Annotated in this window: 47 protein-coding genes (2 of these 47 cut by a window edge); 19 read left to right on the top strand and 28 right to left on the bottom strand. The window is 56.2% G+C overall.

Annotation, left to right across the window (positions count from 1 at the left end):
* A protein-coding gene (locus tag OSH04_RS05075) for a 2Fe-2S iron-sulfur cluster-binding protein (RefSeq protein ID WP_115633994.1) crosses the window boundary here: on the bottom strand, positions 1-110 show its beginning. It extends 943 nt beyond the left edge of the window; only the first 110 of its 1,053 coding nucleotides appear in the window; the start codon lies at positions 108-110; its stop codon lies off the left edge, out of view.
* On the bottom strand, positions 107-1,060 hold the full coding sequence (locus OSH04_RS05070) for an AurF N-oxygenase family protein (RefSeq protein WP_035272004.1): 954 nt from the start codon (positions 1,058-1,060) through the stop codon (positions 107-109). The genes OSH04_RS05075 and OSH04_RS05070 overlap by 4 nt, the downstream gene beginning before the upstream one ends.
* Positions 1,061-1,726: 666 nt before the next feature.
* Here OSH04_RS05070 and OSH04_RS05065 point away from each other — a divergent pair.
* Positions 1,727-3,022 (top strand): serine hydroxymethyltransferase, encoded by a 1,296-nt coding sequence (locus OSH04_RS05065; protein ID WP_052159405.1) that lies wholly within the window; start codon positions 1,727-1,729, stop codon positions 3,020-3,022.
* A gap of 11 nt (positions 3,023-3,033) precedes the next feature.
* Here the strand turns inward: OSH04_RS05065 and pdxR are convergent, their stop codons facing one another.
* Positions 3,034-4,539, bottom strand: a complete 1,506-nt coding sequence (pdxR, locus tag OSH04_RS05060; RefSeq protein WP_021446938.1) for a MocR-like pyridoxine biosynthesis transcription factor PdxR — start codon at positions 4,537-4,539, stop codon at positions 3,034-3,036.
* Between the two features lie 126 nt (positions 4,540-4,665).
* Here pdxR and serC point away from each other — a divergent pair, with 126 nt between their 5' ends.
* The 3 genes from serC to OSH04_RS05045 all read left to right on the top strand — a co-directional run bounded on the left by serC (position 4,666) and on the right by OSH04_RS05045 (position 7,949).
* Entirely contained in the window at positions 4,666-5,748 is a 1,083-nt protein-coding gene (gene serC, locus OSH04_RS05055) for a 3-phosphoserine/phosphohydroxythreonine transaminase (protein ID WP_035272007.1), read from the top strand.
* Between the two features lie 73 nt (positions 5,749-5,821).
* On the top strand, positions 5,822-7,111 hold the full coding sequence (glyA, locus tag OSH04_RS05050) for a serine hydroxymethyltransferase (protein ID WP_060186346.1): 1,290 nt from the start codon (positions 5,822-5,824) through the stop codon (positions 7,109-7,111).
* A 52-nt stretch (positions 7,112-7,163) separates the two neighbouring features.
* Positions 7,164-7,949: a DUF6216 family protein gene (locus OSH04_RS05045; RefSeq protein WP_266108041.1), complete on the top strand. Its 786-nt coding sequence runs from the start codon at positions 7,164-7,166 to the stop codon at positions 7,947-7,949.
* A 28-nt stretch (positions 7,950-7,977) separates the two neighbouring features.
* On the opposite strand, the gene queC is transcribed toward OSH04_RS05045, so the two are convergent.
* The 3 genes from queC to OSH04_RS05030 form a co-directional block, all read right to left on the bottom strand.
* Positions 7,978-8,691: a 7-cyano-7-deazaguanine synthase QueC gene (gene queC / locus OSH04_RS05040; RefSeq protein ID WP_137431191.1), complete on the bottom strand. Its 714-nt coding sequence runs from the start codon at positions 8,689-8,691 to the stop codon at positions 7,978-7,980.
* Positions 8,688-9,362 carry a 7-cyano-7-deazaguanine/7-aminomethyl-7-deazaguanine transporter gene (locus tag OSH04_RS05035; protein WP_022983354.1) on the bottom strand — a complete coding sequence of 225 codons (675 nt, stop codon included), beginning with the start codon at positions 9,360-9,362 and terminating at the stop codon, positions 8,688-8,690. Before OSH04_RS05035 ends, queC begins: the two co-directional genes overlap by 4 nt.
* A gap of 250 nt (positions 9,363-9,612) precedes the next feature.
* Positions 9,613-10,278, bottom strand: coding sequence for a TetR/AcrR family transcriptional regulator (locus tag OSH04_RS05030; protein ID WP_035272014.1), 666 nt, complete (start codon positions 10,276-10,278; stop codon positions 9,613-9,615).
* A 465-nt stretch (positions 10,279-10,743) separates the two neighbouring features.
* On the opposite strand from OSH04_RS05030, the gene OSH04_RS05025 reads away from it, so the two are divergent.
* From OSH04_RS05025 to OSH04_RS04975, 11 genes are all read left to right on the top strand, one after another.
* Positions 10,744-12,498, top strand: coding sequence for a PHA/PHB synthase family protein (locus OSH04_RS05025; protein WP_266108040.1), 1,755 nt, complete (start codon positions 10,744-10,746; stop codon positions 12,496-12,498).
* A gap of 136 nt (positions 12,499-12,634) precedes the next feature.
* Positions 12,635-14,140: an efflux transporter outer membrane subunit gene (locus OSH04_RS05020; RefSeq protein WP_137431189.1), complete on the top strand. Its 1,506-nt coding sequence runs from the start codon at positions 12,635-12,637 to the stop codon at positions 14,138-14,140.
* Positions 14,137-15,216: an HlyD family secretion protein gene (locus tag OSH04_RS05015; protein WP_009459316.1), complete on the top strand. Its 1,080-nt coding sequence runs from the start codon at positions 14,137-14,139 to the stop codon at positions 15,214-15,216. Before OSH04_RS05020 ends, OSH04_RS05015 begins: the two co-directional genes overlap by 4 nt.
* Positions 15,217-15,219: 3 nt before the next feature.
* Positions 15,220-17,958, top strand: coding sequence for a ribosome-associated ATPase/putative transporter RbbA (gene rbbA / locus OSH04_RS05010; RefSeq protein WP_035272018.1), 2,739 nt, complete (start codon positions 15,220-15,222; stop codon positions 17,956-17,958).
* 1 nt (position 17,959) lies between these two features.
* Positions 17,960-19,084, top strand: coding sequence for an ABC transporter permease (locus OSH04_RS05005; protein ID WP_021446932.1), 1,125 nt, complete (start codon positions 17,960-17,962; stop codon positions 19,082-19,084).
* A 54-nt stretch (positions 19,085-19,138) separates the two neighbouring features.
* Positions 19,139-19,579, top strand: coding sequence for a phasin family protein (locus tag OSH04_RS05000; protein WP_230940634.1), 441 nt, complete (start codon positions 19,139-19,141; stop codon positions 19,577-19,579).
* A 5-nt stretch (positions 19,580-19,584) separates the two neighbouring features.
* Positions 19,585-20,331, top strand: a complete 747-nt coding sequence (phbB, locus tag OSH04_RS04995; RefSeq protein ID WP_026484632.1) for an acetoacetyl-CoA reductase — start codon at positions 19,585-19,587, stop codon at positions 20,329-20,331.
* 70 nt (positions 20,332-20,401) lie between these two features.
* Positions 20,402-21,586 carry an acetyl-CoA C-acetyltransferase gene (locus OSH04_RS04990; RefSeq protein WP_088450668.1) on the top strand — a complete coding sequence of 395 codons (1,185 nt, stop codon included), beginning with the start codon at positions 20,402-20,404 and terminating at the stop codon, positions 21,584-21,586.
* Positions 21,587-21,611: 25 nt separating this feature from the next.
* Complete coding sequence (locus OSH04_RS04985; protein ID WP_407066150.1) at positions 21,612-24,200, top strand: DUF3141 domain-containing protein; 2,589 nt, start codon at positions 21,612-21,614, stop codon at positions 24,198-24,200.
* A gap of 37 nt (positions 24,201-24,237) precedes the next feature.
* Positions 24,238-24,990 (top strand): SDR family NAD(P)-dependent oxidoreductase, encoded by a 753-nt coding sequence (locus OSH04_RS04980; protein WP_060186352.1) that lies wholly within the window; start codon positions 24,238-24,240, stop codon positions 24,988-24,990.
* A 109-nt stretch (positions 24,991-25,099) separates the two neighbouring features.
* A complete protein-coding gene (locus tag OSH04_RS04975; protein WP_021446930.1) occupies positions 25,100-25,852 on the top strand; it encodes an SDR family NAD(P)-dependent oxidoreductase in 753 nt (250 codons plus the stop codon).
* A gap of 183 nt (positions 25,853-26,035) precedes the next feature.
* On the opposite strand, the gene OSH04_RS04970 is transcribed toward OSH04_RS04975, so the two are convergent.
* The 3 genes from OSH04_RS04970 to OSH04_RS04960 all read right to left on the bottom strand — a co-directional run bounded on the left by OSH04_RS04970 (position 26,036) and on the right by OSH04_RS04960 (position 29,178).
* A complete protein-coding gene (locus tag OSH04_RS04970) occupies positions 26,036-27,295 on the bottom strand; it encodes an FKBP-type peptidyl-prolyl cis-trans isomerase N-terminal domain-containing protein (RefSeq protein ID WP_266108039.1) in 1,260 nt (419 codons plus the stop codon).
* A complete protein-coding gene (locus OSH04_RS04965) occupies positions 27,292-27,654 on the bottom strand; it encodes a hypothetical protein (RefSeq protein WP_052159406.1) in 363 nt (120 codons plus the stop codon). Before OSH04_RS04965 ends, OSH04_RS04970 begins: the two co-directional genes overlap by 4 nt.
* A gap of 327 nt (positions 27,655-27,981) precedes the next feature.
* Positions 27,982-29,178, bottom strand: coding sequence for an MFS transporter (locus tag OSH04_RS04960; RefSeq protein WP_266108038.1), 1,197 nt, complete (start codon positions 29,176-29,178; stop codon positions 27,982-27,984).
* 219 nt (positions 29,179-29,397) lie between these two features.
* Here OSH04_RS04960 and OSH04_RS04955 point away from each other — a divergent pair, with 219 nt between their 5' ends.
* A complete protein-coding gene (locus OSH04_RS04955) occupies positions 29,398-30,744 on the top strand; it encodes an aminotransferase-like domain-containing protein (RefSeq protein WP_266108037.1) in 1,347 nt (448 codons plus the stop codon).
* A gap of 372 nt (positions 30,745-31,116) precedes the next feature.
* Here OSH04_RS04955 and OSH04_RS04950 read toward each other — a convergent pair whose 3' ends face one another.
* Entirely contained in the window at positions 31,117-32,529 is a 1,413-nt protein-coding gene (locus OSH04_RS04950) for an amidase (RefSeq protein WP_266108036.1), read from the bottom strand.
* Entirely contained in the window at positions 32,522-32,704 is a 183-nt protein-coding gene (locus OSH04_RS04945; RefSeq protein WP_003803240.1) for a hypothetical protein, read from the bottom strand. Before OSH04_RS04945 ends, OSH04_RS04950 begins: the two co-directional genes overlap by 8 nt.
* 402 nt (positions 32,705-33,106) lie before the next feature.
* Here OSH04_RS04945 and OSH04_RS04940 point away from each other — a divergent pair, with 402 nt between their 5' ends.
* Positions 33,107-34,225: a fimbrial protein gene (locus OSH04_RS04940; RefSeq protein WP_080748061.1), complete on the top strand. Its 1,119-nt coding sequence runs from the start codon at positions 33,107-33,109 to the stop codon at positions 34,223-34,225.
* Between the two features lie 160 nt (positions 34,226-34,385).
* Entirely contained in the window at positions 34,386-35,384 is a 999-nt protein-coding gene (locus OSH04_RS04935; protein ID WP_080748062.1) for an EAL domain-containing protein, read from the top strand.
* A 32-nt stretch (positions 35,385-35,416) separates the two neighbouring features.
* Here OSH04_RS04935 and OSH04_RS04930 read toward each other — a convergent pair whose 3' ends face one another.
* From OSH04_RS04930 to OSH04_RS04905, 6 genes are all read right to left on the bottom strand, one after another.
* Positions 35,417-36,076, bottom strand: coding sequence for a response regulator (locus OSH04_RS04930; RefSeq protein ID WP_035272032.1), 660 nt, complete (start codon positions 36,074-36,076; stop codon positions 35,417-35,419).
* Positions 36,077-36,098: 22 nt separating this feature from the next.
* Positions 36,099-39,242, bottom strand: coding sequence for a hybrid sensor histidine kinase/response regulator (locus tag OSH04_RS04925; protein ID WP_266108035.1), 3,144 nt, complete (start codon positions 39,240-39,242; stop codon positions 36,099-36,101).
* A 96-nt stretch (positions 39,243-39,338) separates the two neighbouring features.
* Complete coding sequence (locus OSH04_RS04920; protein ID WP_266108034.1) at positions 39,339-42,101, bottom strand: ATP-binding protein; 2,763 nt, start codon at positions 42,099-42,101, stop codon at positions 39,339-39,341.
* A gap of 26 nt (positions 42,102-42,127) precedes the next feature.
* Entirely contained in the window at positions 42,128-44,803 is a 2,676-nt protein-coding gene (locus tag OSH04_RS04915; protein WP_266108033.1) for a fimbria/pilus outer membrane usher protein, read from the bottom strand.
* 129 nt (positions 44,804-44,932) lie between these two features.
* On the bottom strand, positions 44,933-45,688 hold the full coding sequence (locus OSH04_RS04910; protein WP_083053191.1) for a fimbrial biogenesis chaperone: 756 nt from the start codon (positions 45,686-45,688) through the stop codon (positions 44,933-44,935).
* A gap of 67 nt (positions 45,689-45,755) precedes the next feature.
* Positions 45,756-46,319: a fimbrial protein gene (locus tag OSH04_RS04905; RefSeq protein WP_009459276.1), complete on the bottom strand. Its 564-nt coding sequence runs from the start codon at positions 46,317-46,319 to the stop codon at positions 45,756-45,758.
* Between the two features lie 367 nt (positions 46,320-46,686).
* Between OSH04_RS04905 and OSH04_RS04900 the strand changes: the two genes are divergently transcribed.
* Positions 46,687-47,859 (top strand): fimbrial protein, encoded by a 1,173-nt coding sequence (locus OSH04_RS04900; RefSeq protein WP_266108032.1) that lies wholly within the window; start codon positions 46,687-46,689, stop codon positions 47,857-47,859.
* Positions 47,860-47,901: 42 nt separating this feature from the next.
* Here the strand turns inward: OSH04_RS04900 and OSH04_RS04895 are convergent, their stop codons facing one another.
* The 11 genes from OSH04_RS04895 to hcaF all read right to left on the bottom strand — a co-directional run.
* Positions 47,902-48,522, bottom strand: a complete 621-nt coding sequence (locus OSH04_RS04895; protein WP_238441753.1) for a hypothetical protein — start codon at positions 48,520-48,522, stop codon at positions 47,902-47,904.
* 362 nt (positions 48,523-48,884) lie between these two features.
* Positions 48,885-50,129, bottom strand: a complete 1,245-nt coding sequence (gene mhpT, locus OSH04_RS04890) for a 3-(3-hydroxy-phenyl)propionate transporter MhpT (RefSeq protein WP_266108031.1) — start codon at positions 50,127-50,129, stop codon at positions 48,885-48,887.
* Positions 50,130-50,271: 142 nt separating this feature from the next.
* Positions 50,272-51,306, bottom strand: a complete 1,035-nt coding sequence (gene dmpG, locus OSH04_RS04885) for a 4-hydroxy-2-oxovalerate aldolase (protein WP_115634055.1) — start codon at positions 51,304-51,306, stop codon at positions 50,272-50,274.
* A gap of 17 nt (positions 51,307-51,323) precedes the next feature.
* Positions 51,324-52,268 carry an acetaldehyde dehydrogenase (acetylating) gene (locus tag OSH04_RS04880; RefSeq protein WP_203145562.1) on the bottom strand — a complete coding sequence of 315 codons (945 nt, stop codon included), beginning with the start codon at positions 52,266-52,268 and terminating at the stop codon, positions 51,324-51,326.
* 25 nt (positions 52,269-52,293) lie between these two features.
* Complete coding sequence (gene mhpD, locus OSH04_RS04875; protein WP_266108030.1) at positions 52,294-53,091, bottom strand: 2-keto-4-pentenoate hydratase; 798 nt, start codon at positions 53,089-53,091, stop codon at positions 52,294-52,296.
* A gap of 1 nt (position 53,092) precedes the next feature.
* The gene (locus OSH04_RS04870) at positions 53,093-53,947 is read right to left on the bottom strand and encodes an alpha/beta fold hydrolase (protein ID WP_088450650.1); all 855 of its coding nucleotides are present in this window, start codon (positions 53,945-53,947) and stop codon (positions 53,093-53,095) included.
* Between the two features lie 32 nt (positions 53,948-53,979).
* On the bottom strand, positions 53,980-54,927 hold the full coding sequence (locus OSH04_RS04865) for a 3-carboxyethylcatechol 2,3-dioxygenase (RefSeq protein WP_266108029.1): 948 nt from the start codon (positions 54,925-54,927) through the stop codon (positions 53,980-53,982).
* A 14-nt stretch (positions 54,928-54,941) separates the two neighbouring features.
* Entirely contained in the window at positions 54,942-56,228 is a 1,287-nt protein-coding gene (hcaD, locus tag OSH04_RS04860; protein ID WP_266108028.1) for a 3-phenylpropionate/cinnamic acid dioxygenase ferredoxin--NAD(+) reductase subunit, read from the bottom strand.
* Positions 56,228-57,043, bottom strand: coding sequence for a 3-phenylpropionate-dihydrodiol/cinnamic acid-dihydrodiol dehydrogenase (gene hcaB, locus OSH04_RS04855; RefSeq protein WP_060186371.1), 816 nt, complete (start codon positions 57,041-57,043; stop codon positions 56,228-56,230). Before hcaB ends, hcaD begins: the two co-directional genes overlap by 1 nt.
* Entirely contained in the window at positions 57,040-57,360 is a 321-nt protein-coding gene (gene hcaC / locus OSH04_RS04850; protein WP_060186504.1) for a 3-phenylpropionate/cinnamic acid dioxygenase ferredoxin subunit, read from the bottom strand. Before hcaC ends, hcaB begins: the two co-directional genes overlap by 4 nt.
* A gap of 28 nt (positions 57,361-57,388) precedes the next feature.
* Positions 57,389-57,671: the 3' portion of a 3-phenylpropionate/cinnamic acid dioxygenase subunit beta gene (gene hcaF, locus OSH04_RS04845; protein WP_009459254.1), read on the bottom strand. Its footprint extends 266 nt past the window's final position; the window shows 283 of its 549 coding nt (coding positions 267-549); its start codon lies off the right edge, out of view — the gene reads right to left on this strand; the stop codon is at positions 57,389-57,391.

Genomic DNA, 57,671 nt, shown 5'->3' with positions numbered 1-57,671 from the left:
AAGGCTTGCAGAAAATCAAAATGGCCGCCCTGCACCCGCAAGGTAAACACTTTGACGTTTCCGGCCTCGGGGCGAACGGTCTCGCAGCGCGCCTGAATCATGGCTGTCATTGCAGCGCCTCCTGTTGTTCGGCCTCGGCAGGAGCCTTGCCGGACTTGCTGTTCAGGCCAATGCGCTCGATCAGGCTTTCTACCGAGCCGGTGTACACGCCAATTTCGTTGGAGTCGCCGGTGTCGTGCAAGATGTCGCGGGCATTGGGGAAATTCACCATGGAGAAGACTTTTTCCCAGGCGCCCATTTCATTGTTGGCGAACATTTCTACGGTGCGCAAAATAACGGCGCGCATATGCTCGCGCTCTTTCTGGCTCAGTCCGTGAATGATGTCCGACGCCACAAAGCTGAACACGCTGGAGTGGCTCCACTCGTCCATGGCATGGGTGCGGGTAACTTCATGACACACGGTCTGGATGCTCTTGTCCTCGGCCATGGTCTTCAGGTAGTCAGTAATCAGGGTCTCGGATGCGCAGGCAATGGCAAAGCGGGTCAGACGACGCTCGGATTCGGAACCGCATTGGCTCAGGATGTCATTGCGCCACTGCACCAGGTTGAAATTGGTGAAATCCAGGGGCGTCAGACCACGCATGGAGTAGATGTAGTTGCAGGCCATGATGGACATGCGAGTGTGCAGGGCCTCGTCCAGCAAGGCCTGGGACATCACGTCTTGCAGCAGATTGCGGTTGGCGCTTGGGGGCGGGGTCTTGATGATGTCTTCGCAAGAAGGCGTGACCACGTTGCACTCAACGTAAATGGTCTTCAGGTTGTAAATGCCCCAGGCATAGGACAAGCACTGCGATTTCAATTCTTCAGGAGCTTCCAGCCAGGCCTGATGCTCGCGAAAAGGCAGCAGGCATTCGCTGAAATCGGCCTTGTTGGGATCGAAAGCCAGATTGTTGTAGTCAGGCAGTTCCTGATTCACGGCAGCCCGGTTTTTCCAAAGTACCGACAGTTTTTGCAGCATATTACGTACGGCGTCATCAGTTTCGTAGCTTTTGATTGTCATTTCAAACTTCCTTGCTGTTGATTGCGATCTGTTCGAAATGAACAGGTCGTTTCTTTATTCCACCTATCTTTATTTCCAAATGGAAAATCGCAGGCTTAAAAGGATTTGCCGATTCTTATGGACAAGGTCCAAAAAAATCCCGTTGCCGGGTTTCTTGAACCGTGGGGATCAGCGTGGTTGAACTGCCGTTAAAGCAATGGCGTTTCCTGTAGTCGTGGGAAAACTGGGGATGTTTTTTATCGTGCACAGATTGAGAAAGGTGATAATCTGCTTGAGCGTTTAGAAGTATGGGTGTTGAGTATTCGTTGGCTGCATTCTAATGATCCTATGACAATAAATGACAGACCATTTCAAGATCATTTGACAGACCACTTAATAATAAAAATTTGAATCTTGTTTTAATTCTTGACTAGGGTAATCGGGATTGGCGTTCTCTCTGTGTTTCAGAGGATTTTGAATTCTTTATGCTTTGAATGTTTATTCAAATAACAATAATTAAAAGTGGTCTGGTGAATTAATTTTTAATGGACTGTTTTATAGGTCGATAAACAGAATAGGATGTTTATCTTTCGCCCTTGGAGTCCGTGCGTCCAGGGCAGCACTTTTGCCTGGTATCGGGCAATGAGCCACGACCCTATCGTGGCTAATCTCTAAACAGGAACTCCCATGAAGAGTCTTGCCGGTGGCGACACCCCCCACCAGCCTCTGGCGGGTTCGCAATTTCTACAGCAAAGTGATCGCAATCTTTGGGACATCATCGAAGCCGAACGGCGTCGCCAACAACACACCATTGAGCTGATCGCTTCCGAGAATTACCTGAGCCGCTCCGTTTTGGACGTGCAGGGCTCCTTGCTCAGCAACAAGCAGGCGCAAGGCTATCCTGGGCAACGGATTTACGGCGGGTGCGAACAAGCCGATCAAACCGAAGAGCTGGCTATCGAGCGGGCCAAGTCGGTTTTTGGGGCCTCTTACGCCAATGTGCAGGCGCACTCGGGCAGCCAGGCCAATCTGGCGGTGTATCTGGCCTTGCTCTCACCGGGCGACACGATTCTGGCGCTGGATCAAAGTGCGGGCGGGCACCTTAGCCACGGTTCGCATTTCAATGTGTCCGGACGCTGGTTTCAGACTTGCTCGTATGGAGTGGATCGTCAAACGCAGTGGGTCGATATGGACGAGGTTCGTGCCCTGGCCCACAAGGAACGGCCACGGTTGATCATTGCCGGAGGTTCGTCCTATTCACGTACGCCAAATTTTGCCGAGTTCAGAAATATCGCCAATGAAATCAACGCTTATTTAATGGTGGATTTGGCCCACGGCGCGGGGCTGGTGGCGGCCGGTCTGATGGAATCACCTGTCAAACATGCCCATGTCACGACCTTTTCCACACATGGCACCTTACGCGGACCGCGGGGTGGGATTATCTTGAGCAATGAGCCCAAGCTGGCCGAGCGCTTAAGTCAGGCCGTATATCCAGGGCTGCAAGGCGGACCTTTGCTGAACATTCTGGCCGCCAAGGCGGTGGCTTTGGGTGAAGCGATGAGCCCATCCTATAAAGCCTATGCCCAGTCCGTCATCATCAATGCGCGCAGCTTGTGTCGCCGCTTGTCCGAAGGTGGGCTGACGGTGGTGTCAGGGGGAACAGACTGTCATTTTGGTGTGGTGGATTTGCGCCCTTGGGGGCTGTCCGGGCCTTTGGTGGAGCAGGTTCTGGCTCAGCTGGGCATTAGCTTGAGTAAACACCGTGTGCCGTATGAGCAAGCCTCTGGCGCCTACTCGGGGGTACGGGTCGGCAGTGCCGCCTGTACGACTCGCGGTTTGGGCGAAGATGATTTCAAGGAAATTGGCGACATGATTCTGGCCTTGCTGGGCGGGGTGCGCAGTGGTTCGCGCAATCCCCGCACCGAGAATGCCATTTTGGAAGGGGTCGCAGACCTGAACCGGCGATATCCCTTGATGTACTGATTTTTCCCGGCTCAGCCTTTGCCCTGACGCAGAGCGTTGGCCAGACGCAACATGGCGGACTCGATCTCGTAGGCGGTCAGGGAGGCATAGCCCAGCAGCCAGCCCTGTTGTTTTTCTTCACCAATGTACAGACGGCTCAAACCCGGCAGTTGAACGCCAGCACTCAAGGCGCGGCGCAGCGTGTGTTCTTCTGACCAGCCCGGCTCCAGAAAGCAGGGAATCTGCAAACCGCCTTCAGGTCGGGCCGCACGAACGATTCCTTGCAAGTGCTGCTCGATGGCTTCCAGCATGATCTCCCGCCGCCCGGCATACAGCTTGCGCATAGCGCGAATATGCGAGTTGTAATGTCCGTCTTCCATAAAACGCGCCAGCGTCAGCTGCAGGATTTGCGGTGTGTGACCATCCATGATGCTGCGTGCCTGGGTGAAGGGTTTGACCAGCTCGGGTGGCAGGGCCATATAGCCCATGCGCAGGCCTGGATACAGGGTTTTGCTGAAAGTGCCCAAGTAAATTGTGCGTTGGTATTTATCCAGCCCCTGCACACACGCCGTGGGTAAGCCGTCGTAATGAAATTCGCTGTCGTAGTCGTCTTCCATAATCCAGCGGCCATTTTCAGCCGCCCAGTGTATGAGCTCCAGACGACGTTCCAGGGACATGGTGGCCCCGGTGGGGTACTGGTGCGAGGGCGTCACGTAAATGCAGTTCGCGCCGCTGCGATCTTCATTCAGCAGATCGGTGCGCAAGCCTTGCTCGTCCACGCCAATTGGTACGACACGGGCTTCGGCTGCTTCAAAGGCTTTGCGGGCGCCGAAGTAGCCAGGATTTTCAACCAGAATAGGTTTGCCAGCATCGACCAGTAGTTGCGCGCACAGAAACAAGGCCTGGCGCGTGCTGCTCAGAATCAAAATCTGATCAGCGGAGACCTTCGCACCACGCTCCAGATTCAGGTACACGGCAATCGCTTTACGCAGGGACTCGGTGCCTTGCGGATCGCCATGCAGCAGGATGTTGGCTCGATAGTCTTTCATGGCCTGACGCTGCAGGCGTTCCCACACATCGGTGGGGAAGTTGCGGGTTTCCGGCAGGCCAGTGGCAAAGGCCTTGATGGTCTGTTGATCGGCAATGCCGCCACTTTCAAACACGGCGCGACCCCGACGGCTTAAGCCCGTACCGGGTTCCATTACGCTGCGTTTCAGATCCTGGGCTTTGATGCGGCGATAGGCACTGCCGCGCAGCTCCGTGCCGACCGACTCGGAAACATAGCTGCCCGAGCCCTCGCGCCGCACGATAAAGCCGTCTCGATGCAGTTGAACATAGGCGTTTTCAACCGTATCGCGGGCCATGCCCAAGGATTTGGCCAGGGAGCGTGTGGCAGGCAGCTTGACCCCCGGACCCAGGGCGCCATCCAGAATCAATGCCCGCAAGGCACGCTGAATGCGCTGGTGAAGATCCAGGGATTGAAGTTCGTCATCGTTAAGACGCATCTTCAAGGTGTCCAGTTCAAACGAACGCGTCATGCGGTCTGCTCCAGAGAATATTAATGGTCTGACTAGTCAGACCATTGTGCTCGTAGACTTGATTGTCATTGCCGAAATAGGGGGGGCCTGTTCCGGCGTTCAGGTTTGTACAGGATCTCAGCAAGTATGTCCCGACCCTTTAATTTCAGCGCAGGGCCCAGCGCCTTGCCAATGGATGTTCTATTGCAAATACGTGATGAGCTGCTTGATTTTGCGGGCACAGGGGTGTCCGTGATGGAAATCAGCCATCGTTCCCAGCCTTTCATGGATTTTGCCCATCGTACCGACGCCGCTGTGCGTCGTGTTCTGGCCGTGCCAACGGACTATCACGTCTTGCTCCTGCAAGGAGGGTCGTACCTGCAGTTTTCTCAAATACCGATGAACTTGCTTCATCAAGCAAACACAGCGGACTATATACATACGGGTTTATGGTCGGAACAGGCGGCTAATGCCGCCAAGCAATATGGGAATGTCGAAATCGTAGCCAGTTCTTATGAAACTGGATTTGATCGTATTCCCGAGATTAATGAATCTAATATTAATCGGGATGCAGCGTACTTGCATTACACAGAGAACGAAACTGCACAGGGCTTGCAATTTTCAAAACCACCTGTTTCACCTATTCCCTTGGTGTGTGATGCTTGCTCCAGCTTGATGTCAAAACCGATTGATGTCTCGGCTCACGATTTGATTTATGCCTCGGCCCAGAAAAATATGGGAATTGCCGGTGTTACGCTGGTATTACTTAATCCCGCTATTTTAGACAGGCCTTTGGCAAATACGCCACAAGCTTTGGATTTTTCCATTCAAGCAAAAAAGAAATCGCTATTAAATACACCGTCAACCTTTTCCTGGTATGTGCTGGGTTTGATGCTGGAATGGATAGAGCGTGTTGGTGGAATAGAAGTATTGCACAAAATAAATAAGAAAAAATCGCAGCTGCTCTATGAGCTTATTGATAGCAGTGATGGTTTCTATATCAACAATGTTTTGCCTGACTATCGATCCATCAATAATGTCCCATTTCATATTGCTGAAACTGATTTAGATATTTTATTTGTTGAAGAAGCGCAAAAGAATGGTTTTCACGGCTTGAAGGGCCATCAATCAACGGGGGGCTTGCGCGCCAGCATCTACAACGCCGTCACCTTGGATGCGGTACAGGCGCTGGGAGAGTTCATGCGCGAGTTCAAGCGCACGCACGGTTAGGGCGTGCGCCTGCTTTGCAAGGCGGCCAAGTAAGTAGCCGCGACGAGGGTAGAAATTTTTTTAAGGAAAAGCGATGTACGACAACACACTCAGCCTGGCTGAATTCGACAAGGAATTGGCTCAGGCCATTCAGGGCGAAGAAAGCCGTCAGGAAGATCACGTGGAACTGATTGCCTCGGAAAACTACGCCAGCCCTTTGGTGATGCAGGTTCAGAACTCCGTGTTTACTAACAAATACGCCGAGGGTTACCCGGACAAGCGTTACTACGCCGGTTGCGAATTTGTAGATGTAGCCGAACGTCTGGCTATCGAGCGTCTGAAAGCGGTGTTCGATTGTGATTACGCCAACGTACAGCCTCATGCTGGAGCGCAGGCTAATACTGCTGTGTTCCTGGCTTTGCTCAAACCGGGCGATACGGTGATGGGGATGAACCTGGCTCAGGGTGGTCACCTGACCCACGGTAACCCCATCAATATTTCCGGGCGTCTTTACAACATTGTTCCTTACGGCGTTGATACCCAAACCGGGCTGATCGATTACGACGAAATGGAGCGCATTGCTATCGAGACCAAGCCCAAAATGCTGATTGGTGGTTTCTCCGCCTATTCGCGTGTGAAGGATTGGGCGCGTATGCGCCAGATTGCTGACAAGGTCGGTGCCTGGTTCTGGGTGGATATGGCCCACGTAGCTGGTCTGGTGGCGGCGGGTGAGTACCCCAGCCCCTTGCCACACGCCCATGTGGTCACCAGCACAACGCACAAAACTCTGCGCGGTCCACGTGGTGGCGTGATTATGGCTAAAGGGCAAAGCGAAGATTTCTACAAACGCCTGAATTCTGCTGTATTCCCAGGCGTGCAAGGCGGCCCCTTGATGCACTTGATTGCGGCCAAAGCCATTGCTTTCAAAGAGGCTCTGCAGCCGGAATTCCGTACCTATCAGCAAAACGTGGTGCGTAATGCCCGCGCCATGGCGGCGGTACTGATGCAGCGTGGTCACGACATCGTGTCAGGCGGGACAGATAACCACATGATGCTGATCAACTTGTCGACCAAGCCCTACACCGGGCAAGAGGCCAGTGATGCCTTGGCAGATGCCTATATCACCGTGAACAAGAATTCGGTGCCCAATGATCCCCGTTCGCCCATGGTGACCTCGGGTATTCGTATCGGAACGCCGGCTGTAACGACACGTGGCTTTACGGTGGAGGACTGCGAGCAGCTGGCGCATTACTTGTGTGATGTGCTTGATGCTTATGAGGCTGGCACTTTAGATAAGGTCAAGCACGAGATCCGCGAAAAAATTGTGAGTCTGTGCCGAAGCTATCCGGTGTATCAGGTGCAGACGGAGCCAGCGCAGCTTTGATTTGATAAATTTTTTATAGGAGCCCAGCCACTTTGGTGGTTGGGTTTTTTTTATGATTGAAATCGCTGTGGACTTGAGTGGTCGTATCTTGGTTGGTTTTTACTTCACGGTGGCTTTTTTAGGATATTTGATTTTTAAGTTAAAAGGTGCCCATTTCGTTCTTATGGATTATTTATGGTCATTTTTTAATAAAGAAAATTATTATCATGATTTTTTGGAAAAGGAACGTAGAGACAATTTGGATGTAGAACGGTTTAAGTTGATGTTTGGCGTGAAAGGTGTGCAGTCTATTGATTCGGTACAAAGGGCTGTGCGGTGGTCCAAGCGCTTGTCTGTCTCTTTACGAGAATTAGGTAAAGCTGGCAAGTGGGTAGATTGGGATAAGCAAGAGGTCACGGAGCCGACGAAGTGCTATGGGGGAGGTGTTTTTGGAGCCGCTTTATTAGTGCTTATGCTGCTCATTATGTCAGTTGGCTTTTCATTAAGCTCCAGGGTTCTGGTGCAATTTAAAGAAAGTAAAGTCTGGGCATGGCAAGGTGAAGATTACTTCAGTGCATTTCCGCTAACAAATGAGCAGGATTGGGTTCTTCGGAAAAAAGATTGCTTTGGTGGTTTTAAAAGGGCGGATTTACCGTTGAGTCCGGATGAAATTGATTATATGTGTATGAATATGGGTAGTGAGAGTTATTTGAAGAGTTTTCGCTCAGGGATGGCTGCTCAGAAATATTTTGGAGTTTTTTCTTTTTTTGTTTTTCTTTATTTTTTAATTGTTTTTAAAATTGAACTTTCATCTTTTTCAACCGCTTCTCGAGTACACAAGTTGGTCAATAAGCCGTAGTTGGTTTCTGGGGTAGGGAATTGGGGGCTTAGCCCCACAGCTTCCAATCTCCATACCCCTTCGCCCGCAGCTCACAAGCCGGGCATTGCCCGCAGCCATATCCCCAGTCATGCAGGGTTTCCCGCTCGTTCTGGTAGCAGGTATGGCTGTCTTCCTGAATTAGCTTCACTAAAGCATCCGAGCCCAACTGGTGGGCCAGCTCCCAGGTATCTGCTTTATCCAGCCACATCAGTGGTGTTTCCACGGTCAGTGGGCGCTCGATCCCCAGGCTTAATGCCACCTGCAGTGCTTTCAGCGTGTTGTCGCGGCAGTCCGGGTAGCCCGAGTAATCAGTTTCGGACATACCGCCAACCAGCGTATCCAGTCCCCGACGGTAGGCCAGGGCGCCAGCCAGGGTAAAGAACAGCAGGTTTCGACCCGGCACAAAGGTATTGGGCAGACCATCTTCCTGCATGGCGATAGTCATGGATTCAGTCATGGCGCTGCCGCCTATCTGAGCCAGGACGCTGGCATCGAGCACATGGTCTTGCCCCAGGCGCTCTGCCCAGTGCGGGAACTGCTGGTAAAGCTTGTCTCTTAGTGTTTGTCGACACTGCAATTCCGCATGGTTGCGTTGGCCGTAGTCAAAGCCCACGGTTTCTACAAAGGCAAAGCGGTCCAAAGCCCAGGCCAGACAGGTGGCTGAATCCTGTCCGCCCGAAAAGAGAACCAGTGCCCGGCGGCGGGGAGTGTGCGGCTTCATGCTTTGACCTGTGCGGTGCTCAGGGCGCGGCGCTTCATGGTGCTGATCAGGGAATTGAGCAGTACGCCATACATGGGTACAAACAGCAGCAGGCTGACGCCCAGTTTGATGACGTAATCGACGACGGCGATCTCGCCCCAGTGTTCGGCCATGAAGGGATTGCTGCTGTGCCAGAAAGCGATGCCGAAAAAGGCCAAGGTATCCAGTGCCTGCCCAAAGATCGAGGCGGCCGCTGGAGCAAGCCACCATTGTTTGTAGTCGCGACGGATGCGATCAAAGACCTGTACATCCAGCAGTTGCCCTAATACATAAGCGGCAAAGCTGGCCAAGGCAATACGGAACACAAAGCTGTTGAATTCGCCCAGTGCTTGCAAGCCGTTGAACTGGCCTTCATTAAAAAGCACCGAGACCACATAAGAGGCGATCAGGGCTGGAAACATCGCGCGGGTAATCACGCGGCGCGCTTCGGACTTGCCCATCAAGCGGACGGTCAGGTCGGTAGCCAGAAAAACAAAGGGAAAGCTGAAGGCTCCCCAGGTGCTATGAAAGCCGAATAGTTCAATAGGAAGTTGAACCAGATAATTGCTGGCAATCACAATAAAAATGTGAAAGGCAATCAGAAGTCGCACGTAGAACGACAGCCGTGAAGACGGCACGGTAGGCAGAGTCATGTCTGGACCTTTTTGGTGGATGGGGTGAGGGAACCCATTGGAAATGGACTGCAACCGACTATTGTACGGTCAGTTGCGGTTCGATGGAATGGTTGTTGCCCGCAAGTGTAGCGTGTGCATCAGACGCGCTTATACGTCTGCCTTGATGAGGCTTATGGCACAAAAAAGGGGTAGGGGGCTTGCAGAGGCTCAAACAAGCCCGCTTGCCAAAGCAAACGAACTTGTTTGGCTCGTTCTTGATGAGCAGCCCTTAGGCCGATGCAGGTTGCAGGCACTCTATCAGCAAGCGCTTGTGCAACTGGTGTACTTCTTCAAAGGGCACGGGCGAGTTTTGTGGTCCCAGAACCAGCAAAACCATCAGCCACATCAGGGAGGGAGAGGCGGCCAGGATGTAGTCGGAGGAACTGACGTCGGGGCGGATGAGACCTCGCTGGATGCCCAGTTCAAAAAACGCCTGATTGGCGGTGTAGTTCTGGCTCAGGAGCTGTTTGCCCCAGTAATGGGCCAGATCCGGCACGCGGCCACTTTCTGTCATCAAAAGCCTGAACATGGCTTGCACGTCCGGGTTGGACAGGCGTTCATACAACTGGTGCAGGTACTCATCCACGATACAGGACAGGGTGTCTGCCTCGGAGGTATCGGATAACTCAAAGGTATTGCCATCAGGCGGCAGCAGAGTGCTGTGGAGCATGTCCTCGAACACTTCATCTTTGCTGCTGTAGTGCGCGTAGATGCCGGACTTGGATATCCCGGCGCGCGCGGCGATGCGCTCCAGCGAAGTACCCAGAAATCCCCGATGAGAAAACTCTTCAAAAGCGGCTTTCAGGATTTCGCGTTTGCGCTCAGCTGACGGTAAGTAACGTCGCTTGTTTGTGCTTTCGTTTTTAGGAGGTTTATTTTGGTGCGTGTCTGTCATGTCATCCTGTGGGGATGGGCAAGATATGGGGCTTGCAGTATATCAGGCCACTTGTCCCAGGCCGATGGCAAGCCAGCCTGGCTGCGGCTTGAGGGCTTGACGAGGGGCTGTGCTTGTTTTGTCACATTGCTGTGGAAATAATAGTTGTGCCATGAGTCTGGGTTACCGCTTGTTTCACTGGATTGCATCGCCTTTGTTTTTTTTAAAAGCCTGAGTTTTTTAGTGAGGCTTTATTTGTTTTTTCACTTGTTTTTATTTCCCTATTCCATAACAGGCACGGTATAACAACAAATGTGGCTGAGGCTGGTCGTTTTTTATCTGCCATGAACTTGATCTAACGCAAAGGTTTTTTATGGCTCTTTATTAAAAGGCCTGCATACAAAAAGTTTAGATGTAAACTGGTGTATTATTAAAAAGACTAAGCAGTCGTATCTGCTTTTTGTATGTACTTTTTGCGGAGTGGCAATGGTTAGCAGGCAGTCCCTTGATCAGACTGAGCAGTTAGACGCATCCGCACGAGCCGCCTGGGCTCGTATCTGGAGTTCCATCTCCCCCGAATCGCAGTTTCTTGCCTGGATGGACTGGATACGTCATCTGGCCCTTAGCCCTGGCAAACAAGAACAGTTGCGGCAGTTGGCGCAAAGCCAATGGGAACAGCTATTTCGTGAATGGAGCGAGGAGCTGGCCGCATCGGCCCAGTCGTCTTTGCAAACCTCAGAGCAAGCTGCAGCGCCTGCCTATACCGACCGCCGCTTTTCGGACCCCGCCTGGGATCGTTGGCCTTTTAATTTGCTGCGACAAACCTATCAGGCGCAGCAGCAGTGGTGGCAAAGTGCCACGGAAGGCGTAGCCGGTGTGGAGCCTCATCATCAAAAACTGATTGCCTTTGGTGCAGAGCAATGGTTGAACATGCTCAGCCCCAGCAACTTTGCCTGGACCAACCCCTTGGTGTGGGATAAAACCCTTGCAGAACAGGGGGATAACTTCAGCCGTGGCCTGGAGAACTGGCAGCAGGATATGCAGGCCCAGTTCGCGGGTGAACCGCCCGTAGGCACCGAAGATTTTGTGGTCGGCAAGGATGTGGCGGCCACGCCGGGCAAGGTGGTACTACGTAACGAGCTGGTGGAACTGATCCAGTACACGCCTTCTACCAAGCAGGTCCATCCAGAGCCTGTGCTGATCGTTCCGGCCTGGATCATGAAGTACTACATCCTGGATCTGTCCGAACAAAATTCCCTGATCAAATACCTGGTGGATCAAGGCCACACGGTGTTTTGCCTGTCCTGGAAAAACCCGCTTGCCGAAGATCATGCCTTCGGGATGGACGACTACATTCGCCTGGGCTGGAAGGCCAGCCTGGATGCTGTCAACGCCATTGTTCCCGGCCAGAAAATCCACGCCACCGGCTATTGCCTGGGCGGCACCTTGCTGGCGATTGCCGCGGCTGCCATGGCACGCGATGGAGACGACAGGCTTGCGTCCCTGACGTTCTTTGCGGCCCAAACCGACTTTTCCGAGCCGGGCGATTTGTCCCTGTTCATTGACGAAAGTCAGGTCAGCCTGCTGGAAGCTCAGATGGCCGACGAGGGCTATTTGCGCGCCAATCAGATGGAAGCCGCTTTTCAAATGCTGCGCTCCGCTGATTTATTGTGGGCGCCCATGGTTAATAAATATTTATTGGGGGAACGCCGCCCCTTGAACGATTTAATGGCCTGGAATGCAGACGCCACGCGTATGCCCGCGACCATGCATTCGCAATATTTGCGCCGCATGTATTTGAATAATGATTTAAGTCAAAACCGTTATCCGGTTGAAGGCCGTATCGTTTCTCTGGCGCAAGTTAATTTGCCTATTTTTTGTGTCGGTACTGTTTCCGATCACGTTGCCCCCTGGCGCTCTGTTTACAAGTTGCATTATCTGGTGCCTGCCGAAATCACCTTTGTCTTGACCACAGGTGGGCATAACGCCGGGATTGTCAGCGAACCGGGCCATCCGCGTCGCAAATATCAGATTCAGACCCGCGCAGCAGGCACTGCGCCTGTTCTGGTGGACGACTGGCAGGCAAAAGCCGCCTCGCATCAGGGCTCCTGGTGGCCCGCCTGGACGGAATGGCTCAAGGCGCGCTCGGGAGCGGAGGTGAAACCACCGCAAATGGGTGCCGCCAAACAGGGCTACGCTCCAATCGGCCCGGCTCCCGGTCAATACGTATTAGTGAAGTAAGCAGTCAGTTCATACAAGCTCGCTAAATGGTGAGCTTGTCGCTCTGTTTGATGTCGGCGATAGGTGCAAAGCCCATCGCTGACGTGCTGTTTTGCCTTGACGGCAGTTCCCTTTTTCTCATTAGGCATTTTTTCCAATGGCCCCACAGACCTACGATTTGAGTCTCAAGCACCGAAGCGCTGCGCGTCGCCCTCATTTCGCGCTGGCTGCCTTGCTGGTCACCCTGGCGGGTTGTGCCTCGATGGCACCCGATTACGATCAGCCCGCTTCCCCCGTTCCACAGGCTTACTCGGACCTGTCCGCAGGCCCGGCCAATGCGGTGCGAGCGCGTGATCTGGGTTGGCGCGAATACTTTAAAGACCCGGTTCTGAGCAAGCTCATTGAGACTGCGCTGGAAAATAACCGCGATATGCGCGTGGCTGTTTTACGGGTGGACGAAGCCCGTGCCATGCTGAATTTGCAGCGCAGCGAACGCTTTCCTGAATTTACCGTAGGGGGGCAAGCTGCTCGCTCGCGTGTGCCTGGGGACATGAACCCCAGCGGCCAGGCGGTGACAGGTGGTGATTACCGCGCCCAGGTCGGTTTGACCAGTTGGGAGCTGGATTTATGGGGCCGCGTACGTAGCCTGGAAGATGCTGCCTTGCAAGGCTGGCTGGCTACCGAGGCAGGCCGACAAGCCGTGCATGTCGCTTTGGTCTCGCAAGTGGCCAATAACTATATTGTGGTGCGCGAGCTGGACGAACGCGTGCAGATCGCCCGCAAAAGTGTAGAGACTCGTCAGGAGTCTTACCGCATTTTCTCCCGTCGTTATGAAGTTGGCGCAACGTCCAAATTGGATGTGACGCAGGTGCAAACCTTGCTGACGCAGGCTCAGTCCATGCTGGCCCAGCTGGAACAGCAACGTGCGGTGCAACTACATGCCTTGCAACAGCTTCTGGGGGCCGATCCGGGCGTGTCTCCAACCGGTGCGCCTTTGAATGAAAACATCATGTTGGCCGAGCTGTCCCCCGGTTTGCCTTCGGACCTGATGGTCTGGCGTCCCGACATTATTGCGGCTGAACACAAGTTGCGTGCCGCCAATGCCAATATTGGGGCTGCCCGTGCCGCTTTCTTCCCCCGTATTGCCTTGACTGGCAATTTCGGCACCGCCAGCGCCGAGCTGGATGGTTTGTTTGATTCCGGCAGCAAGGCCTGGATGTTTGCTCCGACCATCTCCCTGCCCATCTTTGATGGTGGCCGCCGCAGCGCCAATCTGGACGCCTCCTATGTGCGTCGCGACATGCGCATTGCGGAATACGAGAAAGCTATTCAAACCGCCTTTCGTGAAGTGTCGGACGCCTTGTCGACACGCCACTGGTTAAGCCAGCAGTTGGAAGTTCAGCTGGTCGCCCGCAGCGCCCAGACCGAGCGCGCCCGTCTGGCGCAGATGCGTTACGACAACGGTTCGGCTGCCTATCTGGAAGTGCTGGATGCGCAGCGTGACTTGCTGGATGTGGAGCAGCAAGTGGTGCAAACGCGCCGCGCGCTCCTGGCCAGCCAGATTGCCATGTATAGCGCCTTGGGCGGTGGGCTGGACCCCTCCGAGCCCCTGACCAACACCCATAACTCCTCTAATTCGGATCCATCCTCGAGCCAGCTATGAGCAAACAATCCTCTTTGAAAAAAAACCTTGTTCCTGTCCTAATCGTTGCCGGTGTTCTGGGCCTGGGGTGGTGGGCATGGCAGAAAATGTCCAATACCGGCCCTGGCGCTGGCTTTGTCAGTGGTAATGGCCGTATCGAGGCGACCGAGATTGATATCTCCACCAAGTTTGCCGGACGTATCCAAAGCATCGCCGCCCACGAGGGCGATTTCGTCAAAGAAGGTGAAGTGCTGGCCATCATGCAGCAAGACAGTCTGGAAGCGGCCCGCGATGAAGCTGTGGCTGGTTTGCGTCAGGCTGAAAACAATGTGGCGGCCTCTCAGGCCCAAGTGGCCTTGCGTGAAAGCGATGCCATCGCTGCTAAAGCCTTGATTGGTCAACGTGAGTCGGAACTGGACGCAGCCCAACGTCGTCTGGCGCGTTCCACCACCTTGTCCAAAGAAGGTGCCGCTTCGGCGCAGGAACTGGATGATGACCGTGCCCGCGTGCGTGGTGCTCAGGCTGCGGTAGCTGCTACCAAGGCCCAGGCCAATGCCGCAGAAGCGGCCATTAATGCTGCCAAAGCTCAGCTGATCGGTGCCCAATCTGCCGTGGAGGCCGCCAAGGCTGCTGTGGCCCGTATCGAAGCTGACTTGCGCGACAGTGAGCTGGTCAGCCCCCGCGATGGTCGCGTGCAGTTTCGTGTCGCCCAGCCCGGTGAAGTACTGGGTGCGGGTGGCCGTGTGCTGAACGTGCTGGACCTGTCCGATGTGTACATGACTTTCTTCCTGCCCAGCGAAGTGGCCGGCAAGGTGGCGTTGGGTACCGAGGTGCGTCTGGTGCTGGATGCCATTCCGGACATCCCGGTTCCAGCCACCGTGTCCTTCGTGGCCAGCTCTGCCCAGTTCACTCCCAAGAGTGTGGAAACGGCCTCGGAGCGCCAAAAACTGATGTTCCGCGTCAAGGCCCAGATTGCCCCCGAGCTGTTGAAAAAGCACCTGGAGCAAGTCAAGACCGGCTTGCCCGGTGTGGCCTGGGTAAAGCTGGACCCCAATGCCAGCTGGCCTGAGTCGCTGACTTCCACCTTGACGGAGTAAACCATGCCCAAGCAGCAAGCGGCGGCGGTTGCTCGCGTTGTTGAACTTAGCCAGCGTTATGGCGACACGCTCGCACTGGATCGTTTAAGCCTGGATGTGCCTGCCGCTTGCATGGTCGGACTGATTGGTCCTGACGGCGTGGGCAAGTCCAGCTTGCTGTCCTTGCTGGCGGGCGCCCGTGTGATTCAGGAAGGCCGTATTGAAGTGCTGGGTGGCGATATGGCGGAAAAAAGCCATCGCGACCAGATTTGCCCGCGCATTGCCTACATGCCTCAAGGCTTGGGCAAGAACCTGTATCCCACCTTGTCGGTGGAAGAAAACCTGCAGTTTTTTGGTCGATTGTTCGGGCACGATGCTGCCGAGCGCCGTCGCCGAATTGATGATTTGACGCGCAGCACGGGCCTGCATCCTTTTCTGACACGGCCAGCAGGCAAGCTTTCGGGCGGTATGAAGCAAAAGTTGGGTCTGTGCTGCGCATTGATTCACGATCCGGACTTTCTGCTGCTGGACGAGCCTACCACCGGCGTGGACCCCTTGGCCCGCAAGCAGTTCTGGGATCTGATCGAGCGTATTCGCATCGAACGTCCCAGCATGAGCGTGATTGTCGCCACCGCTTATATGGACGAGGCCCAGCGCTTTGATTGGCTGGTCGCCATGGACGACGGCCAGATTCTGGCAACAGGTTCGCCCAAAGAACTGCTGGAGCGCACGGAAAGCAAGAGTCTGGAGCAGGCCTTTATTCGCCTCTTGCCCGAGGACAAGCGTCAAGGCCACAAGGCTGTAGAAATCCCGCCATTGGATGTGGATGCGGACGATATTGCCATTGAAGCCGAAGGGCTGACGATTCGCTTTGGCGACTTTACCGCCGTTGATAATGTGTCCTTCCGGATACGTCGTGGCGAAATTTTTGGCTTTCTGGGCTCGAACGGCTGCGGTAAATCCACCACCATGAAGATGCTGACGGGGCTGTTGCCTGCCTCCGAAGGTCAGGCCTGGTTGTTTGGCCACGAGGTCGATCCCAAAGACATCGATACCCGCCGTCGTGTGGGCTATATGTCACAGGCTTTTTCCCTGTACAGCGAGCTGACGGTCCGGCAAAACCTGGTGCTGCACGCCCAGTTGTTCCATGTTCCCGAGGACGAGGTGGAAGGCCGTGTGGCGGAAATGGTGGAGCGTTTTGAGCTGGGCCAGATTCTGGACCGTTTGCCCGATGCCATTCCTTTGGGGATGCGCCAGCGCCTGTCCTTGGCGGTGGCCATGGTGCATAAGCCAGAGCTGCTGATCCTGGACGAACCCACTTCCGGTGTGGACCCAGTGGCTCGCGACAATTTCTGGCGCTTGCTGATTGAGTTGTCCCGCCGCGACAAGGTCACGATTTTTATCTCCACCCACTTCATGAACGAGGCCGAGCGTTGCGACCGCATGTCCATGATGCATGCCGGTAAAGTGCTCGATAGCGATACGCCTGCGAACCTGGTGAAAAAGCGCGGCGCCGCTGATCTGGAAGAAGCCTTTATCGGTTACTTGCTGGAAGCCAGTGGCCCCGAGCCTGAAGTGGAACCGGCGACAGAACAAGCGGTGGTGGCAAACGAAGCTCATAGCGAAAAGCGCGAACGCTTCAGCTTGCAGCGTTTGCTGAGCTACACCTGGCGCGAAGCGCTGGAGCTGCGTCGAGATCCGGTGCGAGCCACTTTGGCCTTGGCCGGTTCCCTGATTTTGCTGTTTGTGATGGGGTTCGGGATCACCCTGGACGTAGAGGATTTGCGCTACGCCGTGCTGGACCGCGACCAGACCAGTATCAGCCAGAACTACGCTTTGAATCTGTCCGGCTCGCGCTATTTTCTGGAGCAGGCCCCCTTAACGGATTACCAGGATCTGGACGACAGAATGCGGCGCGGCAAGATTGCGCTGGCGATTGAAATTCCGCCCGGTTTTGGACGTGATGTGCTGCGCGGCAGCAAGCCGGAAATCGCCGCCTGGGTGGACGGTTCCATGCCTACCCGTGCCGAAACCATTCAAGGCTACGTGAAGGCCATGCATCAGCAATGGCTGATTACTCAAGCCAAGGAGCGTCTGGGGGCAGGGGCTTTGGTCGTACCCGCCAGTATTCAGGACCGTTACCGCTACAACCCGGACGTCAAGAGCTTGCCGGCCATGGTGCCTGCCGTGATTCCGGTGCTGCTGCTGATGTTGCCTGCGATGTTGACGGCATTGTCCGTGGTGCGTGAAAAGGAACTGGGTTCCATCATCAACCTGTACGTTACGCCGGTCACCCGAGTGGAGTTTTTGCTGGGCAAGCAGATTCCCTATATCGGCCTGGCGATGATCAACTTTCTGTGCATGTGCCTCTTGGCCATCACGGTGTTCGATGTACCCATCAAGGGCAGCTTCCTGACCTTGAGCGTGGCCACCTTGATGTTTTGCGTGATTTCTACCGGCATGGGGCTGGTGGCTTCCACCGTGACGAAAAGTCAGATCGCGGCCATGTTCTTTGCCATGATCGGCACCATGCTGCCCGCCACGCAATTGTCCGGTTTGCTGAACCCGGTGTCCTCCATGGAAGGGATCAGCCGTTGGGCGGGCGAGATTTATCCGGCTACGCATATGTTCAACATCAGTCGCGGGGTATTTAACAAAGCGCTGACGTTCTCGGATCTGCACGGGGCCTTGTTTGCCTTGTTGCTGGCCATTCCGGTGGTGTTGGGTGCGGCGGTCATGCTGCTGAAAAAGCAGGAGAAGTGAGATGAGAAAACTCAAGAATGTACTGTTGCTGGGCCGCAAGGAACTGTGGAGTCTGGCGCGTGACCCCATGATGCTGCTGCTCATTGTGTACGTGTTTTCGGTCTCGATTTACACCTCCGCGACCGCGCAGCCCGAAACCTTGAACAATGCGCCTATCGCGATTGTGGACCAGGACCAGAGCCCCTTGTCAGCGCGCATTACTTCGGCTTTTTATCCGCCTGAATTCATCCACCCGCACATGATCGAGTATGGGGAAATGGACTCGGGCATGGATACGGGGCAGTTCACCTTTGTGCTGAACATTCCACCGAACTTTCAGCGCGATGTGCTGGCCGGACGCAGCCCCGAAGTGCAGTTGAATATTGATGCCACTCGCATGAGTCAGGCCTTTACCGGCAATAACTACATCCAGCAGGTGGTGATGGGCGAGGTGAACGAGTTTGTGCGACGGTATCGCAGCATTGACACCTTGCCGGTGGATCTGGCCTTGCGGGTGCGGTTTAACCCCACACTGGAAAAAGCCTGGTTCGGCAGTATTGCCGAGGTCATCAACTCGGTGGCGATGCTGTCCATCATCCTGACCGGAGCCGCCCTGATCCGGGAGCGCGAGCACGGCACGATCGAACACTTGCTGGTGATGCCGGTCACACCGGGCGAGATCATGGCGTCCAAGGTCACGGCCATGGGACTGGTGGTCCTGGTGGCGACGGCGGCGTCGCTGAATTTTGTGGTGCGAGGCCTGCTGGGCGTGCCCATTGAGGGGTCCATTCCCTTGTTCCTGTGCGGCGCCGTTCTGTGTCTGTTTGCCATGACTTCCATGGGGATTTATCTGGCTACCTTGTCGCGCAGCATGCCGCAGTTTGGCTTGTTGTTGATGTTGACCTTGCTGCCCATGAACCTGCTCTCGGGCGGACGTACCCCCCGCGAAAGCATGCCTGAAATTGTTCAGAACCTGATGCAACTGGCTCCCACTACACACTTCGTGTCCCTGGGGCAGGCCATCTTGTTCCGGGGGGCTGGCATTGAAACCGTATGGCAACCCTTTTTAGCCCTGCTGGTGATCGGGACGGCTTTGTTCCTTCTGTCACTGCGGCGTTTTCGTAACACCATCTCTCAGATGGCTTGATGGACTGGGCCCCGTCAGGGGGCACTTTTTTCCTTTAAGGAGATTTCGATGAGCATGGAAACACTTCCCCTGGATCTGTACAAGGCCAATGTTGAGTTGCAACTGCGTATCACGCGCCTGCTGCAGGAGGGCGGCCATCGTTGGCTGGAGTCCGTACAGAAAAGTAATTTGCGCAGCATGGAGCAGACCACGGCTGAGATTGAAGGCTTGTTGCAAACGGGTAACTGGCAGTCCTTGGCCACCTTGCCCGCCGACACGTTCTGGCGTTTGTTTCAGCACGGCGTTAACGACAGCCAGACCATCAATCAATTAGCGATTCAGAACCAGACCGAGTTCACCTCCGGTTTGCAGGAAGCGCTGGAAGCCTGGCAGAAGTCGGTGATGGCGGTGGTCAGCAATACCAGTGCGGCCGTGCCAATGATGGATATTTTCAAGCAGTGGGGCGCACCTTGGGCAAACGCTGCCAGCGCCTCTGACACTAAAAAGGGAGCATAAGCGGTATGTCTACGGTTAAACGCACGGCGTTGGTGACAGGTGGGATGGGCGGTCTGGGCCAAGAGATCGCCCGTGCCCTGCATGATGCGGGCCATCAAGTTCTGGTGACTCACTCGCGCAGCGAGGCCGATGCCCAGGTCTGGCTTAAAGAGCAGGCCGATGCAGGTTATGTGTTTCAGGGCTATCACGTTGATGTGGCCGATTTCGAATCGTGCCAGCAAATGGCGCAAGCTATCGAGAAGGACGGTCTGCAAGTCGATATCCTGGTCAATAACGCCGGTATTACGCGCGATGGCACGTTCCGCAAGCTGAGCAAAGACAAGTGGGACGATGTGCTGCGCGTCAATCTGGACTCGGTGTTCAACGTGACCAAGCCGTTTATTGACGGCATGCTGGAGCGTACCTGGGGCCGAGTGATCAATATCTCGTCCATCAATGGCAGCAAGGGGCAGTTCGGTCAAACCAACTACTCGGCCGCCAAGGCAGGGATGCACGGTTTCACCAAGGCCTTGGCTCAGGAGGTGGCGCGCAAGGGCGTGACCGTAAACACAATTTCCCCCGGTTATCTGGCCACCAAAATGGTCATGGCCGTGCCTGAAGATGTGCGTAACAGCATTATCGCGGGCATCCCGGTTGGCCGTCTGGGCAAGCCCGAGGAAATTGCCGCTCTGGTCACCTTTATTGCCAGCGAAGCAGCTGGATTTATGACAGGTAGTAATGTCGCCATGAATGGCGGCCAGCATATGTATTAAGCCAGATCCGGTTCGGCTGCTGCCTGTATGGGCCCGCTTGTCGGGCCTGCGACTTATGAAAGGAATGGATATGCACAAAGATATCGCCATTGTTGCTGCGACTCGTAGTCCCATCGGCCGTTTTCAAGGGGGGCTGTCTACGGTGCCCGCCCACGATTTGAGCGCACAACTGATTCGTGCCGTGCTCCAGAGCACGGGCGTTGCAGCCGAGCAGATTGATGAAGTTATTCTGGGCCAGATTCTGACCGCCGGCGCTGGTCAGAACCCGGCTCGTCAGGCCGCGGTGAACGCTGGCCTGCCTTATGAAGTTCCCTCCATGTCCCTGAACAAGCTTTGCGGTTCAGGCTTGAAAGCGGTGCATCTGGCGGCTCAGGCCATCGCCCTGGGCGATGCCGATCTGGTGCTGGCCGGTGGTCAGGAAAGCATGAGCCTGGCTCCCTTTGTTGTACACAAAGCCCGTACCGGCTTGGGCCTGGGCCACGCCATGATGGATGACACCTTGTTGCGTGACGGTTTGACCGACGCTTTCCACAACTACCACATGGGGATCACGGCCGAAAACCTGGCCGAGCGCTACGGCATCACCCGCGAACAACAAGATGCTTTTGCGGTGGAGTCCCAGCGTAAAGCCGTAGCCGCGATGGAAGCCGGACGCTTCAAGGACGAAATTACCCCCATCGACGTACCTCAGCGTAAAGGCGACCCTGTGCGCGTTGAGGCCGACGAACAGCCGCGTGCCCAAACCACGCTGGAGTCCTTGGCCAAGCTGCGTCCTGCCTTCAAGAAAGACGGCACGGTTACCGCCGGCAACGCGTCCACCATCAACGACGGTGCAGCCGTACTTTTGCTGGCCAGCGCAGAGAAAGCCAAGGAATTGAGCCTGCCCGTTCTGGCCTGGATTCGTGGCTGGGCCAGCACGGGCGTAGATCCGGCCATCATGGGTATTGGCCCGGTATCGGCCAGTCGCAAGGTCTTGAAGAAGGTGGGTTGGGAACTGGATCAACTGGACTTGATCGAAGCCAACGAAGCCTTTGCCGCTCAATCGCTGGCGGTGGCCAAAGACTTGCAGTGGGATATGGACAAGGTCAACGTCAATGGCGGTGCCATCGCTTTGGGTCACCCCATTGGTGCTTCCGGCGCGCGCGTGCTGGTGACCTTGGTTCATGAAATGCGTCGCCGTGGTGCCCAGAAAGGTCTGGCCACCTTGTGCATTGGCGGTGGTCAAGGCGTAGCGATTGCCATTGAGGCCGCTTGAACAGATAGCTGATGGAAGGGAGAAGATGATGACAGATAAGTCTCGTGACGACAGCACGGCCTGGTCCTCCTGGATGATGAATCCCTGGAACCTGGGTCAGACCGTCTCCTCGTACCTGGTGGACGCCTGGCAGCGCGCCATTCTGTATGCCGATATCGAGCGTCAGGTCGGGGATCAGTACCAGGCTCAACGCAAGGTTGAGGTGCCCAATGTGCTGAACTTCCCGGCTGAACTGGTCATGTCGGGCCTGAGTCTTCCCCGACCCGTTAACTATCTGATGGTGCGCATTCTGGCACCGGAAGATCAGCCTACCGATCCCAGCAAACGTCCTTTCCTGGTGGTGGACCCCAGGGCAGGGCACGGACCGGGGATCGGTGGCTTCAAGTCCGACAGTGAAATCGGTGCTGCGCTGCAAGCCGGGCACCCTTGTTACTTTGTTGGTTTTTTACCGGACCCCGTTCCCGGTCAGACCGTCGAGGATGTGATGCGAGCCCATGCTGCCTTTGTCAGCAAAGCGGCTGAATTGCATCCGGAAAGTCAGGGCAAGCCGGTGGTGATTGGCAATTGTCAGGCGGGCTGGCAGGTCATGATGGCCGCCGCCGTCTGGCCGGAGCTGTTTGGCCCCTTGATTCTGGCCGGTGCGCCCGTGTCCTATTGGGCCGGTCGCAACCCCATGCGTTATGCCGGTGGTCTGCTGGGCGGCAGTTGGCTGACCGCCCTGACCAGCGACCTGGGCAATGGCCGTTTTGATGGTGCGTGGCTGGTCAAGAATTTCGAGAACCTGGACCCGGCCAATACCTTGTGGTCCAAGCAGTACAACGTGTACGCCAAGGCCGACACCGAGGCCGAGCGCTATATCGGTTTCGAGAAGTACTGGGGGGGTTATGTCTTTTTGAATGATGTGGAAATGCAGTACATCGTGGACAACCTGTTCATTGGCAACAAGCTGTCTACAGCCCAGTTGTTGACGTCGGATGGCATCCGTATCGACCTGCGCAATATTCGCTCGCCCATTGTGGTGTTCAGTTCCTTTGGCGACAACATCACGCCGCCTGCACAGGCCCTGGGCTGGATTACTGACTTGTATCTGGACGACGATGATGTACGCAGTCACGACCAGACCATTGTGTTCACGACCCATGATCGTATCGGGCACCTGGGTATTTTTGTGTCGGGCAGTGTGGGCAGTAAAGAGCACCGCAAATTTGCCAGCACGATTGATCAAATTGACCTGTTGCCCGCCGGAATTTATCGGGCCACTGTCGAGGAAACGCCCGACGACGACACCTTATTGAATGACCCCTATCTGATGTCGGTGCGTCAAAGCAGCCTGGCTGAAATTGCGGAGATTGTGCAGCCTGATCCCGAATCTGATCGCCGCTTTGCTGCCGCTGCCCGTCTGTCGGAAATCAATCTGGCTTTTTACAAGAGCACCTTGCAGCCTTGGGTAAAAGCTTTGACTACGCCTTATACCGCCGCGTTGCTGGAAGCATTGCATCCCATGCGCTTGTCTTACGAGTCCTGGACCAGCGCCCATCCCTGGGCCGCAACGATCCACCAATGGGCCGAGAATATCGCACAGCAGCGTCAGACTGTGGATGAGGATAATCCTTTCCTGGAGGCGCAGGAGAATTTCTCCCAGGCCATGGAACGGGTCTTGAATAATTATCGTGACCGCCGCGACAGCATCTATCAGATCTGGTTCGACACCGTCTATGGCTCTCCTTTGCTGATGGCCCTGGCCGGTCATGCACCGGGCGATTCCATCCCGGCGCGTCCCCATCCTGGTAGTTCGCCCGAGCATCTGGCCTTTGTACGCCAGCAAATGCACAGATTGGATGGCTTGTTGAACGAAGGCGGTTTGCTGGAAGCAGCACTGCGTGGTTTGTTCCATATAGCCAAGCAGCGCAACAGCGTGGACGAGCGTTATCACCATGCCGCCATGCGTTTGCGCGAGCAATACGACACGGGCAATTTTGATATTGAAAAAATGCGTGCTGCGATTCGCGAGCAGGCCCTGGTGCTGGCGCACCACGGTCATAAGGCCGTGGAAGCGATTCCCCATTTGCTTAGCAAGCAGACGCCCGAGGAAATTCGTCTGGTGGCATCCCTGATCAAGCAATTGATCAGCGCCATCGACGAACAAGACCCTGCCTCCGAGGCGGTAACTCAAGCTTCCCAAGAAGTTCTTGGCTTGTTCGAGTCGGCCGCCAAACGGCAGGAGCAGGGCGAGAAATCGAGCAGTGCAGGCACCAAGCCCGTCGCCAAAACAGCAAGCAAGGTCACAACGAAAGCAGCCGCCAAGCCCGCAGCTGACAAGCCTGTTGCTCGCTCCATGGGTGATACCAAGGTTGGCGCCACGACAAAAGCAGAGGGTAATACAGCGGCCAAACCCCAGGCCAAATCGGCGGAGCCCAGCAAGGAAACGGGTAAAGCGACCCGCGTTGCTGGGACTCCAGCCTCCGCCGTTTCAAGCTCGGCAGCTCCTGCTACAAGCAAATCGCCAGTATCTAAACCTGCCATGAGCCCATCGCCAGCATCCGGACAGAGCAAGGCTGTAGCTCAGCCTGCCAGCACGGGCGCTCCGTCCAGGACTCGTCAGCGCAAATCCTGAGATTTGGCGTGAATGAATTTTTGAAGGAGTTTTGAGTATGAAGTATTCATTTTCCGGCCACTCTGTTCTGGTAACGGGTGCAGCCTCCGGCATTGGTGCCGCCACGGCCCGCATGCTGGCGGCCAATGGTTTGTCGGTCGTGGTGTCCGACGTACAGGCTGATGCCGTGCAGGCCGTGGTCAAGGAAATTGAGCAGGCCGGTGGCAAGGCCGTGGGCAATGTGGCCGATGTCACCCAGCCTGATCAAGTAAAGGCGGCTGTTGATTGCGCCATTGAGCATTTCGGGGCCTTGCACTTTGCCGTCAATAACGCCGGTGTGGGCGGGGATTCCGGCCCGGCTGGCGAAATGGACCTGGATGGCTGGCGTCGCCTGATCGACATTAATCTGAACGGCGTAGCCTATGGCCTGCGCTATCAGATCCCCGCCATTTTGGCGGCAGGGGGCGGCGCCATTGTGAATATGTCTTCCATCATGGGCCTGGTTGCCAATCCGACATTGCCCGGCTACAACGCGGCCAAGCATGGAGTCGTCGGCCTGAGCCGTTCTGCGGCTTTGGAGTATTCCTCCAAAGGCATACGCATCAATACCATCCACCCCGGTTATGTGGATACCCCCATTCTGTCGGGCTTTGATGAGGCCGCGCGCGCTGCTTTGGTGGCCCAGCACCCGATTGGTCGTTTGGGCCATGCGGATGAAATCGCCCATGCCATTGCTTTCCTGCTTTCGGATGGTGCCAGCTTCATGACGGGCGCCTGCATGGTGGCCGATGGGGGCTACACCTCTATTTGAGTTGGGGGATCACGTCGCTGCGAGAACAAAATCAGTATTTCAATCCAAAATTAGCCAGCGAAAATCCGGGCCCCACTTTTACTGGGGCCTATTTTTAAGGAGTTCCACAATGAAGTATTCATTCTCTGGTCACTCTGCTTTGGTGACGGGGGCAACGTCAGGTATTGGCGCTGCGACCGCACGTGTGCTGGCTGCGAATGGTTTGTCTGTGGTGGTGTCCGGTAGAAATCGTAGTGCCCTGGAGGAGGTGGTCAAGGAGATCGAACAAGCGGGTGGCAAGGCGGTAGCCCAAGTAGCCGATGTGACCAAGCCTGAGCAAGTGAAAGCCTTGGTGGATTGTGCCATTGAGCATTTCGGCGCTTTGCACTTTGCTGTCAATAATGCAGGCATTCTGGGCGGCTCCAAGCCGGTTGGGGAGATGGATCTGGATGATTGGCATCGCCTGATCGACACCAATCTGAATGGCGTAGCCTATGGCTTGCGCTATCAGATTCCGGCTATTTTGGCAGCGGGTGGTGGGGCGATTGTGAATATGTCGTCCATCATGGGCCTGGTGTCCAATGCCCGTTTGCCCGGCTATAACGCGGCGAAACATGGGGTAGTGGGGTTGAGCCGAGCCGCTGCGCTGGAATACTCCTCCAAAGGCATACGCATCAATACGATTCACCCCGGCTATGTGGATACACCGATTCTGTCGGACTACGACGAGGCGGCGCGGGCTGATCTGGTGACTCAGCATCCTATTGGCCGCTTGGGGCATTCAGATGAAATTGCCCATGCCATTGCCTTCCTGCTGTCGCAGGGGGCCAGCTTCATGACGGGAGCATGTCTGGTGGCCGACGGGGGCTATACCGCTCGTTAAACGACAGGTTTGGCGGCTCTTTTTTTGTGTTGGAGCCGCCATCCTGTGTTGGAAAATATACTGATGCCGACATCCGACATCCGACATCCGACATCCGACATCCGACATCCGACATCCGACATCCGATACCTGATATCCGGCTCGATCCTTGATGCGGAGGAATGGGGCACCTCTATTCCAGTCTTATTTCACACCAATAATTTTGATGGTAGTGATCGATACCGAGCCCGGCAGCACACCAGTAGCAGCATGAGCCTCGGTGATAGGGATATGGATTCTTGCCGAACCGCCAATACCCAGTTGTTTGACGATATCTTGGAATAGGGGCGGCAAGTTCGTGGTGAGACTGGTTTTGGTTTCTCTGGCCGCCAGCACCTCACCTGTGGCCAGTTCCTCATCCAGTTCAAACAGAATGTCGCTGCTAGCGGTTACCATGGGCGCCTTGCCCTTGCTCAAGATTTTGTAGACCACACCATCAGGCATTTTGATTGCGCCTTTTTCGGCTCCAGCCGCCGCAAGAACAGACTTAGCCTGTTTCTCGTTCTTGGACAGCATGGCTTGCTCCAATAACTTGTCTACGTTGGCCAGCTCCACAGAAATGATGCTGGAGGACAGCTGCAGGCGTTGATCGATCTTGTCGCTGAAGCCTTGTGAGAAGGCTTGCAAATCCAGTGTTTTGCCAATGGATGCCAGCTTCTGTGTCTCGTGCGGCGCACTGTCCGCATACCAGGCTCCGATGGCATAGCTAAGGCGGATATCTGACGAGGCTGCATCATTCACAATCATGCGCCTGGGGGCTCCGCCAGATTCGGCCTTGCTGGCAGTAAGAGCCTGCGCGACCAGTCTGTGCTGCAAGTCCTGTTTTGTTTCCTTCAGACCATCAATTTCTTTTTTGAGGGTGGTGATTTCAGCCGCATTTGCAGCCAGTCTGCTGTCTTGTGACTGGCCATTAGACAGCTCCAGGCTTCGGTCTCTTTGCAGGCTTTCCAGTTCTGATGCCAAAGCATGTTTCTGACTCAGCTCTTCTTCCAGACGCTGACTCAATTCCTTGATCCGTGCTTGGTTCTGCTCCTGATCGATAGCAATGGGCGCCAGGACCAGAGCTCCATCCGGTTCTGCCTGTAGCTGCTGGAGTTGTTGTTGCAGCTGGCTATTCAGGTTTTCGGCATCCGACAGGCGCTGTTGCAAGGCGATCAACTGAGTATTGGCTTGATGCAGTTCGTTGCGGAGCAAGGCTTGGCTGTTGTCCTGATCAGAATCGACAGCGAAAGAGGGGACGGTATTTCGCTTTACTGGATTTGAGGCGGGTTGGGGGCGAGCTAGGCCGTCGCCAATAATGTTTTCCTGGGCCAGGCGGTCCAGTAAACCTGTTCCAACCGAGTGAGAGGCCTCATAGAAAATCAGCAAGGTGCAGCACAGGGCTGCATTGAAGTACTTTTTCATAGCTTGTTCAGGGATTGAACGCGATCGACCATATTGGAATAGACGGCGTTGTTGATCCGGATGCAAACCAGGGAAAGCATTTTATTCACTTCGGTCAGCATGATTTCAGACGCATTTTCATCAATCAGAGATGCATTGGCCTTGTAGATGCCAAAGTTCTCATCAATGGTCTGCATTTGCTGTCGATATTTCTCATAAGAGACGGGGTCCAGCTCTTTCAGCGCGGCGAACTCTTGAAAGCACTTGTCTTCCTTGCCCGACGCGGCGGATTCCGGGGTGGGCCGAACAGGGGCGCTAGCTTGGCAAGCAGAAAGAAAAAGAGCGACCAGGATGGCCGCGCCGGGAACAGCGAATCGCATAAACACCTCGAGACGTTCGACTATCTTTATTCAGATTCTTTTAGGGGACGAGCATTGAGTTCGAGCGTTGCAGCCAAGTTGGGACATGCAGGCCATTTCTGCCTGTGGTAAGTGATAGCCTCGCGTGGCGCGATCAGAGTGTCTGGGCTTGTGCTGCACGGGAATTGGACCATGCAGATGCGGGCAGAAAATTAAGAACTATCTGATTTTCACGGCTTGCGATTATCGACAGGAGTACAAAAATCCTGCCGCTTTTCATAGGAAGCCGTGATTGTGCAGGGGCGGGCTTGAAAGCCCGCTAGCGTGTTCAGTGGGTAAGGTCCGGATCTATGGCTTGCCTGATGTTTGGGGCGGGATATAGATCAGCGACAGAAGCAGTAGCGTCAGGCAGATAAGTCCGGCCAGAATATTGGTGCCGCTCCAGCCAGCAAAGCTGAACAGGAAGGCAGGGGCAAAGGCACCCAGTGTGGCAAAGATGGAGACGCCCAGATCATTCAAGCCCTGTACCGCCATAGCTTGCGGCTTGCCTTCCAGACAGTTGCTCAGCAAGGCACTGCCACCGACATAAGTAAAGTTCCATCCCAGCCCCAGCGTTAACAGGGACAGGCTCAGTGCCGTATAAGTATGAGCCACGATATTGGCCAGACTGCTGAGCAGCAAGAGCACGATGCCGCTGATGGCAATGGTTTTCAGGCCAAATTTTTGAATCAGAAAGCCGGTGAAAAAGGAGGGGGCAAACATGGCCAGCACATGCCATTGAATGGCGGTGCTGATATCCGAGAAATGCACATGAAGATGGGACATATGCATGGAAGCTTGAATCATCAGCAGATTCATGATGCCGTAACCTATGGCCGCAATGCAGATGGCAATGGCCAGGGTTTTGTTGTGCAGCACCAGCCCAAGTGCCTGGCCACGGCTTTTTTCCCCGAGTGCCGCGCCATGACTCGGTTTTATTTCTTTGATGAGCAGATTCAGCATCAGCGACACTAGGGCCAGAACGGTGAAGGCAGCATAGCAGGCGGCAAATTCCTGTCCGAAGCTGCTGCTTTTCAAACCCCGTATCAGCATTGGGCCTGACACGGCGGCAACTACCCCGCCAGCCACAACTAATGAAATGGCGCGTGGTTTCAATCTGTTGTTCAGTCCGTCCGTGGCCGCAAAGCGATTGAAGTTGGCAAAGGCAATATAGATTCCCAGCAGGGCGTGTGAGGCCACCAGCCAGGAAAACAGCTTCATTTCTATCGCCCAATATCCCACCACCCCCGATACAGCCAAAGGCAGGCTTGCCAGCAGAAAGGATTTCTTGCGACCTATGGCAGCCATCAATCTGGAGGCGGGCAAGGTAAAGAGCATCACAAACAGGAACTGAAAACCGTAGGGCACGGTGGATAACCAGGGCTCGGGGGCCAAACTGCCACCTACCAAAGCAGCCATGGTGACAGACATGACGGCAGTGGTCAGGTTGATGGATTGGGCCAGAAAGTAAAGGTAGGTTCTGTAAGGAAGGTGGGTGGCAGTCATGGTGCTACGTGGCGAGGGATATTGAGGCTGATCGTGCAGTCAGGAACAGCGGAAGTGTGATGCAACGCGTTCTGCATGTGCAGGAGAAAATGCTGGTCACGCCTGCACATGCTGGTGGGGATTTTGGCCTTGTCGGGGGCCCCTGTCTCGAACAGTCGGTGTACTATCCTGAAAACTGTTAGCTAATTTTTTCTAACAGTGTTTGGGGAGCAGGCAGGTATGGGTTTTCATGAGCGTTTGAAGGACGCCATCCTCCAGGGCGAGTGGGCGGTAGGGCAGCAGTTACCTTCGATTCGCAAGATGATGGCAAGGGAGGGTTTGAGCCATCACACAGTCGTCAGTGCGTACACCCGTCTGGTGGGTGAGGGCATGCTGGAGGCCTTGCAAGGGCGCGGTTATTTTGTGGCCCGCTGGTCCGGTTTGAACGAGGACCTGCCCATTCTGCCGTCCGAAGCCCCGATGGATCCCTTGTTTAAACTGCTGCAGGCCAGGCCCGAGCAGTGCAAGCTGGGCTGTGGTTGGTTGCCCCTGCCTTGGCGGGATACGGATATGCTGGCCAAGGCCATACGCAAAACGGCCCGATCTGGCCGTAGTGGTTTGGTGGAGTATGGCGATATTCATGGGTATCTGCCGTTACGCAAGCAGTTGTCCCTCTTGCTGCGTCAATCGACCTTGATCCAGGTTTCCCCTCAGCAGATTTTGACGACCCTGGGAGCAACGCAAGCCTTGGATCTGATCTCGCGCACGGTGATTCGCGCCGGGGATCATGTTCTGGTGGATGAGCCTTGCAGCAGTAATTTGATCAAGCTGATTCGTTTGTGCGGTGGGATACCTGTCGGGGTGCCTCGTCTGGCGGATGGGCCGGATGTGGCGGTGCTGGATCGTATTTTGCAGACTCACAAAGTGCGGGCTTTTTTCTGCAATAGCACTTTTCATAATCCAACTGCTGCGGGTTTAAGTCCCAAGGTGGCTTTTGAAGTGCTGAAGCGCGCAGCCGAACACGATTTTCTGATTGTGGAAGATGATGTGTATGGGGATTTATTCCCTGGTGTGCGTCAGACGTTTGCGGGGTTGGGGGATTTTGAGCATGTGGTCTATATAGGCAGTTTCTCCAAGTCGCTGTCGGCTTCCTTGCGTATCGGATATCTGGTTTGTGGGCCGAAGTTGATGGAGTCCTTGCTGCGTCTGAAATTGTTGACCAGTGTGGCCGTACCGGGGTTTTGCGAGCGTTTTGTGAATACGATTCTGGCCGATGGCACTTATGCCAAGCACACGCAGGCGATTCAACGCCAGTTGATGACGCACCAGCAAATTGCGCAGAAGGTGCTGAAGGAATATGGCTGGGAGTTCGAGGTACAGGCGCAAGGTGGGATGTTCTTGTGGGTTCGGCATCCGGATCTGCCGGATTTGGCGGATTTTATTCAGCGGTTGGAGAGCAAAGGGGTCTTGCTGATGCCGGGAAGTGCGTTTGCCGTCAGCAAGGAGTTCAAGGACAGGACGCGATTGAATGTGGCGCATTTGATGCCTGCGGTGTTTGATTGTCTGGATGTGAGTGTGGGAGCTTGATTCTTGGTCAGTATCTGGGTTTTTTTGCCAAGACGCCCCTCAAGCCCGCCGCCCGACCAATCGGCTGAGCCCTTGCCGGTGCTGCGCACCGGTGCCCTTGGCGTACCATTGCTCCGGGCGCGCCCTTAACTCCGGGGGTGACTGGTCCCCCGGACCAGCCACAAGCGTCCCCGTCAAACAGAAGGGCGCTTGCATCCCTACGCAATGGTTCGCCGGCGGCAAGGACTCTGACCCGCCGATTGGTCGGGCGGCGGGCTTGAGGGGCTTGGGAAATACATAAAGAGCAAGCCAGAATCCCAAATTGGAGTTCTGGCTTGTGGTGTAAAAAAACGGCCCCGGCTGCCTATGCATACAGGTGGGGCCGGGGTCGGCTTAAGGCTTCAGAGCGGGTTGGTGTCCTGCCAGGGGTTTCATCGCTTCTACGGCGTAGGCTACGTTCAGGATGCGTGCTTCCTCAAAGGCAGGGCCGATGATTTGCAGGCCTACGGGCATGCCGTTGGAGATACCGGCGGGCACCGTGACGGCCGGCAGACCGGTCAGGTTGCTGGGGCCGGTAAAGCGGATGCCTTCGTCGATGAAGTCCAGCGTTTTTCCGTTGATGTTGACGGTATCCACGCCAATGTCCGGTACCTGGCAAGGCAGGGTGGGGGCGATGATGACGTCTACGTCGCTGAAGGTGCCGGTAAATTGCTGTTTGAGGGCGCGGCGTACTTGCTGGGCTTGCAGGTAGTCGATGCCGCTGAACAGTTCGCCCAGTTCAAACAGGAAGCGAATGTCACCGCCAAAGTCTTCTGGGCGTTTGATCAGGTCCTGGTGGTGGATGGACGCCGCCTCGGTCAGGCTGACGGCCAACTCGGCCCATTCGGAGTAGCGCAGGGCAGGCACGTTCAGGGGGATGACCTTGGCGCCCTGTTTTTCCAGGTCGGCCAGGCGGTCGCGAATGACTTTTTCAATTCCCGAGTCGACGTTCTTGAAGAAGTAGTCTTCGATGATGCCGATGCGCAGACCTTTGACGTTGCCGTTCAGAGCGCTCAGGTAGGAGCCGACAGGGACATTGGCGCAGGTCGGGTCGCGGGGATCAAAACCGGCAATCACTTCCAGCATCGCGGCAGCGTCCGCTACGGTTTTGGACATGGGGCCAACGTGGTCCAGGGTCCAGGCCAGCGGATAGACGCCAAATTTACTGACGCGTCCGTGCGTGGGTTTCAGGCCCACAATGCCGCAAGCGGCCGACGGGATGCGAATGGAACCGGCTGTGTCAGTACCCAGCGTGTTGTAAGAGCTGTGGGAGGCAACGGCGGCGCCGGAGCCACCGCTGGAACCGCCGGGGACGCGATCAGGGTTCCAGGGGTTATGCACGGCACCAAAGTGCGGGTTGTTGTTGTCAATGCCCCAGGCATATTCGTGCATGTTCAGCTTGCCGGTGAAGATTACCCCGGCATCGCGCAGCTTGGTGGCAACGGTGGCGTCGTCCTTGGAGACAAAGTCCTTGTGAATCTTGGAGGCCATGGTGGTGACCTCGTTCGCAAAGTAGATATTGTCTTTCAGCGCCAGGGGCACACCATGGAACACGCCCTTGTACTTGCCGGCCATGATGTCCTGTTCGGCTTGTTTGGCACTTTTTCTGGCCTGCTCGGCGGTGACGGAAATGTAGGCGTTGGTCTGTGGGTTCGACTCGTCGATGTAGGCCAGTAGGTTGTCGGTCACTTCGACAGGAGAAACAGCCTTGTTGCGCAGTTTGTCCGCCAGTTCAATGACGCTTAGCTCAAGCAATTCCTTATTCATGGTGATCCCCTCCGGCCAGGTGTTTGATAGCAAGGTCGGCATCGTCAATGGCGATGCCTTCCAGATTGCCTTTCATGGCTTGAATCTCGCGCCATTTGGTCTCCAGCTTGGCCAGATGTTCGGGACTGGGGTGTATTCCTTTTGCAGCCAGGGTGTCTTTGACACTTACAGTCATTTGTCCTCTCCTTATCGTTTTCAAAACCGTGCATGCGCCAATGACGCGCACAAAAAAAGCCCCACCCCTGGTGACAGGGAGTGAGGCTTTATTGCCTGCATGTCGCTGGCAACGTTGGCAGCGCATGCATGTGTTTTGGCAGACTCAGATGTCTGCTTTTTCAATCTACAAAATATTGATGCCTAAACATACTGGGGTTTACCAGAGGACGTCGAGGACGGGAAAAGCTCGTCGATTTTGCAGCTTTCCGGCCTCTGATCTATGCGCTTTAGCCGGCTTGATTCACAGATTCAGACAGTAGGTAAAAAGCACTATCGGAATAGTCTTATGGTTTGTTGGGGTATGAATGGGTGAAATTATATCTGGGTCTTTTTACATGCCTATTTAAAAAAAGGTAATCCCATGAGAAATAAAAAATGCAAAAGCAAGTTGTGTTCAATACTGGTAGCCGGTTTTTTTACCTGCTTTTCCGTGAATGCTGTTGCTCAAGCTAGTGAGGATTGCCTAAGAAATACGGATTTGAATTTATATGACTGGAAAGTCGAGCCTTATGGAAATGGATTCTATAACGGTCAGGTAATAGCATCAGCATTGACAAACGCGACATTCTTTTATTCGTCAAAAGAGCGTAAAGCCAGTGTGGATGCGGGGGGAGTGAACGGTGGTAATCACCCCTATAACGCTATTCCTATGCCCAAGACACCTGGTGTGGGAGTACGAGTTTCCTGGAATGGTTTTTATAGTCTTTACGCGTTTACTGCGTCCTCTGTCCGTCCTGACGGAACCCCGGTTTCTGTTTCTTATATGGGGAAGATGTTGACCGGAGAAGGCCCAAAAAGTTACACGATTTCGTATTATTTTAAATACGAAATCGTGGTGATCGACGCGGAAAAATATAAAGGTGGAAAGCTTGAGGTCACTAATGAGCAGGCAGTTACTGCTTTTGTTTCTCGGACTAGTTCGGCAGGCAGAAACACAATTTGCGTTAATGGGATCCTTGATCTTATGGGGCCTTTGGTAAAAGGGGGCGGAATTCCCGAAATGCCCAAACCACCAGCACCCACCTGTTCGTCGGCTGACCTGAACCGGGTGGTGTCCATGCCGCCCATCACCCTCTCGCAGTTGGCCGCATATGGCAGCAGTCGCAGCGAGGGGAGGATCGCTGAACAGAACTTTGAACTGGTAGGCCGCGGCTGTCCGGCAGGTACCACGATCAAGGCCTTTTTTACCGATACTCGTGCCAGTTCGGAGCCCAAGAATTATTTGCGCTCTTCACATCCGTCGGTTGGTGTGCGTCTGTATCACCGGGATAGCCAGCAGCCAATCGAGTTTGGTCCTGCGCCTGTGGGTTCTACTTTGCCGGACCGGCCCCCCGTCGTGGAAGGGCCAACAAGCAGCTCTTTATCTGATATGCATTTGCCTATCACCGCCCAGTATGTGCAATTGCCCAATGTGCAAAGCGGCACGGTAACTCCAGGCAGTTTGCAGGCCGAGGCCGTGGTCACGTTCATGTATGACTAGGCCTGTAAGGGCATCCGCTCATACAAAGAGCGGGCTGCACTGGCAAGGGCTGGGGTTTTCAGACTATTCCTAGGCCATTAGCCCGCAGGAAATCTTACGATCTCAGTTATCGATTCTGGCCTGGAAATTCCAGTCTGTTCATTGTTAGCCGGGGACATTCATGTTCGCACCATCCACTTCTCACATGCCACCTACGATGGTGATGAACTTGCTTCGTCAGCCTCGCTCGGAGTCAGGCTTGTGGATGCCCCGGCGCATTGTCCCTGCTGTCGGGCGTTCTGCTAAAGCAAGCGCAGCTCCGGTAGACAGCAAGGCCTTGAGCAGCCGCCTAGTCCGGCCTTACGGCTTTTCGGGCCGTAGCGGGTGCGCTCAGCCTGAACAGGGCGGGATGCTGATTACGCGGGCCGTTTTGCTCGATGCCTTGCGAAAGGAGCAGGTTCAGGCGTGGCTGCAGCCCAAGGTCTCGGTGCAGTCCCAGCAGTTGGTTGCGTTGGAGGCTCTGGCGCGCTGGCGTCACCCTCAATGGGGTGTCTTGTCCCCCGATGTGTTTTTGCCCTGGTTCAGTGAGCATGGCCTGGACGAGGCTTTGCTCTTGCATATGCTGCAAGAAGTTCTAGGTTTGCAGGCCTATTGGCGTCGTCAGGGTTTGTCGGTGCCTGTGGCAGTGAACCTGCCCACTCATTTGCTTGATGATGTCAGCCTGCCAGATCGTCTGATGGCCTGTGTACAGGAACAGCAGGGGCAGGCCAGCCAGATTACGTTGGAGTTGCTGGAAAACTCCAACACCCGGACGCCCTGCGCCTTGTTTTTAGGGGCTTCACGCCTGGTAGCGATGGGCTTTGGGCTGGCGCAAGATGATGCCGGGGTGGCCTACAGCTCAATGGAACGTTTGATGTCAGCCCCGTTTTCAGAACTCAAATTGGACCGGCAAAGTGTGTATGGCTTGGCGCACAGTCGCGAGCAAAGCGAACAGGTACAAGACTGGATCCGGGTGGCCAAGCAGCGTGGCCTGCGTGTTACCGCCGAAGGAGTAGAGCAGCAGGAGGATCTGGATTGCTTACGACAAATGGGCTGTGATTATGCTCAAGGCTATTTGTTCGCCAAACCCACACCCGCCTTTGAGCTGGATATGTGGATGCGTCAGCGTTGGGCGACATGAATCAGGCATGCCCGGCCCTGCCTTGTGCGCATTCAGGAGAACAGGTTGTTCTGGGTACAGAACGCAATCAGGTCCTGGTTGTTATGCACGTTCAGTTTGCGCATGGCCGATGCTTTTTGGGCGCTGATAGTCTTGATGCTGCGGTTTAATTGTTCAGCAATGGCGCTGATGGAGTCTCCCATGGCAAACAGGCGCAGGACTTCAAATTCCCTTGGGCTCAGGGACTCCAGGCGCTCCTGTACCGAGCTGGTCAGCACGTCTTTGGGCGTATCTTGCTTGAAATTGGCCGGGTAGTACTTCACGCCTTGGCGCAACAAGTGCAGGGCGACCAGGACTTCAGAGAGCTCGTCCTGTTTGAGGACAACTCCTTGTACGCCAGCATCGTACAAAGAAGAAATAATCATGGGGTTGGACACCATGGTCAGCACAATCAGTTTGACGTCGGGAAAGTGGCGCCGTAGATAAGAAATGAAGCGCATCCCGTCGCCATACTGCTCATCGCCGGGCATGGAGTAGTCGGTAATGATGGTATCGGGCTGGTTTTTCTGCAGGTGCTCGACCAGCTCCGAGGGGCTGGCAGCTACGGCCTCAACGCTCAGGTTGATATCGCGGCCCAGCAGCTCGCGTATCCCCATCAAAATCAATGGGTGATCGTCTGCAATGATGACGCGCAGTTTCTGAATGGCGGGCATTCGGGTTTCCTTGCCTGTTTTGCTAGACTTGTTCAATCAGCTCGCGTAGTGCCTGGCACACGGCAGCGGCTGTATGAACTTGTGTTTCAGTTTGTTGAGTATTTTGCCTGAAATTCTGTTCCAGTTCTTTCACTCTGTCCGCGATTTCATGCAGACCCATTACCACCAGAGCTCCAGCCATGCGATGCAAGACGGCCTGGCTTTGCGCCGCGTTTTGCTCATGCAGGGCTTGTTCCAGGGTCTGTAAATCCTTGCTCATGGTGCTGCGGAAAATCTCCCGATAGCGTTTGGGCACAGGTGAGGTAGCTAACGATTCCAGCAGACTGCTCAGGGTGGCCAGATTCATGGGCTTGACCAGGCATGCGTTCATGCCGCTTTGCGTACAGCGCTGGGCTTCGTCGCGCATGGCGTTGGCGGTAATGCCAATGATGGGTGCATTCATGCCTTGTGCACGCAGATGACGTGCCAGCTCGTAGCCCGTCATATTGGGCATATTGACGTCTGTCAGTAGCAAATCATGGTTGTTGTCATCCCACAGACTCAAGGCCTCTTCGCCATCTTGAGCCAGGGTTACCTGATATCCCAAACGCTCCAGCTGTTCACGCAAGGTCGCCTGATTGAGCGGGTTGTCTTCAGCGACCAGCACATGCAGGCCTGGGCGGCTGGGGGGCTTGATCGCTGTTTTGGCGGGTGGCGTGGACTCCAGGATTTGTGCCGGCGTGGCATGTTGTTGTGCCTGCCAGCGCTCCAGGGAACGAGCGATGCTTTCGGGACTGGTGCCATCCGCCTCCGGCAAGGTACTACTGCCATCGCGTGCCGAGACACTGAGGTAGGGGCCGAGCCAATGAGGTAACGGCTGGCTGCCGGGCATCATCACATCCAGCAAGATCTCTTCGGCCTGGCCTGTCAGGGAGTCGCTGGGCAGCAGGGCTTGTGCCTGGGCATTCCAGCGGATGAGCCAATTGCAGATCGACTCGGACAATTCGGCATGAGGTGTTCGCACATGCAGCTTCATGCCATGCAGGTTCGGGGCAGGGCGGGTTTGGGCCTCTTTGGGCTCTATGTCCAGATTCAGCGTAAAGGAGAAACTGCTGCCCAGTCCTGGTTCACTGGTTAACTGAATCTGACTGTCCATCAGTTCGGCCAGACGGGCACAGATGGACAAGCCCAAGCCTGCCCCTCGTATGGTGTGCTCGCCCGCATGGGCGACATAAAAGGGGGTAAATAGTTTGTCCTGTCGTTCGTGCTCAATGCCCACGCCACTATCAGCCACCTGAAACATTAATTGGGCTTTTCCTTGGGCAATCTGCTCAAGACGCAGTCGCACAATAATGTGCCCTGCCTGAGTGAACTTGACGGCATTGCTGATCAGATTGCTCAGAATCTGACGTATGTGCAAAGGATCGCCCAGGACGCAGGACGGGACATCCGGGTCTATATGGCAAAACAGCAGCAGGTTTTTTTGCTGAGCCATGGCGGTATAGGTGGCGGTGCAATCCTGGACCAAAGCAATCGGGTCCAGGGGCACCGACTGCACATGAGTTTGGCCCGCTTCAATCCGGCTGATATCCAGAATGTCACTGATGATCTGCAACAACTGGCGCGAGGCACCTTGAATTCGGTCTACCTGTTGATGCTGCTGGCTATTTAATTCGGTCATGGACAGCAACTCCAGGGAGCCCAAAACGCCGTACAGAGGCGTGCGAATCTCATGACTCATCGTGGCCAGGAAAGCGGATTTGGCCGTACTGGCTTCATCGGCGGCCGCGCGCGCGCGTTCCAGTTCACGCTGGATTTCTTCTTGTGCCGTCAGGTCCATCAACACACACAGCAGAACGTCCTGCTCATGGTAGCGGCTGGGTGCGCAGGCCAAATGCAGGCTGCGTCCATCTGCTAAATCTACTTTGCCTTCGGTGGCCTGCGCTCCCTGTTGCTGCAAGGTGTTCAGGGCCAAGGCTAGCGGTGCCTGTTCAGGTAATACATCCCCCGCATCCAGCCCCAGCCATTCCAGTGCCTGGGCATTGCCAAAAATAATCTGCCGCTTTTCTTTGCTGATCACGCACAGAGCTACCGGCGAGGTATCAATGATGCTGCGGTTGAAGTCCCGGCTTTCCAGCAGTGCACGTTGGGCCTGACGTGCTGGCTCCACCACACGGCGCCCGTACCAGCGGGCATAAGCCATGCCGCCCAGCAAACTCAGCAATAAAAATACGACCGTGCCCAGGGGCACCCATGTGCTATCCAGCAACTGACTGGGGCTGATCAGGTAGCGCCCTGTCCAGGTGCCGGAGGGATCGCTCATTTGAAAGGCCAGGCCCCGCCAGCTGATGCTAAAACCATCGTGCTGCAAATCAGGGGAGTCGTTTTTACCGATCAGCAAACCTTGCTGGGTATGGTGCAGCCAGAATCGATACCCGACAGGCGCTTCGGACTGATTGAAAAATTCCCGCAGCCTGCCTTTGTCAAACAGACTCATGGCCTGGAATCGGGCCGGGTCTGCACCAGGTACGGGCAGTCCGGGCAAGGCAACCGGGATGATGCCCAGCATATGCAAGGGGTGGTCGGGCAGGGAAACCCACTTCACTGCTTGTGGACCGGGTAAAGGCGTGCTCCAGGGCTGGACGTGGTCGCGTGCTTCTTTGTGCGACGCAATAGGCAGGACCGTATCTGTGCGGGAGGATTCCAGCTCCGGAATGCTCAGGCTGTCCTCCATGTCGGGATGGAACAGGAACAGGTAGCCGGAGGGAAAATAGGATCTGGCCCAAAAGGACGCAAAGCTGTCGGCCAGATCGGCCCCCAAGGTTCCGTAGGCCTCTTTGGGGGCGCGGCAGTGCTGCTCGCAAATCATGGAAAACGAGACGCTGGCTGTTGGCCGCCAGATATTCACGGAACGGCCGCTTTCTACCGGTGGAGGTTCTGGCTCCGGCCCGGCTTGCAGTTTGGCGGCATCTGCCTTGAGCTGCGCTAAAAATCGTTCCTGTTCGTGGATATAGGCCACCGTCACGGCGAAATCGGATTTCAGACGATGGCGCTCCTGGCTGAAAAAATGCTGGCCGCCTACGACCAGAGCGCCCAGCAAAACGAAGGAGACAGGAATAACGCTAAGCAATAGTCGCGTGTGTCCACGCGAGCGCCGCGTCATACGATTAAAAGGTGAGTTGGCCATGGTTCTCCGTGAGGTCGCCGATTTGGGCAATTCCTGCCGTATCATACCGCCCTGCGCCGCGGTAGCGCCGTAGCATTTGTGGCTGGTCGGGCTGGTTTAGAAGGTCGGAGGCTGCAGGCTGTCGCGCAAGGCGGCCATGGGCAGAGGTTTGATCAGCAGGGCATCCATGCCTGCGGCTGACCATTCTTTGTCTTTATCCAAAATGGCATTGGCGGTAATGCCAATAATGCGTCCCTGGTAGCCTTCCGAACGCAAGGCGCGGGCCAGAGAGTAGCCGTCCATGCCGGGCATGAACAGGTCTGTAAACACAATATCAAATTGATCTTTGTTTGCCAGTGTCGAGGCGGCTTCGCCGCTGGCTTCCAGATGAGTCGTGCAGCCCAGCAAAGTTAATTGCTCCTGAAGAATTTGCCGGTTAACCGGGTTGTCGTCCACAACCAGTACACGTTGGGGGCGTACGGAGGGTTTTAATGTCTCTTTGGTCGGCTGAGGCGCGCAATCGAGCGCTTGAGCCTGCTGCACCGCTTGCATGATGTGTTCCATGGCGGTCGAGGCAGTGTAGAAGCAGTCAGGATTATCGGCTTGAGGGGTTTGGGTCTGGGTATTGGGTTGAACCATGACCTGGCGGCCTGTCCACTCAGGTGTACTGGTGGCAAAAGACGGCCAGCTATGCACCAGCACAGCTCCCGGTTTGGCGACTTGCCCGGTGTAGGGCAGGGCATAGGCACCCCAATGACGGAGCCATTTGCTGACGTTGGAGACGATTTCCGGGATGTCTCCAGTCACATAGACGGGGCGGAATGCCAATTTGGACTCGGGAGCCGGAGCTGTGCCGGGCGGGGAGGCCACAGGCAGAATCACTTCGAACGTGATACTGGTGCCCAGGCCCGGTTCACTGACCACGGACAGAGAGCCGCCCATCAGGCTGGCCAGGCGCTGACAAATGGGCAAGCCCAGACCCGTGCCAGGCTGCTTGTTGGCACCACCTTCGTTAAGGCTGAAATAGGGCAGGAACAGTTTGGGCAGAACCTCTGCACTGATGCCCTGTCCGGAGTCCGTAATCTGAAAGCGCAGTGACAGGCGGTTGCCCGGCTGGGGTTCAGTATGCAGACGCAGCACCACATGGCCAGAAGTGGTGAACTTGATGGCATTGCTGATCAGGTTGCTCAGAATCTGGCGAATCTTCAGGGGATCACCAATAGTGGGAACCAGGGCCCTGACAGGGGTGATGGAATACAGTAGCAAGCCCTTGTTTTGTGCGGTTGCAGCAAACGCTGCAATAGTTTCATCCACCTGCTCCTGCGCACAGAATTCGCGCGGTTCCAGGGTGACGTGCCCCGCTTCAATACGAGACAGGTCCAGCGATTCACCCACTACCCGGAACAGTGTTTCGGCCGAGCGGCGCAAGGTGTCCAGATAGGGCGAAGGGTGTTGCTGCTTTTCGGACAGAGACAGGAGCTCCAGCGTCCCTAGAATTCCGTACAGGGGCGTGCGGATTTCATGACTCATGGTGGTCAGGAATTGAGTTTTGGCGATATTGGCGTTCTCGGCCAGTTGGCGGGAGTGGCGCAGGGCAGCCTCTTCGGCTTTCTCAGCGGTGACGTCAATAATGGAGCACAGAGCCGCGGGCTGTCCGCGGTAATGCAAGCTGATGGCATGGACACGTACACTGCGCCCATCCTTCAGGGTAACGTCGGTGCATGTGCTGGGCTCATGCTCACCGGGTAAGCGTGTACGCCATTGATCATCACCTTGCATCCAGGTGCGTGCCTGCAGATTTTCTTGAAAAACCACTTCACCTTGGGCGTCGACCAGGGCCAGGCCGACAGGAGCCATGGCAACCAGCTTGCGATTCAAGGACACGCTATCGACCAGGCTTTGTTGCTGCTGGCGCGCAGGCAGCAACAAGCGCCTCCGTATCAGGCAAGCGCCGACCAGAACAACGGTGGTAAAGACGGTGAGGGTCAGCAAGGCCGTGATCAAGGCGTTGCGGCCATCGTGCAATAACTGTTTGGTGGGCAGGGCGTAGAGTACGCGCAGGCCGCCCGTCCCAATGGATTTGCTCAGGATGATATGTTTGGGCCAGCCTTTGCCGTCAAAACCAAAGTAGTCCTGCTGAACCCAGCGCAACTCGGACGCATCAGGCGGGGAGCTGCTGTACAAAACAGCTTGCCCGCGTATATCGAACAAAATGTATTCCGTGCCAGGTGGTGGTGGCGTCAAGGTCAGGGCGCGGTCGATATTGTTCAGTTCAAGACCCAACCAGGCTCCCTGACGGTTTTCTCTGTCTATCGGGGTGTAAGCCACCAACTGCGAGAAAGAGTCATTGTCCTGGTGTAGCCAGAGCACGGGAACTTGCCGGGCGTGAGGCTGTTTATTGATGGTGTTCAGGCGTGTGGCTAGCGCATCCACCTGTGGTTCCCAGAACCGGCGCTGGCCGTCGCGCTCCAGACGGTAGTCTCGGGCAGGATCCAGCTCGCTGTATCGCAAGGTGCCTGTGCGATGGATGGCATTCCAATGGCGGCGCGTCAGTAAAAAGACGTAGTGATCGGCTGAGCCATTATTCGGGGTGTCGAGCGTTTCCAGGTTTTGTCTATTGGACGAGAGCTGCACGGTGTCGGGAGAAACCGCTGCTGCGGCCACGGCGCGCAGCAGGACCTCACGCTGGTCAAAAAATAATTGGGCGTGGTCGGCAGCACCGTTCAGTTGCCGACGATACTCGGAAATCAGGTGCGTAGCCGATGCATACAGATATGCCCCGGTGCCCAAGGAGGCACACAGGATAAGGATTAAGGACAAGGCACCCAGCAAGACGCTGGGAAAGCGAGGAACCTGCATGCAGGGCAGGTTCTCTCGCATGGGGCTGCCTCTTAGCTGAACGGGCCTCATACTGTTCCGTCCTGGCTTGCGCCTTGTTTGGCCAGATCGCCGGGCAGCATGGGATCGGGTTCACGCTTGACACAGTTCAGGCGAAGCAATTGATAGTTCAGGCTTTCGGCTTGTTCGGCCAGCTCGTAGCGGGCGCGACACAGCTGACCATTACGGCTGATATCCAGATAGCCGCGCATTTGTTCAGGGGAGACCATGGTCAGGATACGGCCACGCGGGTCGGTCATGCCCAGTTGCTGGCCGGCGGCATCCCGCACCATGGCGCCAAAGGGCAACGCTGCACCTTGCTCATCGCGCAATTCAAACTGTACGCGGTAACCGACTTCGGCCTTGAAAGTAGCCAGGGCAACCGCACCGCGGGTAGGGACGATTTGCTGCACGGCGTTGTCGAATTCGGCATTGCGCGGGGCGTTGCGTGTATCCAGGCTGACGTGGTTGCTGCGGTAGGGGGTGGCATTGGGGATGATGGCGTAGCCGTTCGAGCCGGTCTTGACACCTGCGTGGCTGGATACGCCTACCCCGGCTACAGGCGGCTCTACTTTGGCCAGCATGATGGTCTCGCCCAGAGCCTGACCCAGGTTCACCCCGCCGCTATGCGCCACAATCGAACCATTGGCCGAGAAGTTGCCGGAGCTGTGTTGATTGCCATAGGAGTAGCCGGCATTCATGCGGGCAAAAGAGCTTGCTGTTCCCACGTTGACCGAGGCACTGCTTTCACCGGCAGCACTGCGGCCACCTGCAACGGCGTAACTGATCTCGCGCTCGGTAGGCAATAGACCGCTGGCACCAGCCTGGACGGCATTGCCACTATTGTCATGGCTGACCGTGGTAAAGCTTTGTGGCGCATTTGGTCCGCTGCCCAGAGGGATACTCAAGGTCAGCATGACTGCGTTGTCGTGCGAGCGCGAAGGACCAAAGGAAGACTGCAGGTTACGGGTACGGGTGTACGACAGGTTGTAGTTCACCTTGCCGATATTGTTGCTGTAGCCCACCGACAAACTATTGGAGGAGTTGTTCTCCCAGTTCTTGTTGTAGGAAGCGCTCAGGTACAGATTGCCACCACCTACAGGTTGGCTGATATTGGCATCGATGCGCTGGCGCGAGTCACGTTGACCGTACAGGCGCAAGTGCGCTGGTGCTTCTGTGGCGGTGATGTGATCGGACAGGGTGCGATAGCCACGGCTCAAGTCGTGACGCATATTGATGGACACGTTCGAGCCGGTAGCCTCGATGAACTTGTTGTAACGCAGGTTCATGCTGGTGCCCTGGGATTGCTGGCCCTGGACACGACTGGTGGAGCGGGTCGCATCCAGCGAGACCGCACCCAACTGGGTGTTCATGCCGACCCCCAGGGAATAGGCATTGAAGTCTTTGGAGACCTGCACCCCGGCGGCCAGGGTGGTGTTGGCGCTGACGCCATACAGCATGGAGCCGCTGACAAAGTGGGGACGCTCCTGCATTTCGTCGTTCAGGCGCAGTTGACCGGCGGCGATGTCATAGCTCAGGCGGCCCTCACGCACCATCAAGGGCGGTGCAGAGAATGCCTGGCGCAAGATGCGACGCGAACCATCGGCTTCGATAATGGTGATTTCCAGATCACCGTTCGAGCCCGAGGGCGCCAGGTCACTGATGGCGAAAGGACCGGGGGCGACGTTGGTGGTGTAGATCACATAGCCGTTCTGGCGTACTTCCACCGTGGCATTGCTTTCGGCCGTGCCACGGATAACCGGCGCGTAGCCCTGCTCGCTGTCGGGGCGCATGGCCTCGTCCGAGAGCATCTGCACACCCATAAAGCGCACACTGTCAAACATGGGCGAGCGGGTATACGTCTGCCCGGCCAGCAACTGGCTTTTCAGGGACACGATATCGCGCTGGGCGTAAGTGTTCTGGCTGGTAAAGGAGCTGGAACGATTGGTGCCCGAGGTGTAGTAGGAGTTGTTGCGTATGCGCCAGGGGCCGATGTTCACACCCAGGCGCAGGTCTGCACTCAGGTGGTTGGTGGCGGACATGCCTTTGCTTTGATCGCGGCGCACATTGACACCGTAGTTCACAAAGGCAGCTGTCTGGCCTTCGTCCCACAAAGAGGGATCAACATAACCGCGTTTGCTGGGGCTCAGGTAGATCTGCGGGATACTCAGCAGCAGACGCAATTGGGCACTTTCGTAGACCACGGTGGCGTCAGGCACAATTTCGGGCAGACGCAAGCAGGTGGACTCGGCCGACACGGGAGCGGGCAATTTGCTCAGATCAATCCCGATCTGCTCGAGCATCTCCTGGTCAAAGCAGGGCTCGTTTTCGTCCGTACGCGGGTTGCGTTTGAAGGTGATGTCGCGTCGTCCGGTACGCTGCTGGTTCACGTACAGGTCCACGCGCTGTACGCCTTCAGCGACGTTGCTGCTCGAGAGCAGGGTGCGCAAGTCGGCGGTGGAGGCGTTGCCTTGCAGGAAGGCCATGTTAAATGCCATGGAGTCACCGCTATCCAGAGCAGCAACTTGTACGGGCTCTGTCTTGTTTTCTTCGGGAGCGGGAACGGTAACGGAGGCGGTCGTCTGAGCCTGGGCAGCACAAGCTGCAAATACCATGCAGGGCAGCAAGGCAATCCGCAACGCGGCCAGTGGCTGGCGGCTGATGGGATGAATGCGATGGCAGAACAGATGGTTTTTTGTGAACATGACTCTGCACCCAGGGGGCGTGATTGACGATTTGAAGACGTGCAAGGGCTCCTGCTACTGGCCGGGTGCCAGTAGCCGAAAGGGTCAGACGTGAGAAGCGGGGAGTGGGCGGCGGGTCGTGCCGCCGGCTTACGGAGTGTCCGAGCTCAAGGCGCGGGCCTGAACTTTGCTTTGGCCGTTCAGGCGAACTTCATAGGGATCGGCGCTGCCGTAGTCGCTGATCGCACGAAACTGCAAGGTGTCTTGTGCGCCGGAGCGACCCAAGGGCAAGCGGCGGGTCTGGCCAGGGGCAATCATGCCGGGGTCTTCCATTTCCTGGCCTTTGGCATTGCGCAGGGTGGACATGGACACGTGGTAAGCGCTGGGGTTGTGGATCTCCAGCATAGGTGCGCCCTGAGCGTTGACCACGGACCACTGCAAATCGACAGGGGCCTGGGCGGCCGAACCGGGCAAGCCGTCAGGACGGAAAAATAATTTGATGCGTTGGCGAATGGCTATCTGCAGCTGATTGTCTCCGGGACTTTGTTGCGGGATTTCCTGGATGTTCAGCCAGAGCACGGTTTCGCGGTCACGAGGCAGGCCCTGGTCACCGCCGGCATAGAGCACACGCATCACTTGCTGGCCGTTAGGGGCAACTTTGACCAGTGCAGGGGTAATGGCAAAGGGGAGTTCTGCTTGATCGTGATCGGTATTCGTTTCCAGCCAGGACTGAACCAGGATGGGCGAATTGTCGTTGCGAACCACAATGGACGCTTCTTGCTGCTTCTCGGGCAGGATCAGGCGGGTACCGCTCAAGGAGATGGATGCCTGAGCCTGGTTGCTCAATAGCGCAGCGCTCAGGGCCAGACATCCAAAAGCCAGTTTCTTGAAAGTTAAGATGGACATGGTTCATTCTCCTTGAGGAGTTAGTTCTGGCGAAAGGGATCACCCTTCGCCAGAGGTTCAGGCAGTCTTATTCGTAAGACAGCTCGTAGGCAACGGTCGCGTTGGCTTGGCCACCGACAACATCAGCAACTTCAGCACCGGCCTTGCGGGTGTAGTAGGCGGTCAGAGGAATGTTGATGGCGCCGTCAGCGTAAGGAGCTTCCAGCTTGGCGGTGCCGCTGGTGAAGTCCAGAATGGTTTGGTCGCTGACCAGCATGATCTGCACGTTCTGGGCGCCGCCAGTGACAGCAATACCCTTGCCGGAGGTCGCGGTAGGAGCCAGCTTCAGCTCAACTTTGGTGCCGGTGGCACATTCGATCTGCATATCGATGTTCTTGGAGATCGAGGTGATGCCGCCTGCGGAGGTAGCGGGCGTCGCTTCCGTACCCAGAGTCTTGGCCGACACAGGGCCCATATCGACCAGCATGTTGGCACCGGAGCTGGAAGCACCAGGAGAACGCACGGTGCAACTGTCAGCGTTGATGCTGCCTACAAAGTTGATGTTGCCGCGGGCACCGATAGTGGATTCGGCTTGAGCACCGGCAGCAGCAAAAGCGGAAAGGATAGTGAGGCCGAAAAGGATCTTTTTCATGATTGATTTGACTTCCGATTGTTGGACAAACGAAGCAACCTTGTTGTACGCCTTGGGGCGCTCTAAGGTTCCCAGGAGTGTGCTCTGTTTGGGCACAATTGAAGTTTAGGAAATCAATCGGGGAAAAGATTTAGGACTATTCTTAAAATGCAGTCCTATTAATTGAGAATGTTTTTTTTTAATTGTTTTGTTCTGTCAAGTGGCTTGTTTGCTTGGTTTGCAATTCTTGACGATTAAGCTTGATTGGGTTTGAGTATCAATTAAGAGCGGAAAAATAACTCTAGGAATAATCTTAAATAATTGAATAGACTGCGCTTTTAAAATTTCATCATTAATTGGCCCCGATAGGGGTTGGAAACGAATTTTGATGAATGAGATGCGTGATATGTGGAACCGTATATTCAGGAAACAGGAGTTTTCCCGCCAGCGATTCGTGTGGGCTAAAGCATTGATGCTGCCCATTGCCTTGCTTGTCGGGATGGGCCAGGTCCAGGCTCAGTCAACGAGCTGTTTCAGGTCCCGAGACCTGACGGCACGCTCAAGCTGGAGCATGGCCCCTAGCGGCACCGTCTTTAAAAATGGCGATATTGTAGGGCGTACGTCTGCCTATGCTGAGTACTACATGCCCATTGCCCACGGCGAAACAGTGGATGTCTATGCAAGCGGGCAGATAGTGGATAACGCTTATCAAGCAGTTCCCTTGAGTGGGATGCCAGGGTTGGGTTTGGTCGTTCGCTGGGCGGGGTACGCCTCCACTGTCTCTTTGACGCCAATCGGACCAAGTGCTCCGCAGGGAACGATTATTTCCAGTAGCCCGTGGATTTCTGTGCTACGAGCGCGAACAACGGCCAGTTACACGCTGGCCCAGTTCTACAGTTTTGAACTGGTGGTTATTGATGACAAGGTATATAAAGGCGGCAAACTGACCTTTACTGAAGCCAATAAAGTCCTTGTTATGACAGCCAATCAAAAGGGCACGGCTAATGCACAGCTTTGTATTAATGGGTTCGTGGACCCCATGGCGGCTTTGACCGGCACCGTGCAAGTGCCTGAGTTGCCCAAACCTGCCTTGCCCAGCTGTAAGTTCTCGACCAGTACCTTGACTCAAAATGTGGTTCTGGGACCCGTTGATCCCGGTCAGATTGTGCCTGCAGGTGCAAGTCGCTCTTCAGGTGCGTTAGGGCAAGCCCATTTCTTGATTGAGGGAACGGGTTGTACCAAAGACACTAAACTGAATATCTATTTCACCGACACCAGGGATAGTGCAACGAATAAAAATTATTTGCTCTCAAGCAATCCGGCAGTCGGGATACGTTTGTTTCATCGCGGTGAATCTGACCCCCTGCCTTTTGGTCCTGCGCCTTCAGGCTCCTGGGTGCCGTCGCGTTATGCGCCTTCTGTAGGGCCGGCTCTGACGGATGGTGCTGTACTGTCTACCGGTTTTACCGCTCAGTATGTACGGCTTCCCAATAAAACCGAATCAGATGTCAGACCGGGGCCTTTGGAAGCGGCTGCAACTTTTGTGATTGTGTATCCCTGATATGCAGGAAGAAAAAAGCGGAGCCAAGGGGCTCCGCTTTTTTTATTTGCTGGTAGCGGGTTCCTGCCAGCGTAAATAGGCATTGCGGGTTTGGGTGGACACGGACTCCAGCACCTTTTGATGTGTCACCTTATGGCGTGCCAGCAGGCGTGCATCTGCCACTGTTCGGGATTTGCAGAACCAGTGGCAGCTGTGTTGAAACAGGTATAGCTCGGCGGACAGATGAAAGGCCCGGCTTTTTGGGTCCAGCTGTTCGGGGTTGTCCACCATATGACGCAGCCCGGCAGCATGAATCTGCAATAGCTGGCGGAAGTCGCGCGTCATGGAGGGGATGATGCGTTCGGCATAGGGCACGCAAAAGGGCAGCATGCCTACTCGGGTGTTTTCTGCTGGTTCTTTTTGCAGAAGGTCAGCCAGAGATTGAATCTGGGTGGCTACCGCGTTTTCGGTCTGGGCAAACATCTCCAACACCTGCAGTTGGCGCGAGGGGTCTTGTTCGCCAATCGCGCGGGTATAGCCTTCCGTCAGCGTTTCCATATGGCGTTCCAGCTGGAAGCTGCTCAAGTGGCGACCCAGCAAGATAATGCGTCCGCGTTGATACCGTGCCCGCACAAAGTGCAGGGCTATTGCGGCGACCAGAAGAAGAATTACTGTGTCCATCATCCGTGTTTCCGTGCAGGGCCAGGCACCTTGTTGTTTTCTGCTGCAGCGCCAAGCCTGGCTATAAAAATCTCGGCTGCCAAATAGCAGCCGGCCATTGTATCCCGCCATTCTTTATTCTTGTTTTCATTCTTGTCGGGGATTGCCACCAGTGAGGCCAGGTGGATTGCACAGACGGAAATCGCTGAAAAAGGGGGCAGTCCCCCCGAGCAGCCCCCAAGCCTGAAGACGAATTCAAGCTTGGGGAGCTACGTATGTGTGGGGTGCGTCTTCCAGGTAGAACGCAGCCCTTGATGCAAGGGCTGACTCTAGGAGGGCTGGTGTTCAGGTTGCAGCTGGATTCCAAGCTGCAATTGGCTCTGTTCTCAAGCTTTTCCAGCGGCTGGCAGGGCGGGGCTGCCGGATACTCGTGCCTGCTCCTGACTGATCTGACGGACTACCAGCAGCATGCACAAGGCTGAAACAATAATGCAGGGAATTGCCGAGCTGATGACGCCAGCGGCTCCATACCCCTGGCTAAGCAACATGCCTGCAAGGGTTGGACCCAGCGTTGCGCCGATACGGCCAACGGCTGCAGCGGTGCCGACGCCAGTGGCACGTACGGAAGTAGGGTAGACAATACCGCCAAAGGCATACAAGACGCCCTGGCAACCAATCACAAACGCGCCCGTCAGTGCGGCAGCCCAATACATCTGCGTCAGGCCGGATGCGGCGTTCAGGCTTAACAAACCAGCCAGAATACCGCCGTACATCAGTGCAATAACCAGGGTTTTGTGCCAGCGGTCGGTCAGATACCCTAACAAGACGGTGCCCACGGTTGCGCTGACCATGAACCAGAATTGGGCTGTGCTGCCTTGCTTGCGGCTAAAGCCCAGCTCCTGGAACAGGGAAGGAAGCCAGCTCAGCATCAGGTAGACCACCATCAGCGTGAAAAAATAGCTGACCCACAAGAGCAGGGTGCGGGTGGCCAGACCATTGCTGAACAGATCCTGGAAGCGCCCTTGAACGACAGCAGGGCTTTGTCGAGCCTGCAGGAACTCGCGTGATTCGGGCAGGAACCATACCATGACAGGAATAACCAGCAGGGGGAGCAGGCCGCCCAGATAGAAGATGTTTTTCCAGTTTTCACCAAAGTTGGAGGCGGCGACCAGTGACAGAATGGCGGCCCCAACAGGCATGCCGGCATACATCATGCCCACTGCACGGGCACGGTGTTCTGGTTTGACGGATTCGGCAGCCAGCGTAATCAGATTGGGCATGGCCGCGCCCAGACCGGCTCCAGCCAGAAAGCGCACCATCAACAGGATGGCCAGGCTATTGACCCAGGCAGTGAACAAGGTAAACAGGGCAAAGATGGCGACCGAGGCAATCAGCACGGCCTTGCGACCGTATTTATCGGCCCAGCGCCCGCCCATCAGCGAACCGGGCAGCAGCCCCAGAATGCCTGCACTTAGAAAATAACCTTGGTAGGTTTTATCCAGACCAAACTCTGCTGCTACGCCTTTCACGGCAATACCTGCGGCCTGGATGTCCATGCCTTCGATAACGGCGATCAGAAAGCAGATCGCCACGGTGATGACCGCATGTCTGCGGCCTTGAGTATGTGTCATTGCTATGTCTCCTCGGTTGACCGGGACGTTTTTCTTGTTGCTTCTGCCCCCTGCCCGCCCCGAATTCAGGGTGCAGAAACCCGCTCACTGCGCGGCAAGGCAGCGCTGAGCGGGGGTAGAACTTTTTTTTAGAGTCTCGGAATCAGGCTGTGGCGCCTTGGCGTTGCAGCAAGTCCAGGGCCACGTCCACGATCATGTCTTCCTGCCCGCCCACCATGCGGCGTTTGCCCAGTTCGACCAGAATGTCCACGACTTTCAGCCCGTACTTGTTGGCTGCGGCTTCGCTGTGGCGCAAGAAGCTGCTGTAGACACCGGCGTAACCCAGGGCCAGGGTTTCACGGTCTACACGGACCGGGCGATCCTGCAGGGGCCGCACAATGTCGTCGGCGGCATCCATCAGGGTGTACAGATCGGTGCCATGGTTCCAGCCCATGCGCTCGGCAGCCGCAATAAAGACTTCCAGCGGTGCATTGCCAGCACCGGCGCCCATGCCTGCCAGGCTGGCATCAATGCGGTCGCAGCCTTCTTCAACGGCCACAATGCTGTTGGCCACGCCCAGGGACAGGTTGTGGTGGGCGTGAATGCCGGTCTGGGTTTCAGGCTTGAGTACATCCTTGAAGGCCCGGAAGCGTTCGCGCACATCGTTCATGTTCAGGGCACCGCCCGAGTCGACCACATAGCAGCAGGTTGCCCCGTAGCTTTCCATCAGCTTGGCCTGTTCGGCCAGATGCTGCGGACTGGTCATGTGGCTCATCATCAAAAAGCCGGCGGCATCCATGCCCAGCGAGCGGGCGTATTCGATGTACTGCTTGCTGACGTCCGCTTCCGTACAATGCGTGGCAACGCGTACGATGCGTGCGCCGGCGTCGTAGGCGGCTTTCAGATCATGAATGGTGCCAATGCCCGGCAGTAGCAAGGTGGCAATCTTGGCGTGCTGCACGACCGAGGCCACCGCCTCGATCCACTCCAGATCAGAGTGCGCCCCAAAGCCGTAGTTGAAGCTGGAGCCGCACAGCCCGTCACCGTGGGCCACTTCAATCGAGTCCACCTTGGCCTGGTCCAGGGCACGGGCAATGTCGATGGCGTTCTGCACGCTGTACTGGTGACGCACGGCGTGGCTGCCGTCGCGCAAGGTCACATCGGAAATAAACAGTTTTTTTTGTGAATCGTGTGCCATGTTCGTGTCCTTGCTAATCATGCGGCCTGCGTCAGCAAGCGGGTTTGTGCCAGACGCTCGGCACAGGCCAGGGCGGTGCTGGTCATGATGTCCAGATTGCCTGCGTAAGCGGGCAGATAATGGGCCGCACCTTCCACCTCGATAAAGACCGACGTTTTCAGACCGGAGCGCAAGCCCAGACCGGGCACATTGATGGGCTGGTCTTCCCGGATCAGGTCAAATTGCACTTTTTGCTTGAGGCGATAGCCGGGCACATAGGCCTGAACCTGGGCTGCCATAGCTTCAACCGATTGCTCGATTTCAGCCTCTTTGCCCGGATCAGTCAGGGTGTAGATGGTGTCGCGCATCAGGAGCGGGGGCTCGGCCGGGTTCAGCACAATAATGGCTTTGCCTACCTGTGCGCCGCCTACCACTTGCATGGCTTTGCTGGTGGTTTCCGTGAACTCGTCAATATTGGCGCGTGTGCCGGGACCGGCCGACTTGGACGAGATGGAGGCGATGATTTCCGCATAGTGCACGGGGGTGACTTGCGAGATGGCCGCGATGATGGGCACGGTGGCCTGTCCGCCGCAGGTCACCATATTGATGTTGGGCGCGTCCAGATTGTCTTCCAGGTTCACCACGGGCACGGTGTACGGGCCAATGGCGGCAGGCGTCAGGTCAATCACCTTGATGCCGTGTTCTTGCAGCAGCGCATTGTGGCGGGCATGGGCCCCGGCACTGGTGGCATCGAACACAATGCGAATGTCCTGGAAGTTGGGCAGCTTCAGCAGCCCTTCAATACCTTCATGGGTGGTGGGCACGCCCAGCCGTGCCGCACGGGCCAGGCCGTCCGAGCTGGGGTCGATACCGACCATGGCACCCATGCTCAGGTATTTGCTTTGGCGCAGTACCTTGATCATCAGGTCGGTGCCGATATTGCCCGAGCCAATAATGGCGACGGCAATTTTGGGGTTTGTCATGTGTGTTACTCCGAACAAAGAGGACTTAGCCTGCGCTGAAGGTGACCGATACCGAGCCTATGCCCTCGATCACGGCTTCAAAGTGATCGCCGCTGGCTACCGGCGCCATGGGGCCCAGAGCGCCGGTCAGAATGACATCCCCGGCCTTGAGCGGATCACCCAGTTTGGCCAGGGTGCGGGCCAGCCAGGCGGCTGCATTAAAGGGGTGGCCCAGGCACTCGGCACCACTGCCGCTGGAGGCCGCTTCGCCGTTACGCAGCAGAGTCATGCGGGCGGCGCGCAGGTCCAGACTATCCAGGCGACGGGCGGGTCCGCCCAGCACATACAGGCCGCTGGAGGCGTTGTCGGCCACGGTATCGACAAAGCGGATGTCCCAGTTTTCGATGCGGCTGCCCACAATTTCCAAAGAAGGCATGACCCAGCCTACGGCGGTGGCGACATCCGCAAAGCTGGTGTCGGCGTGAGGCAGGTCGCGCTCCAGAATCAGGGCGATTTCGGCCTCGATCTTGGGCTGCAATACACGTTCGAAGGGGACGGTGTCGCCATCGCCATAGGCCATGTCGGCAAACAGGGCGCCGAAGTCGGGCTGGTCCACGCCCAACTGCTTTTGCACCTTGGGGTTGGTCAGGCCGATCTTGCGGCCCGTCAGGCGGCGTCCCTGCGCTAAGCCACGAGCAATATTGATACGCTGGATGTCATAGGCGGCCTGGGCATTGTCTTCACCGATCAGAGCGCGGATCGGTTCAATGGCCTGACCGCTGTGTTCGGCCTGGCGCAGGCGGGCAGCCAGCGTGTCCAGCAGTTCAATGGATGATTCGCTCATCTCAACGCTCCAGGAAGTCCAGCACCAGCTGGTTGAACTTCTCGGCGTGTTCCCATTGCGCCCAGTGGCCGCATTGGTTGTAGACGTGCAGCTCGGAGTTCGGGATACCCGCCAGCAAGCGCAGGCCGGTGTCAAAAGGAACGACACGGTCCTGACGGCCCCAGATGATCAGGGTGGGGGCGGTGATGCTGGGCAGGCGCGGGCTGAAGTCGGGGAACTGGCGCGGGTTGGCTTCCAGGGATTTCAGGAAGTTTTCCAGGTGATCCTTGCGGCTGAGCATATTGTTCAGACGGGCTTGCAGCAGTTCTTCGGTCAGGACGCTGGCATCGAACACAAAGACATTGTTGAAGCGCTTCAGGTTTTCCAGCGTCGGTTCGCGGTACAGGCCGTTCAGCAGCTTGATGCCTTCGCTGGGCATGGGGGTGAACAGGCTCATGCCACCTGTGCCGCCGCCCATCAGAACCAGTTTGGCCACGCGTTCGGGCCAGGTCAGGGCAAAGGCCACCGAGCTATGTCCGCCCATGGAGTTGCCCAGCATGTGAATCTTGGCTATGCCCAACTGGTCGATGATGCTTTTGACGACACGAGCATTCAAATCCGAGCGCGAACCGCTGTTGACGATGGAGTCGCTCTTGCCCCAGCCGGGGCAGTCAATCAGCAAGACGCGATAGCCAGCCTGGGTCAGGGGTTCGATATTGCGGTTGAAGTTGGCCCAACCGGTTGCACCGGGGCCCGAGCCGTGCAGCATGACGACGGTCTGTTCGCCCTGGCCCAGATCGTTGTAGTGAATGCGCAGTTCCTTGCCTTCCTCGACCACGGTCGCGAAACGGCTGTAATCAGCTTCATTAAGACTCATGACAATCTCCTGATGTTTTGTTGTGGTGGATTTCAGTTCTTGCTGGGATGGGCGGACAAGCCGCCAAAACCGGCAATCCACTCGGGAATTTCGCGGTAGTAGCGATGGCCTGCTTCGTAAGGGCCATAGGCCGACAGCCCGGCAAAGGCGGCTACCCAGGTTTTGACTTCGTGGGCGCTGCGGCCTGCCAGGGCGGAGACCTCGTCGTTGGCGACCTCATCGAGCTGGGCATAGCGCTGCGTTTGCAGCAGATCCAGAAAGTTCTGGTCCCACTCGGGGTTAAGCGGATGCAACACCGAGGGGTCCTGGGTGAAAGCCTTGCCAGCATCAATCGTGCGCTGGGTGCGGGCGGCACGGGCTTCGGGCGACAGGGTGTAGCCTTCGCCATCCAGAGAGCGGCGCACGGGCTCGGGCGCTTCGGCGTAAACGGGCACGGGGGGCTGATGGGACAGCCCGCCGGAACCCAGCCACAGCACGCGTTTTCCGGTAGAACGGGCCCATTGACCGATGGCTTCACCCAGCAGGCGTGCACGCTTGAACGTGGGCAGGGGGGCCGCTACCGAGTTGATGAACACCGGAATAACCGGGTACTGATCCAGACTGCCTACCAGATGCTCCAGCGGATAGGCAGCACCGTGATCGACCTGCATATCGTGCGAAATCGCCACATCCACACCGCTATTGATGACATGGGTGGCGCAGTCGGTAGCCAGCTCGAAGGGCACGTTCAAGCTCCCGGCCAGACTGCCAAAATCCCCAATCGCATGGGCGCCTGTGCCGATGCAAAAGCTGGGCATGACGTTATAGAAAAAACCATTGAAGTGATCGGGCGTGAACAGCACGATCAAATCCGGTTTGAAGGCGGCAATGCGCTCGCGGGCGGCTTTTTGTACTGCAAAGACTTCGTCCAGCACGGCCTGTGCCGGGTCGTGATGACCCAGCAAGGGGGTGTGCGATAAGCACTCCAGATGTGCCTGCATCCCAGTCTCCTGTTTTATGAGTGTGAAGGGGCCGCGACGCATGGAGCCGCGGCTTGTGCGGCAAGCGCAAGGCTCGCCCCCTGTTTTGCCAGATTGCGCAGGGCCTGGGTGGTATCGGCCCAGACCTCCAATGGCAAGATGGCTCTTTGTTCAATCAATTCCTTCAAGGGACGCATGTCGCGACCTTGGTTGACGGTGATGGCGCCACAGATGGCACCTTCAGGGTCCAGGCCGATCAGCACAAATGGCGTTTGCTCCAGTGAGCCACGCAGGACCCAATGAGCCGCCTGCATCTCCCCGGCGAATTGAATATTCAGGTCGCATTGATCGGTCCAGAACCAGGAGGGAGTAGCTTTGGCGGGTTCCTGGTTCAGCATGTGGCACACTGCCATCACGGCTTGGCGGTTGGCGTTCTCCCAGGTTTCCTGCCGCTGCCAGCGGCCATCCAGTCCGATCTGAACGGTGGTGTCGCCGGCGGCATAAATGCCTGGGCAGGAACTGCGGCCATGCTCATCAATGACCACGGCGCCTTGCTCGGTATTTAGCCCGGCACTGTCAGCCAGGCAGGTGTCTATGGTGACGCCTACGCCGTAAATCAGCAGATCACCCTGCAGCGTCTTGCCGTTGCTGAGTGTCAAAGCAATTTTTTGTTCAGCTTCAAGGCTTGCATGCTCGACATGGGTGCCCAGATGAACGTGGACGCCGCGCGCTTGATGGACGCCGAGCAAGTAATCGCTCAAGACTTCGGGAGCATTGCGCGACATGATGCGGGTGGCCGGGTCGATCAGCTCGACAGTTGCGCCCATGGCGACCAGGCTGGAGGCCAGCTCCAGACCAATCACGCCAGCCCCTACCAGCAGTGCATGACTACCGGGTTTGATCTGGGCGCGAATGCGATGGGCATCGTCCAGGGTGCGCAGCACATGCGATACAGAACCCAAGGCATCCAGTTCGGGCAGGCGTCGGGCCTGCGCACCGGTGGCCAGCAGCAGCGAGTCGTAGTTCAGGCTGTCACCATTGGACAGACTGACCTGACGAGCTTGAGCATCAATAGCCACAGCACGTACGCCCAGTTTCAGATCAATATTCTGTTCCTGGTAGAAACTTGCGGGGTGCAGTGTCAGTTGGGCCTGTTCGGGGTTGAGCAAGGCATCCTTGGACAGCGGTGGACGCTCATAGGGCAGATGAGGCTCATCACCGACCAGCGTGATCGAGCCTTGAAAGCCACGGCTGCGCAGTTCAGCGGCTGCTGTGGTACCGGCCTGACCAGCTCCAATAATGAGGATATGTGGTGCTTGCATCACAGCTCCAGACCGCCAGCCACATTGCGGATGCCCCGGATACCCAGGCCCGCATCAGCATTGATCATGACGCCGGTCAGCGTCTGGTTGTTCTGGCGTGATGCCAGCAGCACAAAGGGGCCGGTAAATTCTTCTGGTTCGGGGAAGAACTGCAGGGGCAGGATGGCCTTGATTGCATCGGGCGAGCGTGAGTCCATGATGCGGGTGTCTTGCTGACCCAAAGCCTGCGGTCCGCGCAGATCGGTTTTCATGCCGCAAGGGCCCACGCCATTGACGCGTACCTTGGGGGCCAGCTCGAATGCCAGTTCACGAATCAGACCGACCGCCGCGTGCTTGCTGGCGGTATACAAAGGGCCACCGCCTTCGGCGTAGAAGGCGGAGTTGCTTAAGGTAAAGATCATGCTGCCGCAGGATTTCACCAGCTCGGCGGCAGCCGCTTTGGCCCCAAGCAGATAGCCTTTGACGTTGATGGCAAACAGCTCATCAAAGCCTTTGTCCAATTGCTCCATGCTGGTGTTGATCAGGCGTGCGCCGTGATCCCAGACAGCCGCATTGCCGATAAAGCAGTCCAGCTTGCCAAAGCGGGCCACTGTGGCAGCGACCGCTTTTTGATTGTCGGCCGCGCTGCACACGTCCCCCTGGACGGCCAGCACCTTGCCTTCAAAGTGCTGCTCCAGCTGGGCGCATTTTTCTGCCGAACGTTCCAGCACGGCCACCTTGGCGCCTTCTTTCAAAAAACGTTCCACCAGAGCCAGGCCCAGGCCGGAGCCGCCTCCGGTGATCAGTGCGACTTCGTTTTCAAGCCAGCCTTTCATGCCTGGGCCTCCAGATCGATATAGACCATGCCTTCGCTGATGATGACCGGATAGGTACGCAGCGCTTCCGTGGCGGGCTGGCACAGTGCCGCGCCCGTTTTCAGACAGAAGCGGGCAGCGTGCAAAGGGCACTCCACGGTGCCGTCGTCCTCGACATAGCCTTCGGACATGGACGCGTTGCCGTGGGTACAGCGGTCGTCCGTGGCGTAGAAGGTGCCAGCGATATTGAACAAGGCGATCTGGCGCTCGGGGGTGTCTATCTTCAGTGCTTCGCCATCGGCCAGCGCACCGGTTTCACATGCAGTAATGCGGGTCATATCAATCAACATCGGAAAATAAGCGGGTTCAGAACAGAACGCTTAAGTTGTGGGAGGTAATGACGACCTGATCTAGAACGATTTCGCGTTCGTACAGCTCCCAACCAAAGCGGTTGTCGCTGCGGCGCACGCAATCAATGCGTTTGCCGGCATACCAGGTCTCATCCCGTTCTTTCTGAGCGCGGTACAGGATGTAGTTGCTGCGGATCTCGTAGCCCTGGCCATCGCTCGTTGGGCGGATACGCAGATTGCTCACAAAGTGACGGGTGCGGGAGGGTGGCTCTTCCGCCCAGGCCATGCCGGTTTCCAGA

It is taken from the genome of Alcaligenes nematophilus (assembly GCF_026344155.1).
Taxonomy (GTDB): Bacteria; Pseudomonadota; Gammaproteobacteria; order Burkholderiales; family Burkholderiaceae_B; genus Alcaligenes; species Alcaligenes phenolicus.
This window is presented reverse-complemented; position numbering and strand designations above follow the sequence as displayed.

Excerpts from the sequence above, each read along its gene's own strand:
- OSH04_RS04925 (WP_266108035.1), bottom strand. The coding sequence starts at position 39,242 with ATGGCCAACTCACCTTTTAATCGTATGACGCGGCGCTCGCGTGGACAC.
- OSH04_RS04990 (WP_088450668.1), top strand. The coding sequence starts at position 20,402 with ATGCACAAAGATATCGCCATTGTTGCTGCGACTCGTAGTCCCATCGGC.
- pdxR (WP_021446938.1), bottom strand. The coding sequence starts at position 4,539 with ATGACGCGTTCGTTTGAACTGGACACCTTGAAGATGCGTCTTAACGAT.
- mhpD (WP_266108030.1), bottom strand. The coding sequence starts at position 53,091 with ATGAGCGAATCATCCATTGAACTGCTGGACACGCTGGCTGCCCGCCTG.
- hcaB (WP_060186371.1), bottom strand. The coding sequence starts at position 57,043 with ATGAAAGGCTGGCTTGAAAACGAAGTCGCACTGATCACCGGAGGCGGC.
- OSH04_RS05070 (WP_035272004.1), bottom strand. The coding sequence starts at position 1,060 with ATGACAATCAAAAGCTACGAAACTGATGACGCCGTACGTAATATGCTG.
- OSH04_RS05000 (WP_230940634.1), top strand. The coding sequence starts at position 19,139 with ATGGAAACACTTCCCCTGGATCTGTACAAGGCCAATGTTGAGTTGCAA.
- hcaC (WP_060186504.1), bottom strand. The coding sequence starts at position 57,360 with ATGACCCGCATTACTGCATGTGAAACCGGTGCGCTGGCCGATGGCGAA.
- dmpG (WP_115634055.1), bottom strand. The coding sequence starts at position 51,306 with ATGGCACACGATTCACAAAAAAAACTGTTTATTTCCGATGTGACCTTG.
- OSH04_RS04970 (WP_266108039.1), bottom strand. The coding sequence starts at position 27,295 with ATGAAAAAGTACTTCAATGCAGCCCTGTGCTGCACCTTGCTGATTTTC.
- OSH04_RS04980 (WP_060186352.1), top strand. The coding sequence starts at position 24,238 with ATGAAGTATTCATTTTCCGGCCACTCTGTTCTGGTAACGGGTGCAGCC.
- OSH04_RS04930 (WP_035272032.1), bottom strand. The coding sequence starts at position 36,076 with ATGCCCGCCATTCAGAAACTGCGCGTCATCATTGCAGACGATCACCCA.
- OSH04_RS04955 (WP_266108037.1), top strand. The coding sequence starts at position 29,398 with ATGGGTTTTCATGAGCGTTTGAAGGACGCCATCCTCCAGGGCGAGTGG.
- OSH04_RS04920 (WP_266108034.1), bottom strand. The coding sequence starts at position 42,101 with ATGCGAGAGAACCTGCCCTGCATGCAGGTTCCTCGCTTTCCCAGCGTC.
- OSH04_RS05025 (WP_266108040.1), top strand. The coding sequence starts at position 10,744 with ATGGTTAGCAGGCAGTCCCTTGATCAGACTGAGCAGTTAGACGCATCC.
- OSH04_RS04900 (WP_266108032.1), top strand. The coding sequence starts at position 46,687 with ATGAATGAGATGCGTGATATGTGGAACCGTATATTCAGGAAACAGGAG.
- OSH04_RS05005 (WP_021446932.1), top strand. The coding sequence starts at position 17,960 with ATGAGAAAACTCAAGAATGTACTGTTGCTGGGCCGCAAGGAACTGTGG.
- phbB (WP_026484632.1), top strand. The coding sequence starts at position 19,585 with ATGTCTACGGTTAAACGCACGGCGTTGGTGACAGGTGGGATGGGCGGT.
- OSH04_RS04965 (WP_052159406.1), bottom strand. The coding sequence starts at position 27,654 with ATGCGATTCGCTGTTCCCGGCGCGGCCATCCTGGTCGCTCTTTTTCTT.
- serC (WP_035272007.1), top strand. The coding sequence starts at position 4,666 with ATGTCCCGACCCTTTAATTTCAGCGCAGGGCCCAGCGCCTTGCCAATG.
- OSH04_RS05030 (WP_035272014.1), bottom strand. The coding sequence starts at position 10,278 with ATGACAGACACGCACCAAAATAAACCTCCTAAAAACGAAAGCACAAAC.
- OSH04_RS04960 (WP_266108038.1), bottom strand. The coding sequence starts at position 29,178 with ATGACTGCCACCCACCTTCCTTACAGAACCTACCTTTACTTTCTGGCC.
- OSH04_RS04950 (WP_266108036.1), bottom strand. The coding sequence starts at position 32,529 with ATGAATAAGGAATTGCTTGAGCTAAGCGTCATTGAACTGGCGGACAAA.
- OSH04_RS04865 (WP_266108029.1), bottom strand. The coding sequence starts at position 54,927 with ATGCAGGCACATCTGGAGTGCTTATCGCACACCCCCTTGCTGGGTCAT.
- OSH04_RS05020 (WP_137431189.1), top strand. The coding sequence starts at position 12,635 with ATGGCCCCACAGACCTACGATTTGAGTCTCAAGCACCGAAGCGCTGCG.
- OSH04_RS04985 (WP_407066150.1), top strand. The coding sequence starts at position 21,612 with ATGATGACAGATAAGTCTCGTGACGACAGCACGGCCTGGTCCTCCTGG.
- queC (WP_137431191.1), bottom strand. The coding sequence starts at position 8,691 with ATGAAGCCGCACACTCCCCGCCGCCGGGCACTGGTTCTCTTTTCGGGC.
- mhpT (WP_266108031.1), bottom strand. The coding sequence starts at position 50,129 with ATGACACATACTCAAGGCCGCAGACATGCGGTCATCACCGTGGCGATC.
- OSH04_RS04895 (WP_238441753.1), bottom strand. The coding sequence starts at position 48,522 with ATGATGGACACAGTAATTCTTCTTCTGGTCGCCGCAATAGCCCTGCAC.
- OSH04_RS04880 (WP_203145562.1), bottom strand. The coding sequence starts at position 52,268 with ATGACAAACCCCAAAATTGCCGTCGCCATTATTGGCTCGGGCAATATC.
- glyA (WP_060186346.1), top strand. The coding sequence starts at position 5,822 with ATGTACGACAACACACTCAGCCTGGCTGAATTCGACAAGGAATTGGCT.
- OSH04_RS05015 (WP_009459316.1), top strand. The coding sequence starts at position 14,137 with ATGAGCAAACAATCCTCTTTGAAAAAAAACCTTGTTCCTGTCCTAATC.
- OSH04_RS04975 (WP_021446930.1), top strand. The coding sequence starts at position 25,100 with ATGAAGTATTCATTCTCTGGTCACTCTGCTTTGGTGACGGGGGCAACG.
- OSH04_RS04910 (WP_083053191.1), bottom strand. The coding sequence starts at position 45,688 with ATGTCCATCTTAACTTTCAAGAAACTGGCTTTTGGATGTCTGGCCCTG.
- hcaD (WP_266108028.1), bottom strand. The coding sequence starts at position 56,228 with ATGCAAGCACCACATATCCTCATTATTGGAGCTGGTCAGGCCGGTACC.
- rbbA (WP_035272018.1), top strand. The coding sequence starts at position 15,220 with ATGCCCAAGCAGCAAGCGGCGGCGGTTGCTCGCGTTGTTGAACTTAGC.
- OSH04_RS04915 (WP_266108033.1), bottom strand. The coding sequence starts at position 44,803 with ATGTTCACAAAAAACCATCTGTTCTGCCATCGCATTCATCCCATCAGC.
- OSH04_RS05045 (WP_266108041.1), top strand. The coding sequence starts at position 7,164 with ATGATTGAAATCGCTGTGGACTTGAGTGGTCGTATCTTGGTTGGTTTT.
- OSH04_RS05035 (WP_022983354.1), bottom strand. The coding sequence starts at position 9,362 with ATGACTCTGCCTACCGTGCCGTCTTCACGGCTGTCGTTCTACGTGCGA.
- OSH04_RS04905 (WP_009459276.1), bottom strand. The coding sequence starts at position 46,319 with ATGAAAAAGATCCTTTTCGGCCTCACTATCCTTTCCGCTTTTGCTGCT.
- OSH04_RS05065 (WP_052159405.1), top strand. The coding sequence starts at position 1,727 with ATGAAGAGTCTTGCCGGTGGCGACACCCCCCACCAGCCTCTGGCGGGT.
- OSH04_RS04870 (WP_088450650.1), bottom strand. The coding sequence starts at position 53,947 with ATGAGTCTTAATGAAGCTGATTACAGCCGTTTCGCGACCGTGGTCGAG.
- OSH04_RS04945 (WP_003803240.1), bottom strand. The coding sequence starts at position 32,704 with ATGACTGTAAGTGTCAAAGACACCCTGGCTGCAAAAGGAATACACCCC.
- OSH04_RS04935 (WP_080748062.1), top strand. The coding sequence starts at position 34,386 with ATGTTCGCACCATCCACTTCTCACATGCCACCTACGATGGTGATGAAC.
- OSH04_RS04940 (WP_080748061.1), top strand. The coding sequence starts at position 33,107 with ATGAGAAATAAAAAATGCAAAAGCAAGTTGTGTTCAATACTGGTAGCC.